Source organism: Mycobacterium sp. ACS4054 (genome assembly GCF_001667275.1).
GTDB lineage: Bacteria > Actinomycetota > Actinomycetes > Mycobacteriales > Mycobacteriaceae > Mycobacterium.
Window position 1 is genome coordinate 1 of record NZ_LZHV01000053.1, and the last position, 55,064, is coordinate 55,064.

56 protein-coding genes are annotated in these 55,064 nt (G+C 67.7%); 21 read left to right on the top strand and 35 right to left on the bottom strand.

Annotated features, from left to right (window positions below; genetic code table 11):
* Positions 1–212: 212 nt before the first annotated feature.
* The 3 genes from A5730_RS14635 to A5730_RS14645 all read right to left on the bottom strand — a co-directional run bounded on the left by A5730_RS14635 (position 213) and on the right by A5730_RS14645 (position 2,495).
* Positions 213–677 carry a lipoprotein LpqH gene (locus A5730_RS14635; RefSeq protein WP_067901529.1) on the bottom strand — a complete coding sequence of 155 codons (465 nt, stop codon included), beginning with the start codon at positions 675–677 and terminating at the stop codon, positions 213–215.
* A 136-nt stretch (positions 678–813) separates the two neighbouring features.
* Entirely contained in the window at positions 814–1,461 is a 648-nt protein-coding gene (locus A5730_RS14640; protein ID WP_067901532.1) for a S1 family peptidase, read from the bottom strand.
* 167 nt (positions 1,462–1,628) lie between these two features.
* Entirely contained in the window at positions 1,629–2,495 is an 867-nt protein-coding gene (locus A5730_RS14645; RefSeq protein ID WP_197506262.1) for an alpha/beta fold hydrolase, read from the bottom strand.
* A 62-nt stretch (positions 2,496–2,557) separates the two neighbouring features.
* Here A5730_RS14645 and A5730_RS14650 point away from each other — a divergent pair, with 62 nt between their 5' ends.
* Positions 2,558–4,042, top strand: a complete 1,485-nt coding sequence (locus A5730_RS14650) for an amidase (RefSeq protein ID WP_067901534.1) — start codon at positions 2,558–2,560, stop codon at positions 4,040–4,042.
* A 1-nt stretch (position 4,043) separates the two neighbouring features.
* Here the strand turns inward: A5730_RS14650 and A5730_RS24980 are convergent, their stop codons facing one another.
* On the bottom strand, positions 4,044–4,214 hold the full coding sequence (locus tag A5730_RS24980) for a hypothetical protein (protein ID WP_197506261.1): 171 nt from the start codon (positions 4,212–4,214) through the stop codon (positions 4,044–4,046).
* Between the two features lie 142 nt (positions 4,215–4,356).
* Positions 4,357–5,505, bottom strand: coding sequence for a TDT family transporter (locus tag A5730_RS14655; RefSeq protein WP_067901537.1), 1,149 nt, complete (start codon positions 5,503–5,505; stop codon positions 4,357–4,359).
* Between the two features lie 63 nt (positions 5,506–5,568).
* Between A5730_RS14655 and A5730_RS14660 the strand changes: the two genes are divergently transcribed.
* Both A5730_RS14660 and A5730_RS14665 read left to right on the top strand, forming a co-directional pair.
* Complete coding sequence (locus A5730_RS14660) at positions 5,569–5,841, top strand: hypothetical protein (RefSeq protein WP_067901539.1); 273 nt, start codon at positions 5,569–5,571, stop codon at positions 5,839–5,841.
* 278 nt (positions 5,842–6,119) lie between these two features.
* Positions 6,120–7,676, top strand: a complete 1,557-nt coding sequence (locus A5730_RS14665; RefSeq protein WP_156745816.1) for an LCP family protein — start codon at positions 6,120–6,122, stop codon at positions 7,674–7,676.
* A 90-nt stretch (positions 7,677–7,766) separates the two neighbouring features.
* Here the strand turns inward: A5730_RS14665 and A5730_RS14670 are convergent, their stop codons facing one another.
* Entirely contained in the window at positions 7,767–8,558 is a 792-nt protein-coding gene (locus tag A5730_RS14670) for an SDR family NAD(P)-dependent oxidoreductase (RefSeq protein WP_067901544.1), read from the bottom strand.
* A 57-nt stretch (positions 8,559–8,615) separates the two neighbouring features.
* Between A5730_RS14670 and A5730_RS14675 the strand changes: the two genes are divergently transcribed.
* Positions 8,616–9,509: an NAD(P)-dependent oxidoreductase gene (locus tag A5730_RS14675; protein WP_067901548.1), complete on the top strand. Its 894-nt coding sequence runs from the start codon at positions 8,616–8,618 to the stop codon at positions 9,507–9,509.
* Here A5730_RS14675 and A5730_RS14680 read toward each other — a convergent pair.
* Together A5730_RS14680 and A5730_RS14685 are read right to left on the bottom strand one after the other, a co-directional pair.
* Positions 9,492–10,322 carry an SDR family oxidoreductase gene (locus tag A5730_RS14680; RefSeq protein WP_067901551.1) on the bottom strand — a complete coding sequence of 277 codons (831 nt, stop codon included), beginning with the start codon at positions 10,320–10,322 and terminating at the stop codon, positions 9,492–9,494. The two genes, A5730_RS14675 and A5730_RS14680, sit on opposite strands and share 18 nt — an antisense overlap.
* 89 nt (positions 10,323–10,411) lie before the next feature.
* Positions 10,412–11,335, bottom strand: a complete 924-nt coding sequence (locus A5730_RS14685) for an enoyl-CoA hydratase (RefSeq protein ID WP_067901554.1) — start codon at positions 11,333–11,335, stop codon at positions 10,412–10,414.
* Between the two features lie 149 nt (positions 11,336–11,484).
* On the opposite strand from A5730_RS14685, the gene A5730_RS24750 reads away from it, so the two are divergent.
* The 3 genes from A5730_RS24750 to A5730_RS14695 all read left to right on the top strand — a co-directional run bounded on the left by A5730_RS24750 (position 11,485) and on the right by A5730_RS14695 (position 13,793).
* Positions 11,485–11,649 (top strand): hypothetical protein, encoded by a 165-nt coding sequence (locus tag A5730_RS24750; RefSeq protein WP_156349547.1) that lies wholly within the window; start codon positions 11,485–11,487, stop codon positions 11,647–11,649.
* Positions 11,650–13,131 carry a trehalose-6-phosphate synthase gene (locus A5730_RS14690; protein ID WP_067901556.1) on the top strand — a complete coding sequence of 494 codons (1,482 nt, stop codon included), beginning with the start codon at positions 11,650–11,652 and terminating at the stop codon, positions 13,129–13,131.
* 83 nt (positions 13,132–13,214) lie between these two features.
* Complete coding sequence (locus A5730_RS14695) at positions 13,215–13,793, top strand: hypothetical protein (RefSeq protein ID WP_067901559.1); 579 nt, start codon at positions 13,215–13,217, stop codon at positions 13,791–13,793.
* A gap of 12 nt (positions 13,794–13,805) precedes the next feature.
* Here A5730_RS14695 and A5730_RS14700 read toward each other — a convergent pair whose 3' ends face one another.
* From A5730_RS14700 to A5730_RS14755, 12 genes are all read right to left on the bottom strand, one after another.
* Positions 13,806–14,297 carry a mammalian cell entry protein gene (locus A5730_RS14700; protein WP_067821955.1) on the bottom strand — a complete coding sequence of 164 codons (492 nt, stop codon included), beginning with the start codon at positions 14,295–14,297 and terminating at the stop codon, positions 13,806–13,808.
* Complete coding sequence (locus A5730_RS14705) at positions 14,297–14,986, bottom strand: mammalian cell entry protein (protein ID WP_369829884.1); 690 nt, start codon at positions 14,984–14,986, stop codon at positions 14,297–14,299. Before A5730_RS14705 ends, A5730_RS14700 begins: the two co-directional genes overlap by 1 nt.
* Complete coding sequence (locus A5730_RS14710) at positions 14,986–16,710, bottom strand: virulence factor Mce family protein (protein ID WP_067901565.1); 1,725 nt, start codon at positions 16,708–16,710, stop codon at positions 14,986–14,988. The genes A5730_RS14705 and A5730_RS14710 overlap by 1 nt, the downstream gene beginning before the upstream one ends.
* Before the next feature lie 13 nt (positions 16,711–16,723).
* On the bottom strand, positions 16,724–17,881 hold the full coding sequence (locus A5730_RS14715) for an MCE family protein (protein ID WP_067901568.1): 1,158 nt from the start codon (positions 17,879–17,881) through the stop codon (positions 16,724–16,726).
* Complete coding sequence (locus A5730_RS14720; RefSeq protein ID WP_067901571.1) at positions 17,882–19,321, bottom strand: virulence factor Mce family protein; 1,440 nt, start codon at positions 19,319–19,321, stop codon at positions 17,882–17,884.
* Entirely contained in the window at positions 19,318–20,382 is a 1,065-nt protein-coding gene (locus tag A5730_RS14725) for a virulence factor Mce family protein (protein WP_067901574.1), read from the bottom strand. Before A5730_RS14725 ends, A5730_RS14720 begins: the two co-directional genes overlap by 4 nt.
* Positions 20,372–21,424 (bottom strand): virulence factor Mce family protein, encoded by a 1,053-nt coding sequence (locus A5730_RS14730; protein ID WP_067901577.1) that lies wholly within the window; start codon positions 21,422–21,424, stop codon positions 20,372–20,374. Before A5730_RS14730 ends, A5730_RS14725 begins: the two co-directional genes overlap by 11 nt.
* Entirely contained in the window at positions 21,424–22,626 is a 1,203-nt protein-coding gene (locus tag A5730_RS14735) for an MCE family protein (protein ID WP_067901580.1), read from the bottom strand. Before A5730_RS14735 ends, A5730_RS14730 begins: the two co-directional genes overlap by 1 nt.
* An 18-nt stretch (positions 22,627–22,644) precedes the next feature.
* Positions 22,645–23,487, bottom strand: coding sequence for an ABC transporter permease (locus A5730_RS14740; protein WP_067901583.1), 843 nt, complete (start codon positions 23,485–23,487; stop codon positions 22,645–22,647).
* A 7-nt stretch (positions 23,488–23,494) separates the two neighbouring features.
* Positions 23,495–24,259: an ABC transporter permease gene (locus A5730_RS14745; RefSeq protein ID WP_055403191.1), complete on the bottom strand. Its 765-nt coding sequence runs from the start codon at positions 24,257–24,259 to the stop codon at positions 23,495–23,497.
* Between the two features lie 236 nt (positions 24,260–24,495).
* Positions 24,496–25,410, bottom strand: a complete 915-nt coding sequence (locus tag A5730_RS14750) for a 3-oxoacyl-ACP reductase (RefSeq protein ID WP_067901586.1) — start codon at positions 25,408–25,410, stop codon at positions 24,496–24,498.
* Positions 25,411–25,453: 43 nt separating this feature from the next.
* Positions 25,454–25,645, bottom strand: coding sequence for a ferredoxin (locus A5730_RS14755; RefSeq protein ID WP_055403193.1), 192 nt, complete (start codon positions 25,643–25,645; stop codon positions 25,454–25,456).
* A 201-nt stretch (positions 25,646–25,846) separates the two neighbouring features.
* Between A5730_RS14755 and A5730_RS14760 the strand changes: the two genes are divergently transcribed.
* From A5730_RS14760 to A5730_RS14775, 4 genes are read left to right on the top strand one after another with little or no spacing between them, the layout of a single operon-like run.
* Complete coding sequence (locus tag A5730_RS14760) at positions 25,847–27,028, top strand: acyl-CoA dehydrogenase (RefSeq protein WP_067901591.1); 1,182 nt, start codon at positions 25,847–25,849, stop codon at positions 27,026–27,028.
* A gap of 28 nt (positions 27,029–27,056) precedes the next feature.
* A complete protein-coding gene (locus A5730_RS14765) occupies positions 27,057–28,154 on the top strand; it encodes an acyl-CoA dehydrogenase family protein (protein ID WP_067901594.1) in 1,098 nt (365 codons plus the stop codon).
* A 4-nt stretch (positions 28,155–28,158) separates the two neighbouring features.
* Complete coding sequence (gene fadD17 / locus A5730_RS14770) at positions 28,159–29,667, top strand: long-chain-fatty-acid--CoA ligase FadD17 (protein ID WP_067901598.1); 1,509 nt, start codon at positions 28,159–28,161, stop codon at positions 29,665–29,667.
* Between the two features lie 4 nt (positions 29,668–29,671).
* A complete protein-coding gene (locus A5730_RS14775; RefSeq protein ID WP_067901602.1) occupies positions 29,672–30,385 on the top strand; it encodes a serine hydrolase in 714 nt (237 codons plus the stop codon).
* Here A5730_RS14775 and A5730_RS14780 read toward each other — a convergent pair.
* The 4 genes from A5730_RS14780 to A5730_RS14795 are packed head-to-tail and all read right to left on the bottom strand — an operon-like array spanning position 30,371 to position 35,182.
* The gene (locus A5730_RS14780) at positions 30,371–31,921 is read right to left on the bottom strand and encodes an acetolactate synthase large subunit (protein WP_067901605.1); all 1,551 of its coding nucleotides are present in this window, start codon (positions 31,919–31,921) and stop codon (positions 30,371–30,373) included. The two genes, A5730_RS14775 and A5730_RS14780, sit on opposite strands and share 15 nt — an antisense overlap.
* Positions 31,918–32,742, bottom strand: a complete 825-nt coding sequence (locus A5730_RS14785; protein WP_067901608.1) for an amidohydrolase family protein — start codon at positions 32,740–32,742, stop codon at positions 31,918–31,920. The genes A5730_RS14780 and A5730_RS14785 overlap by 4 nt, the downstream gene beginning before the upstream one ends.
* Before the next feature lie 23 nt (positions 32,743–32,765).
* Positions 32,766–33,533, bottom strand: coding sequence for a fructosamine kinase family protein (locus A5730_RS14790; RefSeq protein WP_067901611.1), 768 nt, complete (start codon positions 33,531–33,533; stop codon positions 32,766–32,768).
* Positions 33,530–35,182: an acyl-CoA synthetase gene (locus A5730_RS14795; RefSeq protein WP_067901657.1), complete on the bottom strand. Its 1,653-nt coding sequence runs from the start codon at positions 35,180–35,182 to the stop codon at positions 33,530–33,532. Before A5730_RS14795 ends, A5730_RS14790 begins: the two co-directional genes overlap by 4 nt.
* A gap of 64 nt (positions 35,183–35,246) precedes the next feature.
* Here A5730_RS14795 and A5730_RS14800 point away from each other — a divergent pair, with 64 nt between their 5' ends.
* Positions 35,247–36,059 carry a crotonase/enoyl-CoA hydratase family protein gene (locus tag A5730_RS14800; RefSeq protein WP_067901614.1) on the top strand — a complete coding sequence of 271 codons (813 nt, stop codon included), beginning with the start codon at positions 35,247–35,249 and terminating at the stop codon, positions 36,057–36,059.
* A 105-nt stretch (positions 36,060–36,164) separates the two neighbouring features.
* Positions 36,165–37,004: a hypothetical protein gene (locus A5730_RS14805; RefSeq protein ID WP_067901617.1), complete on the top strand. Its 840-nt coding sequence runs from the start codon at positions 36,165–36,167 to the stop codon at positions 37,002–37,004.
* 60 nt (positions 37,005–37,064) lie between these two features.
* On the opposite strand, the gene A5730_RS14810 is transcribed toward A5730_RS14805, so the two are convergent.
* The 3 genes from A5730_RS14810 to A5730_RS14820 all read right to left on the bottom strand — a co-directional run bounded on the left by A5730_RS14810 (position 37,065) and on the right by A5730_RS14820 (position 40,100).
* The gene (locus tag A5730_RS14810; protein WP_197506263.1) at positions 37,065–38,252 is read right to left on the bottom strand and encodes a cytochrome P450; all 1,188 of its coding nucleotides are present in this window, start codon (positions 38,250–38,252) and stop codon (positions 37,065–37,067) included.
* Between the two features lie 2 nt (positions 38,253–38,254).
* On the bottom strand, positions 38,255–38,971 hold the full coding sequence (locus A5730_RS14815) for an acetoacetate decarboxylase family protein (protein ID WP_067901621.1): 717 nt from the start codon (positions 38,969–38,971) through the stop codon (positions 38,255–38,257).
* Positions 38,972–39,068: 97 nt separating this feature from the next.
* A complete protein-coding gene (locus A5730_RS14820) occupies positions 39,069–40,100 on the bottom strand; it encodes an LLM class F420-dependent oxidoreductase (RefSeq protein ID WP_067901624.1) in 1,032 nt (343 codons plus the stop codon).
* 65 nt (positions 40,101–40,165) lie between these two features.
* Between A5730_RS14820 and A5730_RS14825 the strand changes: the two genes are divergently transcribed.
* From A5730_RS14825 to A5730_RS14840, 4 genes are read left to right on the top strand one after another with little or no spacing between them, the layout of a single operon-like run.
* Entirely contained in the window at positions 40,166–41,161 is a 996-nt protein-coding gene (locus tag A5730_RS14825; RefSeq protein ID WP_067901627.1) for a Zn-ribbon domain-containing OB-fold protein, read from the top strand.
* Between the two features lie 15 nt (positions 41,162–41,176).
* Positions 41,177–42,241, top strand: coding sequence for a thiolase domain-containing protein (locus tag A5730_RS14830; protein WP_055403206.1), 1,065 nt, complete (start codon positions 41,177–41,179; stop codon positions 42,239–42,241).
* Positions 42,241–43,446 carry a thiolase domain-containing protein gene (locus A5730_RS14835; RefSeq protein ID WP_067901630.1) on the top strand — a complete coding sequence of 402 codons (1,206 nt, stop codon included), beginning with the start codon at positions 42,241–42,243 and terminating at the stop codon, positions 43,444–43,446. Before A5730_RS14830 ends, A5730_RS14835 begins: the two co-directional genes overlap by 1 nt.
* Positions 43,439–43,846 carry a nuclear transport factor 2 family protein gene (locus A5730_RS14840; RefSeq protein ID WP_067821987.1) on the top strand — a complete coding sequence of 136 codons (408 nt, stop codon included), beginning with the start codon at positions 43,439–43,441 and terminating at the stop codon, positions 43,844–43,846. Before A5730_RS14835 ends, A5730_RS14840 begins: the two co-directional genes overlap by 8 nt.
* Here A5730_RS14840 and A5730_RS14845 read toward each other — a convergent pair.
* On the bottom strand, positions 43,843–44,367 hold the full coding sequence (locus tag A5730_RS14845; protein WP_067901632.1) for a gamma carbonic anhydrase family protein: 525 nt from the start codon (positions 44,365–44,367) through the stop codon (positions 43,843–43,845). The two genes, A5730_RS14840 and A5730_RS14845, sit on opposite strands and share 4 nt — an antisense overlap.
* A 127-nt stretch (positions 44,368–44,494) precedes the next feature.
* Between A5730_RS14845 and A5730_RS14850 the strand changes: the two genes are divergently transcribed.
* Both A5730_RS14850 and A5730_RS14855 read left to right on the top strand, forming a co-directional pair.
* A complete protein-coding gene (locus A5730_RS14850; RefSeq protein WP_055403210.1) occupies positions 44,495–45,652 on the top strand; it encodes a Rieske 2Fe-2S domain-containing protein in 1,158 nt (385 codons plus the stop codon).
* 5 nt (positions 45,653–45,657) lie between these two features.
* On the top strand, positions 45,658–46,110 hold the full coding sequence (locus tag A5730_RS14855) for a hypothetical protein (RefSeq protein WP_067901635.1): 453 nt from the start codon (positions 45,658–45,660) through the stop codon (positions 46,108–46,110).
* Position 46,111: 1 nt separating this feature from the next.
* Here A5730_RS14855 and A5730_RS14860 read toward each other — a convergent pair whose 3' ends face one another.
* The 7 genes from A5730_RS14860 to A5730_RS14890 form a co-directional block, all read right to left on the bottom strand.
* Positions 46,112–47,257, bottom strand: coding sequence for a sulfotransferase (locus tag A5730_RS14860; RefSeq protein ID WP_055403212.1), 1,146 nt, complete (start codon positions 47,255–47,257; stop codon positions 46,112–46,114).
* Positions 47,257–48,039: an SDR family oxidoreductase gene (locus A5730_RS14865; RefSeq protein ID WP_067901636.1), complete on the bottom strand. Its 783-nt coding sequence runs from the start codon at positions 48,037–48,039 to the stop codon at positions 47,257–47,259. The genes A5730_RS14860 and A5730_RS14865 overlap by 1 nt, the downstream gene beginning before the upstream one ends.
* Before the next feature lie 2 nt (positions 48,040–48,041).
* On the bottom strand, positions 48,042–49,169 hold the full coding sequence (locus tag A5730_RS14870; protein ID WP_067901638.1) for a hypothetical protein: 1,128 nt from the start codon (positions 49,167–49,169) through the stop codon (positions 48,042–48,044).
* An 88-nt stretch (positions 49,170–49,257) separates the two neighbouring features.
* On the bottom strand, positions 49,258–49,557 hold the full coding sequence (locus tag A5730_RS14875) for a hypothetical protein (protein WP_067901641.1): 300 nt from the start codon (positions 49,555–49,557) through the stop codon (positions 49,258–49,260).
* Positions 49,558–49,607: 50 nt separating this feature from the next.
* Positions 49,608–50,666 carry a 4-hydroxy-2-oxovalerate aldolase gene (dmpG, locus tag A5730_RS14880; protein WP_067901643.1) on the bottom strand — a complete coding sequence of 353 codons (1,059 nt, stop codon included), beginning with the start codon at positions 50,664–50,666 and terminating at the stop codon, positions 49,608–49,610.
* The gene (locus A5730_RS14885; RefSeq protein WP_067901646.1) at positions 50,663–51,577 is read right to left on the bottom strand and encodes an acetaldehyde dehydrogenase (acetylating); all 915 of its coding nucleotides are present in this window, start codon (positions 51,575–51,577) and stop codon (positions 50,663–50,665) included. Before A5730_RS14885 ends, dmpG begins: the two co-directional genes overlap by 4 nt.
* Before the next feature lie 51 nt (positions 51,578–51,628).
* Complete coding sequence (locus A5730_RS14890; protein WP_067901648.1) at positions 51,629–52,414, bottom strand: 2-keto-4-pentenoate hydratase; 786 nt, start codon at positions 52,412–52,414, stop codon at positions 51,629–51,631.
* Between the two features lie 72 nt (positions 52,415–52,486).
* Here A5730_RS14890 and kstD point away from each other — a divergent pair, with 72 nt between their 5' ends.
* Together kstD and A5730_RS14900 are read left to right on the top strand one after the other, a co-directional pair.
* Positions 52,487–54,169, top strand: a complete 1,683-nt coding sequence (kstD, locus tag A5730_RS14895) for a 3-oxosteroid 1-dehydrogenase (RefSeq protein WP_067901660.1) — start codon at positions 52,487–52,489, stop codon at positions 54,167–54,169.
* Position 54,170: 1 nt separating this feature from the next.
* On the top strand, positions 54,171–55,064 hold an 894-nt coding region (locus tag A5730_RS14900; RefSeq protein WP_231994689.1), incomplete at its 3' end, for a MaoC/PaaZ C-terminal domain-containing protein.

The window sequence follows — 55,064 nt, forward strand, 5'->3', positions numbered from 1 at the left end:
CGCTCGACCCGCCGGGGTTGCCCCCGCCACCGCCTCCGCCGCCGCCACCGTGGCAGCCCGGACAAGGCCCCGGCGGGTCGAGCGGGGCCGCGAAGGCCGAACCCGCGTTCAATGCGACCGCGGAGAAGCTCAGCCCGGCCGCGACCGCCGCCGCACTGACGACACGTTTCATAGACATAGCTGCGTCCCCTCTTGCCTGTCGATCGCCCGCACTACGGGCAGGTCACGTTCAACTCGAATGACTTGGTCACCGCCTGCGGCTGCTGTGGGTTGCTCATGTCGAGCCCGGTCGCGGTGCCCTTGATGGCGTAGGCCTTCCCGTTCACCGCGGCTCCGGCGTTGCCGCCTTGGTTGGGAGCCGCGTCGGAAAAGCCGAGCGTGATCCCGTTGACGCTGCCGAGTCCGACGGAGTGAACGATGGGCGGGGTGGCATTGCTGACCACAGCGCCGACTCCGGCCGTCGGGTCACCGATGCCGATGTTGGTGTTGTCGCCCGCCTGGGCGCAGGTGACCTGGCCGCTGACGTTCTGCGCCTGACCGTCGACGATGACCTGCGGGCCGGATGTCGACGGCGAAGAGCCGGACGAGCCCGTGTTGGACTTGTTGCTCGAGCAGCCGGCGCACGCCGCGGCCACCACGGCCACGCCCGCCACGCCGACGACGATCCCACGCTTCACTAACGCTCTCCTTCGTGTCGCTGGTGTCGCACTGAATAACTCGTTGGGCCCGTTACGTAGCGAGCTCCGACCGCGGCCGTGGATACCCCGTCCCGATCAGTGACAAACGCTATGTATTTGCTGTGCAAGCGGGCCGTCAGGGCAGGACGTGCAATCCCCATCTGCCCAGCAGCGGATCGATGAGCGTGAAGTAGGTCGTGTAGTCGTCCCCGTCGGGTGATGACATCAACAGACCGACCGCACTGACCGTGCCGTCCGAGTTCTTCACGAAACCCGGGCTGCCGCTGTCGCCGTTGAGGCTGTACACGCTGGCTTCGACGACGCCGCCGTCGACATGCTTGACCACACCACAGGTCTCACCGGTGACGGCACCCAATTTGCAGAACGGCATCCCCTGGCGAATCTGGCCCGCGCTCAACACATCCCGGACCTCGTACGTTCCGCCGACATGTCCGAATGGCGCTCCGACGCTCGGGTCGAGCAGGATGATCGCGGCGTCTTTCGTGTCGCCTTCCTTCTCGCTGGCGGTGATTCTCCCTAGCGGAACGTCATTTCCGTACGTCCACAACGAACCATCGTGGGCGTCACAGTGGCCGCTGGTCATCAGGTAATAGCTGCCGTCGTTGCCCTGCGCCGCGAAACCCGCTGTGCACGAGCTGTTTTCGTCGTCCACCTTGATGCCCGGGGTAACGCTTCCGTCCGCTCGCGCCGGATGCGCCAACGTCGTCGCGGCGACGACCACAGCACCGACCAGCCCCAACCCTCGCAACCACCGCATGGCCACGCCGCCTCTCTTGATGTGTCGGGCAGCATGCTAACAGCGCGAGCAGCGTTGGGCCGCCCGGACGGCAAGTCCCGTCCGCCGGCCGAACGCAAGCGAATTGACGTGAGCGACACAACGTTTAGCGAATGCCCCGTCGGACAAGGACTTTCGCGCGGACAACAGACGGATCAGCCGGCGACGTGCCGGGCAAGGAAACTCAGCACCGCGTCGGCGAAAATGTCGTTGCGGTCGCCGGCGACCATGTGCCCCGCCCCGCGCACGTCGGTGAACTCTACCTGCGGAAAGCGGGCCAGGAACTCGTCGGCGCGTTCCTGGCTGACCAGATCACTCATCTGGCCCCGAACCAACAACATCGGCACGCGATCGCGCAGGATCGCCTCCACGGCCGCGTGCATGCGATCGGGGTCGGTGACCTCGAAGGGCGGATACGCGGCGGTCCCGCTGATGAACTGGGGGTCCCAGTGCCAGTACCAACGATCGCCACGGCGGCGCAGATTCGTGGTCAGGCCGTCGAGGTCGGTTGGCCGGGGCCGGTGCGGGTTGTACTCGGCGATCGCGTCGGCGACCTCGTCAAGCGAGGCGAACCCCGTTTCCACCCGATCGGACATGAAGGCATGAATCCGATTGGCCCCGGACTGGTCCATGTTCGGCACGATGTCCACCAACACGACCGCGCTGGCGATGCCAGGCGAAAGCTCCCCCGCCAACAGCATCGAGGTGAACCCACCCAACGAGGCGCCGACCAGCACCGGTTGTGGGGGCAGCGCGCCGAGCACCTGCTGCACGTCGCTGGCGAAACTGACGACGCGGTAGTCGCCCTCGTCGGACCAGTCGGACTCGCCGTGCCCGCGCAGGTCGACGGTGACGGCCTGCCAACCCCGCTGGGCCACGGCGGCGGCGGCCTTGCCCCACGACCGGCGGGTCTGCCCGCCGCCGTGCAGGAACACCACGGCCCGCGCCTGCGGATCGCCCAGCCGGTCGGCGACGATGCGCACGCCGCCGGGCCCCTGGATCGAGAACGGTTCAACTGCCATGGGCATCAGGTGATACTAAGCCGCTTCAATACGATGCAGCGGGGCGTCCAGAGGAGAAACCGATGCATCTTGACGAGTACATGACCTTGGACGCGACCGCGTTGGCCGAGCTCGTCGAGCGCAAGCACGTCGCGCCGGCCGAACTTCTCGCGTTGGCACGGCAGCGAGCGGACGCGGTGAACCCCCGGCTGAACGCGATCGTCAGACGCCTCGGCGAGGTGGCGGACACCCGGGCCGCCGACCCGAACCTGCGCGGCCCGTTCGCGGGTGTGCCCTTCGTGATCAAGGACCTCGCCCAGGAGTACCGCGGCTTTCCCACCTCGAGCGGTTCCCGGTCCCTGGCCAACGACGTGGCCGACCGGCACGCCCTGGTGACGCAGCGGTTCCTGGACGCGGGGTTGGTGATCTTCGCGATGACCAACACTCCCGAGTTCGGCGCCAAGGGCGTCACGGAATCCGATTACTGGGGCCCCGCGCGCAACCCGTGGAACACCGCGCACACACCCGGCGGCTCCTCCGGCGGCTCCGGTGCGGCGGTCGCGGCCGGGATCGTGCCGGCGGCCGGGGCCAACGACGGTGGCGGATCGATCCGCATCCCCGCCGCGTGCAACGGGCTCGTCGGCCTGAAGTTCAGCCGCGGGCTGTCGCCGTACGGGCCGCAGACCGGTGAGCCGATGTTCGGGATGGTGACCCAGGGCGTCGTGTCCCGCACCGTGCGCGACAGCGCCGCGCTCTGCGACGCGATCGTCGGCCGCGATCCGCACGCCGCGTACGAAGTCGCGCTTCCGCCAATGGGTTTCACCGAGCACATCCGGCGCCGCCCCGCCGCGCTGCGAATCGGGTACTCGTGGTCCTCGGCGATCAACCCGCATCCGGACCGGGAGGCCGTCGCCGCGGTGGAACGCGCGGCGGCACTCCTTGCCGACCTGGGGCACCACGTGGAGGAGGTCGCGCCCCCGTACGACGACGACGCGCTGGCGCGCGACTTCCTGACAATCTGGTTCGCTCAGCTGTATCAACACGTCGCCGACGCCAAACAGCGCACCGGCGCCCGGGACCGCGATTTCGAGGCCGACACGCTGGCCGTGAGCGAATTGGCCAGGGCCACCGGCGTTTTGCCGCCCATCTTCGCGCTGGAAAACCGCAACAACCACATCCGGTCGCTGGCGACCTTCCACGAACGCTTTGACTGCTTGCTGACGCCCACCCTGGCCGCCCCGCCCCTGCGGATCGGCGCCACCGCGACGTCACGCCCGCTCCAACGGCTGGCGAGGGCCGCCAGTACGCTGCGGGCGGGAAAGGCGTTGGCGCGCAGTGGAATCCTCGACCAGTTGATCCGCGAGAACCTGGGCTGGGTGCCCTACACGCAGCTCGCCAACATCACCGGGCGCCCCGCGATCAGCGTGCCGCTGCATTGGACGGACGCCGGGCTTCCCCTCGGCGTGCAGTTGGTCGGGCGATTGGGCGCCGACGGCGACCTGCTGCAGCTGGCGGCCCAGCTGGAGGAAGCCAGCCCGTGGGCGCACCGGTATCCGGCGCCCGCGTGACTTATGTCTCGGGCCCGTCCGCCGGGTGATCGCCTCGCCACAGCCGGGCGAACCGCTTGGCGACGTCGCCAAGCCTGGTCCCCGCTCGTTGAGAGGCCTTGATCCTGCCCAGAGTCTGCTTCCCCTCCGCGGCGTAGTCCTTGACGGTTTCGTCGCCTTCCTCAGCGCGCATCCTTAAAAACCTCCGTCTTGCTGCTCGGCGTCTGCCACTCGGCCGTTCCCGCGGCCCGCTGGCGTCCTCATCGGGTCTTCCCGATCGGCTCAGGGTTGCCTACCCGCCGACCCCGGGGAGCGAAACGCCGGCGTCGGCCGCCTCAGGACACCGGCTCCTTGCCGACCTTCACCGGCGCGGCGCTGGGCGGCACCGTGAGCAGGTTGCCGCGCAGGCTGCCCCGCGCGGTGCGGACGGCCACCAACAGCCAGGTGAACAACAGCCCGGCATACGCGATCACCGCGGCCACCCGAAACGCCGGCAGATGAGTGTGGCCGGCGAGCTGCGAGGTTCCGGTGACGAAGGTTCCGACCGGGAAGGTCAGGCTCCACCACGTCAGGGCGAACGGCATACCGCGCCGCAGCGTGCGCACGGTCAGCGCGGTGGCCATCGCGATCCACAACACCGCGAAGCCCCACACCGGAACCCCGTAGAGGATCGCGAAGGCGTTCAGGTCCTCGGCCAAGTCGGGAGCGACCGCGAGCCCCGCGCTGGCGCCCAAAAGCCCCGCGGCGGTGATGGATTGGCCGAGTGGCCCCAACACGATCCACAGCGTGGGCACCCGGGCCGAGCCCGATGTGCCGTACAGGGTCAGGCGCGCCCAGATCATCGCGATGATGTTCAGCGAGGCCAGCAGCGACAGCCCGAACATCGCGTAGCAGCCGAAGAGCATGGTTTCCCGACCGGTGCCGGCCGCCATGTGCGGCAGCAGCAGGGCTCCGGTGGCCGCGGCCACCATGGGCGGTACCACCGGCATCAGCCACCCACCGAAGGCCGCGTCGGGCCCGACGTTGTGCTGGGTGAACATCAAGAACGGGATGCTCACCGCGGTGAACAGCCCGCCCAGCGTTCCGCCGGTCCACAACACCCAGTCCAGGTCGACGACGACGCGCTCACCCAACAGATCCCGGCCGACGAGCACCGCCCCCGCTCCGACCGTCATCAGCGCCATCGGCGCGGCGCCGTAAAAGTGCGCCATCTGCGGATTGCGCGCGTGACTGCGCGCCACGGTGGGGTGCCGCAACCAATGCCCCCCGACCAGGACGATCAGCGCCACGAGCAGCACGGCGGCGATCACCCAGACCGTTTGCGCGAACGCGCGCAATCCCACCACGTGCACCGGCAGCGTGGCGCCGGCGACGGCCACGATCCCGGTGCCCATCACCGACGCGAACCAGTTGGGTCCGATGTTGCCCAGTACCTCGACCCGGGTCTGCGGCGACGCCGCGCCGTCCGGATTTGCAGTGGCCATAGCTGAGAAACCCTACTGCGCCACACCGAATCCGGCCGGTGCGCCGCATACACTCCAACGGTGATGCATCCGGCGCCAACGACGAGGCGGGCATTCAACAGGCTCCCGCTGATGATCGGGATTGCGGTGGTGGTGACGCTCGCCGTTCTCGCCGTACCGATCAAGCAACGATGCGGAGCGCCGGGCCTGTCGTGCGCGACGGCGGTCGACCGCCAGGGCAACGTGCACTACTACTACGAGGTCGAGCCTCTCGGTGTGTACTTCGCCGAGATCCTGACGGGATCGAACATCACCATTTTCTACGATTCCGGCGAGGACATGGTCAAAGCCCGCTAGCCGTCGTATCGGCTCGATAACGAGTTCGAGTCGGTCCCGCCGGCGATGTGACCTAGTCGAAACCGCCGCGCGACGCCGACACGAGAATGCGCTGGTCAAGCGCGAATTTCCGGCGTTAATCCGTGACTGGCCCGCCGCATGCGCCCGGCCCGCGGTGCTTTTTCGATTGGGGGCTTCACAGCAAGCTAACGCATACTTGACACCATGCTGGAAGCGACATCGCCGCAAACCGCCGTTGCGGTGCCCGGCAATGCGCTGGGTCCGGGCAGAGTTTTGTGATGGCCCGCTCGGGCGGTGCCCATCGCCGTCATCGAGCCGTCCGTCAACCCTCACGTTTCCGCAAGGGGCTGACGCGTACCTTGGGCGCGCTGGTCTCGGTGGCGGCGATCGGCCTGACCGGGGCGGGGTACTACGTGGCCCACGGCGCGCTGGGCGGCATCACCGTTTCCGACGCCCTGCGGCCCGACGACCCGCGGTCCAGCGGCGACGACATGAACATCCTGCTGATCGGGCTGGACTCCCGCAAGGATCAGGACGGCAACGACCTGCCCTGGTCGATCCTCAAGCATCTGCACGCCGGCGATTCCGACGACGGCGGGTACAACACCAACACGCTGATCCTGGTCCACGTCAGCGCCGACAACAAAGTGGTGGCCTTCTCCATCCCCCGCGACGACTGGGTGCCCTTCACCGGGGTTCCCGGATACAACCACATCAAGATCAAGGAGGCGTACGGGCTCACCAAGCAGTACGTCGCGAACAAGCTCGCCAATCAGGGCGGCGTCAGCCAGAAGGAACTCGAGACCAAGGGCCGTGAGGCCGGTCGCGCCGCCACCCTGCGCGCGGTGCGCAACCTGACCGGCGTCCCGATCGACTATTTCGCCGAGGTGAACCTGGCCGGGTTCTATGACCTGGCGCAAACCCTCGGCGGGGTGGAAGTGTGCCTCAACCATCCCGTCTACGACTCGTATTCCGGCGCGGACTTCCCGGCCGGGCGGCAGACGCTGGACGCGTCCCAGGCGCTGTCCTTCGTCCGGCAGCGCCATGGCCTGGAGAACGGGGACCTGGACCGCACCCACCGCCAGCAGGCGTTCATCTCGTCGGTCATGCAGGAGCTGCAGGCGGCGGGCACTTTCACCAACCTGGACAAGCTCAAGAGCCTCATGGCGGTGGCGCGCAAGGACGTGGTGCTCTCGGGCGGCTGGGACGAGGAGATGATCCAGCGCCTGGGTTCGCTGGCCTCCAGCGGCAACGTCGAGTTCCGGACGCTGCCGGTGGTGCGCTACGACAACATCGACGGCCAGGACGTCAACATCATCGACCCGGCCGCGATCAAGGCCGAGGTGGCCACCGCGATCGGCGCCTCACCGACGACTACGGCGCCCGCCACCACGGCCGCCAAGCCGAGCCCGTCGACCGTCGTCGACGTGGTCAACGCCGGCAGCATGAGCGGACTCGCGAGCGAGGTGGCCCGCGCGCTGAAGAACCACGGCTACACGACGGGCCAGACCCGCGACCGCAATTCGGGCGAACCGACCGCCAGCACGGTCGCGTACGGCGCCGGGGCGGAGACCGACGCGGGCAACGTGGCCAAACTGCTCGGCCTCGACGCCCCTAGCCATCCCGATCCCAGTGTCCAGCCCGGCCACATCAGGGTGACCGTCGATACCAACTTCTCGGTGTCGATGGTCGACGACGCCACGACGGACGAAAGCGCCAGCACCACAACGTCAAGCAAGGCCAAGACCTACTACTACAACGGCACCACCACGACCTATCCGACGCCCGATCAGGGGAAGCCGATCGACGGCGGCGGCGTGCCGTGCGTTAACTAGCTAGCGGCGATCGCGAGCGCGGCGAAGCCGGGCGCTGGGGGTACCCCCGCGAAGCTGGGGGACGGGTCGCCGCCATAGGGCCAGCGCCGGCTAGGCGTGCGTCCCGCCGTCGATGCGGATCTCGGTGCCGGTGATGAACGCGCCGTCCTCGGACACCAGCATCGCGATCACCCCGGCCACCACGGACGGGTCGGCCATCCCGGTGCCGCTGGATTCCACCGTGGTCGGCAGGATCGGCATCAGCCTCGAAAAAAGCGCCCAGTCAGCGTCTTTCGGGATGTATCCGCCCGTTGCGTCGGTGATCCCGGACTTGATGCTGCCCGGTGCCACGCACACGGCGCGCAGCCCATCGCGGGCGTATTCGAGGGCCAGCGAATGAGTGAACGCCTGGATTCCGCCTTTGCTCGCCGCGTACGCCGCCATGTAAGGGTGGGCGAACGAGGCCGAGGTCGAACTGAAGTTGACGATCGAGCTGCGCCGATTCGCCAGTAGCGTCGGAAGCGCTTCCCGCACAACGAGAAACGTTCCGGTCAGGTTGACGCCGACGATCTGGTTCCACAGTTCCAGGGTGGTCTCGTGGGTGTGGGCGGCGCGCAGGATGCCGGCGGCGTTGACCAATGCGTCCAAGCCGGCGAGCTTTTCGACGGCGAGGCACACGCCGTCGATCACCGAGTCCTCGTTGCCCACGTCCATCGGCATGGTGGTGAGGCGGTCGGCGGTGCCGCCCTCCTCCGCGCGGGCGCGCGTGCCGTCCAAGCCGCCCTCCGCGACGTCGGAGGCCACCACGGTGGCGCCCTCGTCGAGGAGCCGCAGGGCGGTCGCCTGCCCGATCCCCGACGCCGCGCCGGTCACCAGGACCCGCTGGCCCTCGAGTCGCTTCATCTGCCGCTCCCGTCACTAGGCGTGCCCATCATCGTAGGGAGCGGGCACAGTGGAGGAATGGACATCGGATTCATTGGCCTGGGCAATATGGGCGGGGGCATGGCCGCCAACCTGCTGAAGGCGGGTCACCGCGTCACCGTCTACAACCGCTCCCCCGCAAAGGCGGAGGCGCTCGTCCAGGCCGGCGCATCCGCGGCGGGCACCGTCGCCGACGCGTGCAACGCCGAGGTCGTGTTCACCATGCTGGCCGACGACCGGGCCGTCGAGGGCGTGGCCTTTGGCGAGGGCGGCATCGTCGCTTCGCTGGCGCCCGGCGCGACGCACGTCTCGTCGAGCACCATCAGCGTCGCCCTCTCGGAGCGCCTGGCGGCCACGCACGCCGATGCCGGCCAGCGGTTCGTCGCGGCGCCGGTGTTCGGCAGGCCCGAGGCGGCCGCGGCCGCAAAGCTTTTCGTGGTCGCGGCGGGTGAGCCGCAGGTGCTGCAGCCGTTGACCCCGCTGTTCGACGCGATCGGGCAGCGCACGTTTGTGGTGTCCGAGCAGCCGCACACCGCCAACCTGGTCAAGTTGAGCGGCAACTTCCTGATCGCTTCGGTGATCGAAAGCCTCAGCGAAGCCGTCGCGCTGGTGGCCAAGGCCGGGGTCGACAGGCAGCAGTACGTGGACATCCTCACCTCGACGTTGTTCTCCGCGCCCGCCTACCAGACCTACGGTGGGTTGATCGCGCGACGGCAATTCGAGCCGGCCGGCTTCGCCGCGCGGCTGGGCCTCAAGGACGTTCGCCTGGCCCTCGCGGCCGCGGAACAGTTGGAAGTGCCGCTGCCGGTAGCCAGCCTGCTCCGCGACCGCTTCCTCACGCTGGTGGCGACGGGCGGCGGGCAGCTGGACTGGTCGGCGCTGGCCACGCTCGCCGAGCGCGACGCCGGCCTGACGTCAGACGACCCCGCGTAGCCCGTCGGCGCCGAACGCCGGTTCCAGCATCGCGGAGAAGTCCGGACCGCGACGCAGGATGTGGCCGCCGTCGACGTTGATGCACTGGCCGGTGATCCAGGCGGCGGCGTCGCTGAGCAGGAACATGGCCAGGTTGGCGACGTCCTCGACCTCACCGACGCGCGGCAGCGGCGTGCAGGCGCTGTAGTCGGCGCTCAGCTCCGGTGAATCCGTAATGGCCGTCACCAGATCCGTGCGGATCAGGCCTGGGCGGACGCTATTGACCCGCACCCAGGACGGGCCCAGCTCGTCGGCCGCCAGCATCATCAGGTGGTCGACCGCCGACTTGGTGACCCCGTACGCGCCGAACCAGCGATGGGTGTTGCTCGCCGCGATCGACGAGATGCCCACGAAGGAGCCGCCCCCGCCGCTCACCAACTCGCGGGCCGTGTGCTTGAGCACGTACATGGTGCCGTTGACGTTGAGGTCGACCGTCCGGCGCCAGGCCTCGGAGTCGACTTGTGTGATCGGGCCGATCGTTTCGGACCCGCCCGCACAGTGCACCGCGCCGTGCAGGCGACCATGCCATGCCGTCGCGGCGTCGACCGCGCGGGCGGCCTCCTCCTCGTTGGTGATGTCGGCCGGCTCGTAGCGGATGGAGCCGGCACCCGACAGCGCTTCGATCTCGCTGACGGCACCAGCCAGCCGGTCGGGGTTGCGGCCCACGATCATGACCGAGGCGCCGGCCGCGACCAGTCCGGCCGCCACTCCCTTGCCGATTCCGCTACCGCCGCCGGTGACCAGATATGTCCGGTTTTCGAAAGAAAGCTGCACGCGACGCCCTCTCAACTGAAACGGGTTCTAGATATCGAACCACGCGGAGGACTGCCCGCGGCAACGGGTACCGCACACCGCCTGCGAGGCTACGGCGTATCGCGGCGGGCCACCTGCGTCGGCTTCGCGTTGCGCCAATCCTCGACGTCGGGCGGCAGGCCGACCGCGTACCGGTTCTCGTTGTGGGCGGCCCAATGTGCGTGTCCCAGCTCGTGGATGTGGAAGGCGTGGCGCAGCGCCTCGGTGAATCCCATTGCGTCGGAGGCGGCGTTGACCGAGTCCTTCACCAGCAGCGCCGCCATCGTGGGCCGGTCGGCGATGCGTCGCGCGAATTCCAGCGTCTTTTCGGCCAGCTCGTCGACCGGGAACACCTTGGACACCATGCCGAGCCGGTAGGCCTCATCGGCATCGAGCGCGTCGCCGGTCAGCAGCAGCTCTTTGGCTTTGCGCGGGCCGAATTCCCAAGGGTGAGCATAGTATTCGACGCCGGGCATACCCAAGCGCACCGCGACCACGTCGCTGAACTTGGCATTGTCGGCGGCCACGATCAGATCGCACGCCCAGATCAGCATCAGGCCCGCGGAGATCGCATTGCCCTGGACCTGGGCGATGGTGATCTTGCGTAAATCCCGCCACCGGCAGGTGTTCTGGAAGAAGTAGTGCCACTCCTGCAGGTAGATCTTCTCCGCGATGGGATCGCGGGTCCCGCCGTTGATGCGGAAGCTGGGCAGCTGGCTGCGCTCGGCGATCGCCAGCTCGGAACCCAAGTCGTGGCCGGCCGAGAAGTTGCGGCCGCGCGCGGCCAGAATCACCACGCGCACGGTGTCGTCGGCCGCGGCGCGCAGGAACGCCTCGTCCAGCTGGATCAGCAGGCCGCGGCTTTGCGCGTTATGGGCGTCGGGCCGGTTGAGCCAAATCCGCGCGATGCGGCCCTCGTCGAGGGTTTCGTAGCTCACCAACTCTTCGGCATCGGCGCTGCCCGCCTGGGCACCGGCTTGCTCTGAGAGTGTCATTCGGCCCACCTCACTCGTTGTCAGGTCCGACGTCTTTACACATTACGGCCAGTGTGTAAGCGGGTCACCGGTGGGTGGCCGAGCCGGGAGGAACTCGAAGATCAAGTCCTCAGCCACCCGCGCATCCCCGCATCACCTACAGTTAAGTCATGGCTACGAAATCTGACCCTGCCGAGATCGGCGACGTCGAACCGGTTGCCGACAGCACGGCCAGCCAGGCCAGGCGAGTCGTCGCGGCATACGCGACCGATGCCGACGAGTGCCGCGTTTTCCTGTCCATGCTCGGCATTGGGCCCGCAAAACTCGACGCGTAAATGGCTCCCGGGAACGGGCACGGCTCGAAGACGCCGCCCTTCGGGAATTCCGACTTCGTGGTGGTCGCCAACCGGCTGCCGGTAGACCAGGAACGGCTTCCCGACGGCACCAAGGCGTGGAAGCGCAGCCCGGGCGGGCTGGTGACCGCGCTGGAGCCGCTGCTGCGCCGCAGGCGTGGCGCGTGGGTGGGCTGGGCGGGCATCGCCGAGGAGGAGCCAGATTTCGATGACGAGCCCATCGTCCAGGAGGACCTCGAGCTTCGCCCGGTGCGGCTGAGCACCGACGACATCGCGCAGTACTACGAGGGATTCTCGAACGCCACGCTGTGGCCGCTCTACCACGACGTCATCGTCAAGCCGATCTACCACCGCGAGTGGTGGGAACGCTACGTCGAGGTGAACCGGCGCTTCGCCGAAGCCACCTCCCGCGCCGCCGCCCGCGGCGCGACCGTGTGGGTGCAGGATTACCAGCTGCAGTTGGTCCCCAAGATGCTGCGGGAGCTGCGGCCCGACCTCACCATCGGCTTCTTCCTGCACATCCCCTTCCCGCCGGTGGAACTGTTCATGCAGCTGCCGTGGCGCACCGAGATCGTCGAGGGGCTGCTCGGCGCCGACCTGGTCGGTTTCCACCTGGCCGGGGGCGCCCAGAACTTCCTGATCCTGTCCCGCCGGTTGATCGGCGCCAACACCTCCCGCGGATCGGTCGGGGTGCGCTCGCGGTACGGCGAGGTCGACCTCGGTTCCCGCATCGTCCGCGTGGGTGCCTTCCCCATTTCCATCGATTCGGGCTCGCTCGACCAGGCCGCCCGCGACCGCGACGTCAGGCGCCGCGCCCGGGAGATCCGGGCGGAGCTGGGCAACCCCCGCAAGGTGCTGCTCGGCGTCGACCGGCTCGACTACACCAAGGGCATCGACGTCCGGCTCAAGGCCTTCTCGGAGCTGCTCGCGGAGGGCCGAGCCAAGCGCGACGACACCGTGCTGGTTCAGCTCGCGACGCCCAGCCGCGAACGTGTCGAGAGCTACCAGATTCTGCGCAACGACATCGAACGCCAGGTGGGCCACATCAACGGCGAGTACGCGGAGGTGGGCCATCCGGTGGTGCATTACCTACACCGCCCTGTCCCCCGCAACGAATTGATCGCCTTCTTCGTGGCCGCCGACGTCATGCTGGTCACCCCGCTGCGCGACGGCATGAACCTGGTGGCCAAGGAATACGTCGCCTGCCGAAGCGATCTTGGCGGCGCGCTGGTGCTGTCCGAATTCACCGGCGCCGCATCGGAACTCCGGCAGGCCTATCTGGTCAACCCGCACGACCTGGACGGGGTCAAGGACGCGATCGAAGCCGCGCTCAACCAGCCCGCCGAGGAGGGCAGGCGCCGGATGCGGGCGATGCGGCGCCAGGTGCTCGTCCATGACGTCGACCGTTGGGCGCGGTCATTCCTGGACGCGCTGGCGGAGCCGCGGTCGCCGGACGCCACCTAAGCCCGCAAACCCATGGTGTTGGCGCGCAAACGCTGTGATACTCGATGCATCGGTGAAGGGGAAGGTCCGGAAGGGAGGGCACCGTGAAGCTCCGTCGCGGGCTGGCCGCTGGCGCCGGCATATTCTCGGCTGTCGCCATCGGAATTGCTTTGGACTCCGGTGACCCGGCCCACGCGGTCGGTCCGCCGCCGGACGGCACCTACACCTTGAACGAGGCTGGTGTGTCTGGCGTGAATTGGACGATCTCGGCGCTGTGCGACCAGCCCAACGGAACCCGGAACATGAACGACTACTCAGACCCGATCGTGTGGGCGATGAACTGCGCCCTGAACATCGTGAGCTCTACGGACGAACAGATCGGTGCCGCGGACAAGTTGCAGAACTTCAGCGGCCGGGCCCGGATGTCCAGCATGCTGTGGACTTTCAAGGTGGACAAGGCGAACGGCGTGTCATGTCCCGGCGGCGGCACCGCGCCGACCACCGAGACCTACGCATTCAGCGACGAAACACTCACCGGCACCCACACGATCCTGCACGGCGCCGTCTGCGGGCTCCAGCCCGACATGAAGAAGCAGCCGTTCTCGCTGACGCTCAACGGACCCCCACCCAGTCCGGTGCAGCGTTACCCGTTGCGATGCAACGAGATCGCGATCTGCTTCTGATACCCGCTTCGGCTAGATCGGTGTGATGTAGTTGATCAGCCACTGCTTGCCGATCTTTTTGAAGTCCACTCGCAACCGGCTGCCGTCGTAGAGCGGCTGGCGCGTTTTGTCCGTCACCGTGCGGTTCATGTAGACCATCAGTGATGCCGAATCACGTTTGGCGGTCATCACACCCACGCCAACAACGCTGGCCTGGACCACCACCTCACGCTTCTTGGCCTCCGGAATGATCTGCGCGTTGGCGCTTTTCCGGAATTCCTGGCGATAGTCGGGGGTCAACAACGGATACGCGTCGCTGAGGCTGCGTTCCACCGTCTGGTAGTCGTAGGCGAAGACCTCGGGAATCTCCTTGGTGGCCAAGCCCGGTAGCACCGCCCGCGCCGCCTGCTCGCCGCGTGTCTGCACCCGGCCCCAGTAGAACCAGCCGGCCGCCGCGGACAACCCGACGAACACCGCAATCAGGAGGTAGCCCGCGACGACGAGCAGCCAGCGCCGCCAGCGCATCAATTACCCCCGTTGGGATACTTCAGGTCGTAACCCGTCATCCGGCCCTGCTCGTCCTCGTGCACGATCACCCGCAGGCGATACGGCATGGACGGCTTGTTAACCCCGTCGATGTCGGCGACCGTGACGCGAACCGAAACGAGGACGGACGCGTTGTCGGTGACGGTGTCGATGCCCTCCAGGGCGGCGCCGTTGATGACGGCCTCCGACGTGGCGTTGGTGGAGCGGAAGATGCCCTTGAGGTTCTCGATGTTGTTGTTGGCGCCCAGCATTCCGCGCAGCGGCCCGCTGGTGCCGTTGTAGAAACGGTTCACGCTCTCGTCGATGTTGTCCTGCTTGTAGCTGAACATGTTGACCACCGTTTGCGTGGCGGTGTCGACGAAGCGCTGTTCGCGCGCTTGCTGCGCGTTGGCGTGCCGTTGCTGGACGACGAGCACGGCCACACAAGCGGCCAGCGCGCCGATCGCCAACAGCGCGGCCGCAAACGAGGTCCAGGCCACCAGGGCGCGGTGGGGCCGCCGCCGCGGTGGCGGCTTGACGGACTTGAGGGCGCTGACGGACTTGGCCGGGCGGGCGGGCGCGGCTTCGACCTGCACCGTGGCCGCCTGATCCGCTTCGGCTTTCGCGGGGCCGGCCGCGCGGGAGGCCCGACGACGAACGCGCGGTGTGTTCGTTGGCTCGTCTGCCACTACATCGGCCTCGGATCCAGCATCAGGTCCACCCAATTCTCGGCGCTGGACGCGCCGCTAGCACCGGCCGCGAAAATACCAGTGCCGCCGGCCGGGTCTTTGAACGCGCCGGTCTGCTCGTCATAGGTGGCGTAAGCCGGTCCGCTGGCCTGCGGCTGCGACGCCCCCGGCGGCGGTCCCCACGGCTTCTCCGGTCCCGGGCCCGCCGGCGGGGGGTTGATCCCCTCCGGCGGTGCCGGCGGCGGCAGCCACTTCGGGTACGGAAGCTGGGGCGGCACCGGAGGCACGCCCGGCGGCATCCACGACGGGTTGCCCGGCGGCGGCGGCCTGTCGTTCGGCGGCGGCGGGTCGTACGCCGGCTGGTGCGGCGCCGGTCCCGGCCCGGGGATGACACCTGGGGGCGGCGGCCCGACGATCGGAACACCCGGATCGGGATCGGCGCCCGGGGGGATGTACGGGAACTTGTTGGGCGGCAGGGTGTTCAGCCCGTTGGTGACCGGGGTGTCGTAGGGCACCGGCGGGCCTCGCCACGGGTTACGGCCAACGGGCACATAGCCTTTCGGGTCGCGGCAGAGCTGAACCGTCGGCGCCCGTTTGCCCGGGAACTCCTGGCACGGATAGTTGCGCGCGCCGCGCACGGTGCTCGGATCGTTCTGGGCCACCTTGCAGTACATGTCCCTCGGCAGCTCGCGCACGGTCTCGTCGGCCGGGGTGCGCATCAGCGGCGGAGGGAGGAAGCCGACGGCGCACGGCGGCGGGTCGTTGAGGTCGAGCTTGAAGTCGAGCTTGGCGCCCTCGTCCTGGGGCGTGCCGCCGGCGGCCGTGGTGATCGCGGCGAACAGCGCCGGCAGCACCACCAGCAGCTGCTCGATCGATTTGTGGTAGATCACGCCGACCCGGCCCAGGTTGGCCAGGCTGGCCGCGAGCGCCGGGAAGGACGGCCGGATGCCGGAGAACGCGGTGCTGGCCTCGTCGGTCGCCCCCGGGGCGGTGGCCAGCGTCGAGCGCAGCTGCGGGTCGGCCTGGCGCACCTCGGAGGTGAAGCGCGCCAGCCCGTCCGACAGCGTCTTGATGTCCGCGCCGGCGCGGATCTGCGCTTCCAGGAACGGCCCGGCCTGGTCGATCAACTGCGAGGCCTGCGGATAATTCGCGTTGGCCTCGTCCACCAGCAGCCGGGCGGACTCGAACAACCGCGCCAGCTCGGGGCCCGACCCGTTGGTCGCCATGAACGTCTCGTGCAACAGCTCGCGCAGCCGGGTGTCGCCCAGGCTGTTGGTCAGCGCCTCCGCCCGCTTCAACAGGTCGGCGACGTCCTGGCCGATCCTGGTGTTCTGCCGGTCGATGCGGGACCCGTTGCGCAGCTTGGTCGTTGCCGGTGTGCTCGGCGGCACCAGGTCGATGTATTGCTCGCCGACGGCCGACACGCTCTTGACCGTGGCGGTGACGTTCGACGGGATGGGTGTCCCGCTGTTCAGCCGCATCGCGGCGGTGACGCCGGTGGGGTTGAGGTCCACCGACTCCACGCGACCGACGGCAACGCCGCGATAGGTGACGTTGGCGTTCTTGTAGAGTCCGCCGCCCGCGACGAAGTCCGCGCTGACGCCGTAGGTGCCGATGCCGAACGTGGCGGGCAGCCGCAGATAGAAGATCGCCATGATCGTCAGCGTGATCGCAGTGATCACCGCGAAGATCCAGAGCTGGATCCTGGTCAGTTTGTCGTGCATCTGCGCCCGCCCCCTACTGTCCCGAAGCCGTGCCGGGCGGAATCTTGAACGGGTCGGCCGCCTGTCCGGACAGGTTGGCCAGCTCGCCGACCAAAAAGTCCGGCGGGTTGAGGACCTCGCTCATGTGCATCATGTTCGGATCGAGGGCGTACGACGTGGTGAAGAACGTTTCACCGAGGCGACGCAGCGTGAGGTCGAAGGTGGTGAACACGTTGAGGTAGTCACCACGCACCGCGTTCTTGATGCCGAAGTTGGGGAACGGGAACGTTAGCAACAGCTGCAGCGAGGTGACGAAGTTCTTGCGGTTGTCGTTGAGCGCCTTGGCCGCCGCGTACAGATCCTTCAGGTCGGCGGCGAAGTCGACCTTGGTCTTGGCCAGGATGTTCGAGGTGACATTCGCCAGCTTGTGCAGCGCGCTGAACGCCTCGACGATGTGGTCGCGGTTCTTGTTGAGCACCCGAATCGCGTCGGGCAGCGTGTCCAGCGCCCGGCCGAGGTTGTCCTTGTCGCGCGCCAGGCTCGCCGAGAACCGATTGAGCCCGTCGACCGCGTCGATGATGTCGTTGACCTGCCGGTTGAGTCCCGCGGTCAGCTCCGCCAGCCGCGGGACCAGGTCGACGAACTGGTCTTGATGGCCCGCGAAAGCCTGATAGGTCTCGTCGGTGATCTCTTCCAGCGCACCCACATTGCCCTTGTTCACCACGACGCCGAGCGCCGACAGCACCTCCTCGGTGGTGGGATAGCGGCCGGTGTGGGATTCGGAGATCTTCGACCCGTCGGTCAGTCGGCCGACCGCCGGCTTGTCCTTCGGGCGGACCAGGTCGATGTGCATCGAACCCAACAGCGACGTCTGCGCGACCGTCGCCGTCGAATTGGCCGGCAGCACGACGTTCTTGTCCAACGCCAATTTCACTGCGGCATAGAAGGACCCGTCGGCGCGCTGCATCGCCTGAATGCCGGCGACGCTGCCGACGGTGACGTCGTCGACCATGACCGGCGAGTTCTGCGGCAGCGTCGCCACGTCGGGCAGGTCGACGGTGATGGAGAAGGCGCCGGCGCCATGACCGGCGGTCCCCGGCATCGACAGCGAATTCAACCCGCTGAACTGGCAGCCGGCCAGCAACGCGCTGCCCGCCGCTAAAGCGCCGCCCCGCAACCACATCCGGTTCATTTAACCGCCCCCCTGGTCCGCGGCCGGCGGCGTCGCCTGGCCCGGCGGCGGGCCCGGTAGGGGTCCGAAGGCGCTCCCCGGCGTCGGCCCGGGCGCGGGACCGGCATTGCCCAGGGCCGGCCCGGGGCCCGGGGCGGCGCCCGTCTGCGGGGCCGTCGGAACCAGCAAGGCCTGCAGGTCCGCCGGGTTCTGGGCGGCGGGCGGCGCCTTGCCGCCGTTGGCGGGGATCCAGGTCAGCTCGGGGACCGGGGTCGCCGACTTCGCCTGGGTTTCCGGGGTGTCGTAGATGATCTGACCCTTGTAGGCCGTGATCGTGTTGAGCGGGTGGAACATGATCGGCGGGTAGTTCACGGTGAGCCGGCGCAGCACCGGACCCAGCCGCTCACGGCACAATTCGGCCCGCCGGAAGTAGTCGGGCGCGCGCGGCCCGGCCGCCGTTTCGAAGGACCCACCGCAGATGAACTGCACCGGGTTGGAGAATTCCGGGATGGACAACAGGCCGTTGAGCGTGCCCTGCGCGGGGTCATAGATGTTGTAGAAGTTCGCGATGCCGGGGCCCGCCACGTGCAGCACCTGCTCGATGTTGTCGCTCTGGTCGCTCAGCGTCTTCGCAAAGTCGTTGAGGTTGTTGACCGTTTCGATGATGGTCGAGTTGTTCTCGTGCAAGAACCCGCGGATGTCGGACAGCGCCTGGTTGAGGGTGCCCAGTGTCGTGTCGAGGTGGCGGGAGCTGTCGGCGAGCACCTGGGAGACGGAGGCGACGTTTCCGGCAAACTGGACGATTTGTTCGTTGCTGGCGGACAGTGCGTTCACCAAAACCTGAAGGTTCTTGACCGTGCCGAAGATGTCGCTGCGCGAATCCCCCAGCCGCCCAGCGGCTTGCGAGAGTTCACGCAATGCGTTGTGGAAAGATTCACCGTTGCCGTTGAGGGTGTCCGCGGCCTGGTTGATCGCGCGGCCCAGGGGCCCCTGCATAGATCCCGTGGTGGGGCCGAGCTGCACGGCCAGTTTGGTCAGCGACTCCTTGACCTCGTCCCACTCCACCGGGACCCCGGTGCGGCCCAGGCCGATGCTGCCGCCGTCGGGAAGCACCGCCCCGCCGGTGTAGGCCGGTGTCAGCTGAATGAACCGGGCGGCCACCAGGTTCGGCGACATGATGATCGCCTTGGCGTCCTTCGGGATCTTGACGTCCTTGCTCACCGCCATGGTGATCTTGACGTCGGAGGGACGCGGCTCGATCGTGCTGATGGTGCCGACCGGCACTCCGAGCACGCGGACCTGGTCACCGGGATAGAGGCCGACGGCCGACGTGAAGTAACCCACGATGGGGCGCGAATTGCCGGTCGAGGACAGCACATACACGCCACCCACCAACACCGCGATGAGCGCGATGGCGGTGGTGTAGCGCAGCCCCCGGCTGCCGGCGATCCGCTTCATCATGGCGACTTCGGCCTGATGATCCAGCGCTCTTGGATGAGGCCGCGCAGGTAATCGGCGAGGCTGGCCGGCATCTTGCCCGGCTGGTAGAAGAAGTCGAACATCGTCGCGATCAGCGGCGCCGGCAGCACACCGTAGACGTTGACGTTGAATCCCGGTCCGGACCCGACGACCTCGCCCAGCTCGGTGGCGTAGGTGGGCAGCCGTTTGAGGGCCTCGGTGATGTAGTCGCGGCGTTCGTTGAGATTGCTCAGGACGTCGTTGAGCTTGTTCAGTGCCGGACCGAACTCCTTGCGGTTGTCGTTGACGAACCCGGAAATCTGCGCCGAGAGGCCTTGAATCCCCCCGATGAGTCGCCCGAGGGCCGCACGCCGCTCGTCGAGCGCGGCGAACAACGCGTTGCCGTCGTCGACCAGCTTGTTGACCTGGTCGGCGCGTTGCGCCAGCACACCGGTCACCGACTTCGCATGCGCCAGCAGGCTTTGCAGCGCCTCATCACGGCGGTTGAGGGTGCGCGACAGCGTCGTCACGCCGTCGAGCGCACCGCGCAGTTCGGGGGTGGCGTCGTGCAGCGTGTCGGTCAACACGTTGAGGGCCTGCTCGAACTGCGGCTTGTTCAGGTTGTCGGCGTTCTGGCCCAGATCCTCGAGCGCGCCGGCGAGCGTGTACGGCGTGGTGGTGCGGCTGAGCGGGATGGTGGTCGACCTGCCGCTGCCCGCCGGGGTCACCGAGATCGAGCGCTCACCGAGGATGGTGTCGGTGCGGATCGCGGCAAGCGACTGATCACCCACGGCGACATGGCGATCCACGCTGAAGCTGATCTTGGCGCTGTCCCCGGCCAGCCCGACCGACGTCACCTTCCCGACCTTGAGCCCCGAGACGTACACCGCGTTTCCGGGATTGATGCCACCGGCATCCGAGAAGTAGGCGTCGTAAGCCTTGCCCTGCGGCCAGAACGGCAGCCCCGCGTAACCGAATGCGATGAGCACGACGCACACCACCAGCACCACCCCGAAGATGCCGGTGCGCAGCGGATCGCGCTCGCGCTTTGCGTCACTTGGCAAAAGCGCACCTCCCCTTGCTGGGATCGACCTGGCCGCCGAGCGGCAGCAGGATGTCGCTGCCGGCCGGGCCGTTGATCTTGATCGTCACGGAGCAGAAGTAAATGTTGAAGAACGACCCGTACGCACCGAGTGCGGCAAGCCGAAGGTAGTCCTCGCCGAGCTGCTCGACGTCGTTGTTGACCTCGGCCTTGCGGTTGTCCAGCTCGGTGGCCAGCGGCCGGGTGTTCTCCAGAATGCCCTGCAGCGGTCGCCGTGAATTCTGCAGCAGCTCGGTCAAATCCGTCGTCGTCGAGGCCAGCGGCGGGATGGCGCCCGCGATGTCGTCCTTGTTCTTGGCCAGCCCGCTGATCAGTTGCTGCAGCTGGTCCACGCTGGTCGAAAACTGGGCGCTGCGCTGATCGACGGTCTTGAGCACCGTGTTGAGATTGTTGATCACGTCACCGATGAGTTGGTCGCGCTGGCCCAGCGCCGACGAGAAAGCGCTGGTGTCGGCCAACACGTTGGACAACGCGCCGCCCTGGCCCTGCAGCAGCTCGATGACGGCGCTGCTGATCGTGTTCACCTTGTCCGCGTCCAGGCCCTTGAGCACCGGCCGCAGGCCGCCCAGCAGCGCGTCGAGATCCAGTGCGGGCTGGGTGTGTTGGGAGTTGATGGTCGCGCCCGGCGGCAGCTTGCGCAGCTCTCCCGGGCCCGAGGTGATCTCCAGATACCGGTCGCCGACCAGGTTTTCGTAACGGATCACCGCCCGCGTCGAGGAATAGAGCGTGTAGCGCCTGTCGATCCCGAACGCGACGTCGATGGTGTTGTCGGGGTTGAGCTTGACGCCGGACACCGCACCGACCGGTACGCCGGCGATGCGGACCTTCTGGCCCGATTTCAGCCGCGACACGTCGGTAAACGTTGCGTGGTACGTGCTTTCGGGACCGAACCGGAAGTCGCCGAAGACCACCACCAGTGCCGCGGACACCAGCAGCATGGCCGCCGCGAAGATGCTGACCTTGATCATCATCGAGCGGTGCGAGGGCATGGTGCCGGCCGCCATCAGAAATCGTCCCGTTCCGCGAAGGCGCCGTGGAACAGGAACTGCAGCGTCGAAGGCGCGTCAAACTGCAATTCCGTGAACGGCTCGTACGGAATGTTGGCGTTGTCGGTGACCAGGAACGGAGCGCGGTAGAACGACCCACCGGTCTGCTTGGTCGGAATGTCGGGCAGCCCACGGCAGTTCGGACCCCCCGAGGCGTTGACGAGCGGCAGCGACTCCGGGTACGTGTACGCCGGCGCGCCGAGCACGAAGCTCGACGACGTGAACAGGCCCGCCTTGCGCACACCGAGCAGCGGGGCGAATTCCTTGATGCCGCGCTCGATGCCGGCGAACAGGCAGCCCAATTCCGGCGAATAGTCGGCGGCCACCTTCAGCGGCGCCCGCAACCGGTTGATGGCGTCGATGAAGTTTTGTTCGGCCGGGGCCAACGTCTCGTAGGCGTTGTTGGACAGGCCGATCGTCGCCAGCAAGGTGTCGTTGAGGTTGTTCTGCTGGTCGACGACGGTCTTGTTGATGGTCGGCAGGTTGTCGAAGACCGTGTTCAGGTCCGGGGCGGCGTCGGCATAGTTGTTGGCGACGATCGCCGTCCGGCGGAAGTCCTCCTGCAGCGCGGGCAGCTTCGGATTCGTCTGGCGCGTCAGGGTGTCCAGGCCCGTCAGGATGCCGCCGAAGTCGTCACCGTGACCGCGCAGGCCTTCGGACAGCGCGCTCAGTGTCCCGTTGAGTTCGACCGGGTCGATCTTGTGCAACAGGTCGATCAGCGACTGGAAGAGCGTGTTCACCTCCAGCTGCACCGAGGAGGCGGCGACGTGCGCGTCCGGGCGCAGCGACGTCGGCGAAGGGTTTTGCGGCGGAATGAATTCCACCGCCTTGGCGCCGAAGATGGTGTTCCCGGCGATGTGCACCGTGGCGTTCGAGGGGATGAAACGCATGTCGTTGCTGTTGATGCCCAGCGTCAGCCGGGCCTGGTCATCGGCGTAGTCGATGGTCTCGACCTTGCCGATTTGGATGCCCCGGTACTTGACCTTGGCGCCCTTCTCCATCACCAGCCCGGCGCGCGGAGCCGAGACGGTGACCTTGTCGATCGATGCGAAAGCCGCTGTGTAGGAAAGGTAAGTGATGACGGCGAACGCCAGTATCAGGCCGGCCAGCACCGCGGCTGCCAGCCGGACGTGGGTGCGTCGCGTGTCGGTTTCTGCCATGTCCTTTAAGCGGTCCTGTTATCCGGAGAGGTTGAAGTTACCGGACGCGCCGTACACGGCGAGTGAGATGAACAATGTGATGACGACGACGACGATCAGCGAGGTGCGCACGGCCTGGCCGACCGCGATGCCGACGCCGACCGGGCCGCCACTTGCGTTGTAGCCGTAGTAGGTATGGACGAGCATCACCGCGATGGACATCACGATCGCCTGCAGGAACGACCACAGCAGGTCCGACGGGATGAGGAAGGTATTGAAGTAGTGGTCGTAGAGACCTTTTGACTGCCCGTTGATGTACACGGTGGTGAAGCGGGCGGCGAAGAACGCGGCGAGCACCGACAGCGAGTACAGCGGAATGATCGCGATCAGTCCGGCGATCAGGCGGGTGGACACCAGATAGGACACCGATTCCACCGCCATGCACTCGACGGCGTCGATCTCTTCGGACACCCGCATGGCGCCCAGCTGGGCGGTGGCACCGGCACCGATGGTGGCGGCCAACGCGATTCCGGCGATCACCGGCGCGACGACGCGGACGTTGAGGAATGCCGACAGGAACCCGGTTAGCGCCTCGATGCCGATGTTGCCCAGCGAGGAGTAGCCCTGCACCGCGATGACCCCGCCGGAGGCGAGGGTCAGGAAGGCGGCGACGCCCACCGTGCCGCCGATCATGACCAGCGCCCCAGCGCCCATGGTCATTTCGGCGATCAGCCGGACCGTCTCTTTGCGGTACTTGGTGATCGCGTGGGGGACGTGCCGCACGGTTTGGCCATAGAACAAGGCCTGCTCACCGAAGTCATCGACGGGCTCCTGCAACCGGGAGGCGAGGTTGCGCAGCCGGTAGGTGACGTCGTAGCTCATCGTGTACTCACTTCGCCGAGATCCGCACGCCGATGGCCGTCATCACCACGTTGATGACGAATAGACAGATGAACGCGTAGACGACGGTTTCGTTGACCGCGTTGCCGACGCCCTTGGGGCCGCCCTTGACGGTCAGGCCACGGTAACAGCCGACCAGCCCGGCCATCACGCCGAACAGCAGCGCCTTGACTTCGGCAAGTACCAGTTCGCGCAGACCCGTGAGGACGGTCAGCCCGTTGATGAACGCACCCGGGTTGACGCCCTGCAGGAAGACGGAGAACACGTAGCCACCGGACAAGCCGATGGCGCACACCAAGCCGTTGAGCAAGAGCGCGACGACCGTGGAGGCCAACACTCGCGGGACCACCAGCCGCTGAATCGGGTCGATGCCGAGCACCCGCATCGCGTCGATCTCTTCGCGGATGGTTCGCGCGCCGAGGTCGGCGCAGATCGCGGTGGCACCGGCGCCCGCCACGACGAGCACGGTCACCACCGGACCCAACTGGGTGATGGTGCCGAATGCCGTTCCCGCCCCGGACAAGTCGGCGGCGCCGATCTCGCGCAGCAGGATGTTGAGGGTGAACGCCACCAGCACGGTGAAGGGGATGGACACCAGCAGGGTCGGAACCAGCGACACGCGCGCGATCATCCAGGTCTGTTCCAGGAACTCGCCCAGTTGGAACGGCCGGCGGAAAGTTTCGCGACCCGTGGCGATCATCATTTCGAAGAACCCGCCGACGGCGCGGGCGGGAACCGCAAGTTGTTCCTTCAACTCGGCTACCCCCCTCAGCTGCTCGCGGCGAAGTCTGTGCGTCGCCTTAGCGGTGTCTTCCGTCGCATGCGGCTCGGTGTGAGCCGGATCATATTAACCCAGAACAAGTTAATGGTGTCAACGAAAAGTATTTCTTTGTCCAAAACGTTAATTTGCCAGGTCAGACGCCATTGCGATGTCTCAAACTGACACAGGTTCTACCTGCCGATTCCCCCCCGTAAAGTAACCTCACACGGTTATTGCTCCATTAGCCCGACCGCGGAAAAGTTCCGTTCCGGATCGCGCCCAGCAAAGTATTGCTGCAGCGTCTCGCTCAGTTGCGCGGGCTCCCACGCGGGCCCCTCGGCGCTGAACCGGCGCTCCGCTGTCGGCGCCGCAACCAGGGTCACTTGCGGGCCGTACACAATGAACACCTGGCCGTTGACCTCCGCGGCCGCCGGGGATGACAAGAACTTCACCAGGCTGACCACGTGCTCGGGCGACAGCGGGTCGATTCCGCCCGCCTCCACTTCCGGTTCGGCGCCGAAGACGTCGGCCGTCATGGCGGTGCGGGCGCGCGGACAGATCGCGTTGGCGCACACCCCGTAGCGGCCCAGCGCCCGCGCGGCCGTCAGGGTGAGCGAGATGATGCCGGCCTTGGCCGCACCGTAGTTGGCCTGCCCCACCGGGCCGACCAGTCCAGCCTCGGACGCGGTGTTGACCAGGCGGCCGAAGACGGTTCCGCCCGCCTCCTTGGCCTTTGAGCGCCAGTAGGTCGCCGCGTTGCGGGTCAGCAGGAAGTGGCCACGCAGGTGCACCGCGATGACGAGGTCCCACTCCTCGTCGGACATGTTGAACAGCATCCGGTCGCGGGTGATGCCGGCGTTGTTGACGACGATGTCCAGCCCGCCCAGACCGTCGGCGGTGGCGACCAATTCGTCGGCGGTCGCGCGCTCGCTGATGTCGCCGGCCACCGCGACGGCCTTGGAACCCGCCGAGTTGATCTCGTCGATGACGTCGGAGGCGTCCAGCGCGGCGGCGATGTCGTTGACGACGACGGTGGCGCCGGCTCGAGCCAGGCCAAGCGCTTCGGCCCGCCCCAGCCCCGCGGCGGCACCGGTCACCACCGCGACCTTTCCGGAGAGATCGGTCGCGTTCGTGCTGCTAGTCAATTTATGAATACCTCTAGTTTCTCAAGACGCTCTGGCGCTCGGGTCAGTCTTCGCGCAACAGCGCGGCTCGCGGGCATTCGGCGATCGCCTGCTCGGCCAGCTGCTCCTGGTCGGCGGGGATCGGATCGAGCTTGACGACGGCGTAATCCTCGTCGTCCAGGTCGAAGATATCCGGCGCGATTCCCAAGCAAACAGCATTGCCTTCGCACCGGTCGTGGTCGACGATCACCCGCACAGCACCCTCCTTGCAGCTGGCCTTCACTTCAGCACGAGCCCCATCAGTATGTAGGACCACCATAGGGCCCGGATACCGCTGGGGAAACGGTCGCTGGAATCTCAGACTAGAACGTGTTACAACCGGGAAGACGAATGGGTAGTCGTCGGCCGAGTAACGTCGGCTAATCGAGGCGAGTCAGGTTAACAAAGGACGGCTGGAATGCGCATCAGTTACACCCCTGAACAGGAGGAGCTGCGTCGCGAGCTGCGGTCGTACTTCACCCAACTCATGACGCCCGAGCGTCGCGAGGCACTGACCTCCTCGGGCGACGGCGAGGTCGGCACCGGCACCGCGTATCGCGACACCGTCGCCCAGATGGGCAAGGACGGCTGGCTCACCCTGAACTGGCCCAAGGAGTACGGCGGCCAGGACCGCTCCCCGATGGACTCGCTGATCTTCACCGACGAGGCGGCGATCGCCGGCGTCCCGGTGCCGTTCCTGACGATCAACAGCGTGGCGCCGACCATTATGGCGTTCGGCACCGAGGAGCAGAAGAAGTTCTTCCTCCCCAAGATCGCCGCCGGCGAGCTGCACTTTTCCATCGGCTACTCCGAGCCCGGCGCCGGCACCGACCTGGCGAACCTGCGCACCACCGCCGTCCGGGACGGCGACGAGTACGTCATCAACGGCCAGAAGATGTGGACCAGCCTGATCGCCTACGCCGACTGGGTCTGGCTGGCCGTGCGCACCAACCCCGACGCCAAGAAGCACCGCGGCATTTCGATGCTGACCGTGCCCACGACCGCCGAGGGTTTCTCGTGGACGCCCGTGCACACCATGGCCGGCGTGGACACCAGCGCCACCTATTACTCCGACGTGCGGGTCCCGGTGACCAACCTGATCGGCGAGGAGAACGGTGGCTGGAAGCTGGTCACGAACCAGCTCAACCACGAACGCGTCGCCCTGGTATCGCCGCAACCGATCTTCTTGGCCCTGCGCGAGGTTCGCGAGTGGGCGCAGAACACCAAGGACGACGGCGGCGCGCGGCTGATCGACTCGGAGTGGGTGCAGCTCAACCTCGCCCGCGTGCACGCCAAGGCCGAGGTGCTCAAGCTGATCAACTGGGAGCTGGCGTCGTCGAACAGCGAGTCGCTGTCGCCGGCCGACGCGTCGGCGGCCAAGGTGTACGGCACCGAGCTGGCGACCGAGGCGTACCGGCTGCTGATGGAGGTGCTCGGCACGGCGGCGACGCTGCGCCAGGATTCGCCGGGCGCCCTGCTGCGCGGCCGGGTCGAGCGGATGCACCGGGCGTGCCTGATCCTGACCTTCGGCGGCGGCACCAACGAGGTGCAGCGCGACATCATCGGCATGGTCGCCCTCGGCCTGCCCCGCAACCGCTGAGCCTCCTCGTCGGAAAGGACGAACATCGATGGACTTCTCGACAACCGAAGCGGCGAACGATCTCGGCGGCCTGGTGGACACGATCGTCAGCTCCGTGTGCACACCGGAGCACCAGCGCGAGCTCGACAAGCTCGACCAACGGTTCGACCGCGAGCTGTGGGGCAAGCTGGTCGACGCCGGCATCCTGACCAGCGCCTCGGCCACCGCGGTGGGCGGCGATGGTTTCGGTGTGCTCGAGCAGGTCGCCATCTTGGTGGCGTTGGGCCACCAGCTGGCGGCCGTGCCGTACCTCGAGTCGGTGATGCTGGGCGCCGGCGCGCTGGCCCGCTTCGGCACCGAGGAGCTGCAACAGCAGTGGGCCGCCCCGGCGGTCAGCGGCGAGAAGATCCTCGCCGTGGCGCTGCTGGGCGAGATGGGCGAGGGACCGGTGCAGGCCGCCCGCGCCGGTGAGGGCTACCGTCTCACCGGCACCCGCACCCAGGTCGGCTTCGGGCCGGCCGCCGACGCCTTCCTGGTTCCGGCCCAGACCGACTCCGGCACCGCCGTTTTCGTGGTCGCCGCCGACGACCCCGGCGTCTCGGTGACCCCGCTGGACACCACCGGCCTGGGCAGCGTCGGACACCTGACCCTGGACGGGACCCAGGTCGATGGCACCCGCATGGTTGGCGGCGCCGAGGTGGTCGTCTGGCTCGACACGCTGTCGGCCTTGGGCCGCAGCGCGTTCCAGCTAGGGGTGCTCGAACGCGGCCTGCAGCTCACCGCCGAATACGCCCGCGAGAGAGAGCAATTCGATCGTCCGATCGGCAGCTTCCAGGCGGTGTCCCAGCGCCTCGCCGACGGCTATATCGACGTCAAGGGCTTGCGGCTCACGCTCACCCAGGCGGCCTGGCGCGTCTCCGAGGACGTGCCCGCCGACATCGACGTGGCCAGCGCGGCGTTCTGGGCCGCCGACGCCGGGCACCGGGTGGCGCACACCATCGTGCACGTGCACGGCGGTGTCGGCGTCGACACCGATCACCCGGTGCACCGCTACTTCCTGGCCGCCAAAGAGACCGAATTCGCGCTGGGCGGAGCCACCGGTCAGCTGCGCCGGATCGGCCGTGAGTTGGCGGAAACCCCTGCCTGACTTCATGATTCCGCCCGACCCGACGGTCACCAAACTGCTGGTGCCGCTGGCCGAGATCGACGACCGGGGCGTCTACTTCGAAGACTCGTACACCAACTGGCGGGATCACCTGCGCGACGCCGCCGCGATCGCGTCGGCGTTGCGTGACCGCCTGGACCCGGCGAAGCCGCCCCACGTCGGTGTGCTGTTGGAGAACACGCCGTTCTTCTCGGCGATGCTGGCTGCGGCCGGCATGTCCGGCATCGTGCCGGTGGGACTGAACCCGGTGCGCCGCGGCGACGCGCTGGCCCGCGACATCGCCCACGCCGACTGCCAAGTGGTGCTGGCCGATTCGGGTTCGGCCGCCGCGTTGGGCGACATCGACCACGTGAACGTCGACTCGACAGAGTGGGCCGACGAAGTGGCCGCGCACGGCGGCGCCGAGCCGAGTTTCCAATCCGCAACGGCGGGCGACCTTTTCATGCTGATCTTCACCTCGGGCACCAGCGGCGAGCCGAAGGCGGTGAAGTGCAGCCACGGCAAGGTCGCGATCGCGGGCGTGACCATGACCCAGCGATTCGACCTCGGCCGCGACGACGTCTGTTACGTGTCGATGCCGCTGTTCCACTCCAACGCGGTGTTGGTCGGCTGGGCGGTGGCGGCGGCGTGCCAGGGCTCACTGGCGTTGCGGCGCAAGTTCTCCGCCTCCAATTTCCTGGTCGACGTCCGCCGCTTCGGCGCCACCTACGCCAACTATGTCGGCAAGCCCCTGTCCTATGTGCTGGCCACCCCGGAGCGGCCCGACGACGCGGACAACCCGCTGCGGGCGGTGTACGGCAACGAGGGCGTGCCCGGCGACATCGAGCGCTTCGGTCGCCGGTTCGGCTGCGTGGTCCAGGACGGGTTCGGTTCCACCGAGGGCGGCGTGGCGATCGCGCGCACCCCCGACACCCCGGACGGCGCACTGGGCCCGCTCCCGCAGGGCGTCGACATCGTCGACCCCGACACCGGTGAATCCTGCCCGCCGGGCGTGGTCGGCGAGCTGGTGAACACCGCGGGTCCCGGCCGCTTCGAGGGTTACTACAACGACGAGGCAGCCGAGGCCGAGCGGATGGCGGGCGGGGTCTACCACACCGGCGACCTGGCCTACCGCGACGACGCCGGCTACGCGTACTTCGCGGGGCGCCTGGGTGATTGGATGCGCGTCGACGGGGAAAACCTGGGCGCCGCGCCGATCGAGCGAGTGCTGCTACGCTACCCCGACGTGACGGAGGTGGCCGTGTACCCGGTGCCGGATCCGGTGGTGGGCGACCAAGTGATGGCGGCGGTCGTGATGGCCCCGGGGACCGAGTTCGATGCCGAGAAGTTTCGCGCGTTCCTGGCCGAGCAGCCCGACCTGGGGCCCAAGCAGTGGCCGTCGTACGTGCGGGTCAGCGCCGAGCTCCCGCGCACGGTGACGTTCAAGGTGCTCAAGCGCCAGCTGGCGGCCCAGGGCGTCGACTGCGGGGATCCGGTGTGGCAGGTTCGCCGGTAGCGACATGACTTCCCGGCCCTTGGAGACCGCGCTCGAAGCGAGCTTTGACCAGCTGTGCGCCGCGGTGCCGGCGGACGTCGGGATCGCGATCGCCCGTCCGGACCGCACCTATTCGCTGGGCCGGTGGTGGTCGGGCGTCGCATGGTCGACGATCAAGGTGCCGTTGGTGATTGCGGCGCTGCGCAGCGATTGGTTGCTGGCCAAGGACCTGGCCGTAGCGGCCATCACCGAATCCGACAACCGCGCATCGGAGCAACTGTGGTCGCACTTGGGCGATCCGCAGGAGGCCGCACGGCGGGTGCAGGGTGTGATCGCCGAGGGCGGTGACACCGCCACCGTGGTCGAATCCCGCCGGCTCCGGCGCGGGTACACGGCGTTCGGCCAGACGCAGTGGACCCTGCAGCGGCAGGCCCGGTTCGCGGCCGAACTGCCCTCCATCCCCGATTCGGCCGACGTGATCGACTTGATGCAGCGCCTCACCAGCGGCCACCGCTGGGGCCTGGCCGCGAAAGGCTTTGCGGCCAAGGGCGGTTGGGGGCCCGGCACGCAGGGCGACTACCTGGTGCGCCAGTTCGGGATCGTGCCCACGCCCTCGGGGCAATGGGGCGTGGCCCTGGCGGCCAGGGTCCACGACGGGGTGATGGAGACGGGCGTCGACGTCCTCAACTCCATGTCGGAGTGGGTCCTCGGCCGGCTTCCGGGGCTAGCCCGTTATTGACGGCACCACCGCGTCGATCAGGTGCGGCCCGGGTTCGTTCAACGCCTGCCGCAGCGCGTCGGCGAGTTCCTCGCCGGTGGTGACGCGGCGGGCCGGGACTCCCATCCCCTCGCTGATCTTGACGAAATCCATTGTGGGGCGCGACAAGTCGAGCAGGTCGAGGGCCTTGGGTCCGGGCGCGGATCCGGCACCGACCCTTGCCAGCTCGATGCGCAGGATGTCGTAGGCGCTGTTGTCGTAGATGACGGTGGTCACGTTCAGTTGTTCGCGCGCCTGAGTCCACAACCCCGAAATCGTGTACATCGCCGACCCGTCGGATTCCAGGCACAGCACCGGCCGATCGGGGGCGGCGACCGCGGCGCCGACCGCGGCCGGGATGCCGTAACCGATCGCCCCGCCGGTCAGCGTCAGCCAGTCATGGGCCGGCGCCCCCGCCGTGGCCTGGGCCAGCAGCACACCGGAGGTGTTCGACTCGTCGACGACGATCGCCCCCTCCGGCAGCAGCGCCCCGATGACGTCGGCCGCCGACGCCGACGTCAGGGGACCACTCGACAGCTGTGGGCGCGCCGGAACCGCCACGGGCGCAACGGTTCCGGGCGCCACCTCGTCGGCCACCGCGGCCAGCGCCTCGGCGGCGCCGCTGTGCCCGGCGAGCAGATGCACCTCGCAGCCGGCCGGGACGAGGTCGCTGGGCATGCCGGGGTAGGCGAAGAATGACACCGGCGACTTGGCGCCCGCCAGCACCAGATGCTTGGCGCCGTCCAGCTGGGCCGTCGCGGCCTCGGCGAAATAGGCGAGCCGCTCGACGGCGGGGACGCCGGCGCCGCGCTCGAGCCGCGTCGGGAACGTCTCACACAACACGCGGGCCCCCGTCGCCTCCGCGATGCGGGTGGCCGCGGCGAGCCCGGGACCGCGGGTGGCGTCGCCGCCGACCATGATCACCGTGGGTTCCCCGGAGCGCAGCACCTCGATCACCTCGAACGCCAGGCGCGGCTCGGCCCCCGCCGCCTCCGCGGGCGCCGTCCCGGCGGGTTGCGCCCCGTCCGACCACGACACATCGGCGGGCAGGATCAGCGTCGAGATCTGCGAGCCCGCGCGGCTGGCGGCGATCGCCTCGGCGGTGTCGGACGCGACGTCCGCCGTCTGCTCGGTGCGGCGCACCCACCCCGAGACCGTGCCGGCGAGTGCGTCGATGTCGGATTCCAGTGGGGCGTCGTACTTTTTGTGGTACGTGGCGTGATCGCCGACGACCACCACCATCGGCACCTGGGCCCGCCGAGCGTTGTGCAGGTTCGCCAGGCCGTTGCCCAGGCCGGGGCCCAGGTGTAGCAGCACCGCCGCGGGCCGGCCGGCGATGCGGGCGTAGCCGTCGGCCGCGCCGGTGGCCACGCCCTCGAACAGCGCCAGCACCCCACGCATTCGCGGGACGGTGTCCAGGGCGGCGACGAAGTGCATCTCCGAGGTGCCCGGGTTCGCGAAGCACACGTCGACGCCGCCGTCGACCAGCGTGTTGATCAAAGCCTGGGCACCGTTCACGTGTTTGCCTCCAGTTTGAAAACGCGCTCGGCGTTGCGGTGCAAGAAGTCTCGGCGGCCCTCGTCGGACAGGCCGAGTTCGTCGATTCCCGCCAGGGCGTGCGTGTGGCTCATCATCGGGTAGTTGGTCCCGAACAGCACTTTGCGTTGTCCCGTACCGGTTTTCATGAACCGGACCAGCTCCGGCGGCAGCCGGCGCAGCGTGTAGGCGGACGTGTCGATGTAGACGTTTTCGTGCTTGCGCGCGACGGCGACCATCTCCTCGGTCCACGGATAGCCGACGTGGCCGCCGACGATCACCAGCTCGGGAAAGTCGAGGGCGACCTGATCGATGTAGGGAATCGGGCGGCCGGTCTCCGACGGCCGCAGCGGCCCGGTGTGGCCCACCTGGGTGCAAAACGGCACGCCTTGCTCCACGCATTCGGCGAACAGCGGATAGTAGCGGCGGTCGGTGGGCGGGGCGTTCCACAGCCACGGCACCACCCGAAGGCCGAGGAATCCTTCTGCCACGCGGCGCCGCAGTTCGCGAACCGCTTCCATCGGCCGATCGAGGTCGACGGTGGCCAGCCCGCCAAACCGGTTCGGGTGCAGGCGGATCCACTCGGCGACCTCGTCATTGGAGATCAGGTCCTGTCCGCCCGGGCCGCGCCACGCGCTGAGCAGGCCGTAGCGGACGCCCGCCGCGTCCATCGCCTCGATGCTCGCCCCGATCGGGACGTCGGCGTCCGGTATGGCATCCCCGGTCCAGCGCCGCAGGGATGCCAGCATGTCGCTGCGCAGGAACCGCGCAGTGGGGTGCTGCATCCACACGTCGACCGTCATCGAGGTCCAACAGTAGACGGACGTTATGCGGCCAGTGCCGCGCGGGCGGCCGCGTGCGTCTGACGCGCGTACCCGCCGCCGAACAGCACGACGTGCGCCAGCAGCGGAAAGAGTTGATGCAGCCCGGTCCGGTCGCGCCAACCCGGTTTCAGCGGCCGCACCCGCTGGTAGCCGTCGAGGACCGCGTCGTGGTGCGGGCAGCCGAACAGGGCGAGCATCGCCAGGTCGGTCTCGCGGTGGCCGGCGTGCGCGGCCGGGTCGATCAGCACCACCCCGTCGGGTGTCCACATCACGTTGCCGCCCCACAAGTCACCGTGCAGCCGGGCGGGCGAATCGTCGTCGTCGAAGTCACCCGCGCGGCAACGCGCCACGACGGAGTCGATCGAGTCGCGGGTCGGCGCGTCCAGCCGCGGCGCCGCCAGCTCCGCCATCGGGATCAGCCGTTCCTCGGCGTAGAAGTCGCCCCAGCGCGGGTGGCACCGCAACGACATCGGCAGCGGCTGGGACAGCGGGCCGAAGAACCCGGGCCCGTCCCAGCCGTGGGGCCCGGCCCCGAAGGCCGGCGCGCCGGCGTCGTGCGTCACCGCGAGCCGGCCGCCGAACGCACGTGCCGCCTCCGCGGTCGGTGGCACGGAGTCGAGCCGGCCCAGGATCAGGCTCGTCGCGTCGACGGAGAGCACCCGCGCGCACGGCACTCCGCCGTCGACGCCGGAGAGCCAGCTCAGGCCCGCGGCCTCCCACGCGAAGTACCCGGCCGGGGCGTTCGGGTGGTGCTTGACGAAGTCGGTCAAGCGCTCACGTGAGCGGCGTGCACGTCGTCGGCGGGGCGCGCCTCGGTCTGCTCCTTGGCCCAGCGGTAGTCCGGTTTGCCGGCCGGAGAGCGCTTCACCTCATCGACCAGCCAAAGGCTGCGCGGCACTTTGTATCCGGCGATCTCGGAGCGCACGAAGCGGTCCAGTTCGGCCAGCGAGGGCTTGGACCCCGGCCGCGCCTGCACGACGGCGGCGACGTGCTGCCCGTATCGGGGATCGGGCACGCCGACCACCAGCGCGTCGAAGACGTCGGGGTGGCCCTTGAGCGCCGCCTCGACCTCCTCGGGGTAGATCTTCTCGCCGCCGCTGTTGATCGACACCGAGCCGCGGCCCAGCATCGTGACCGAGCCGTCCTCCTCGACCAGCGCCCAGTCGCCGGGGATCGCGTAGCGAACGCCGTTGATGGTCCTGAACGTCTCGGCGGTCTTCTTCTCGTCCTTGTAGTAGCCGACCGGGATGTTGCCCTTCTTGGCGATGAAGCCGCGCACCCCGGACCCGGGCTTGACCTCGTTGCCCTCCTCGTCGAGCACCACGGTGCGGTGGTCGATGGTCACCCGGGGGCCGCCGGCGTGCGGCGCGTCCTTGGCGACGATGCTGGTGCCGCCGAAGCCGGTCTCCGAGGAGCCGATGGAATCGGTGATCACGCGGTTCGGCAGCAGTTCGAGCAGCTTCTCCTTGATGCTCGGCGAGAACAGCGCGGCGGTGCTGGCCAGCAGGAACAGCGAGGACAGGTCGTACTCGTTCCCCTCGTCCTGATGGGCCAGCAGCGCATCGAGCAGCGGCCGCGCCATCGCGTCACCGGTGAAGAACAGCAGGTTCACCTTGTGCTCGTGGATGGTGCGCCACACCTCGTCGGCGTGGAATTCCGGTGCGAGCACGGTGGTTTGGCCCGAGAAGATCGACATCCAGGTGGCCGACTGGGTGGCGCCGTGGATCATCGGCGGGATGGGGTAGCGGACCATCGGCGGGTTGGCGGCGGCGGCCTTGGCCAGGTCGTACTCGTCGGAAACGAATTCGCCTGTGGCGAAGTCGGTTCCGCCGAAGAGCACCCGGTAGATGTCCTCGTGGCGCCACATCACGCCCTTGGGAAAGCCCGTCGTGCCACCCGTGTACAGCAGGTAGATGTCGTCGGCGCTGCGCTCGCCGAAGTCGCGCTCGGGTGAGCCCTGCGCGATCGCGGAGTAGAACTCGACGCCGCCGTAGCGCTGGAAGTCGGCGTCGCTGCCGTCCTCGATGACCAGGATCGTCTTGACGTTCGGGGTGTCCGGCAGCACGTTGGCCACCCGATCGGAGTACTGGCGCTCGTGGACCAGGGCGACCATGTCGGAGTTGTCGAACAGGTAGCGCAACTCGCCCTCGACGTAGCGGTAGTTGACGTTCACCAGGATGGCACCCGCCTTGACGATGCCGAGCATCGCGATGACGATCTCGATGCGGTTGCGGCAGTACAGCCCCACCTTGTCGTCCTTTTTCACCCCCTGATCGATCAGGTAGTGGGCGAGGCGGTTGGCCTTCTCCTCCAGCTGGGCGTAGGTGAGCTTCTCGTCGCCGCAGATCAGGGCGACACGGTCCGGCACAGCGTCGATGGCGTGCTCTGCGAGATCGGCAATATTCAGGGCCACGGCCACCAAATTAGAACGTGTTACATTTCCTGACAAGTTCGTGCTCAATGTCGAGGGAGAGGCGGTAGCCGTGGCTGAGGCTCCAGCAAACGAGGAATCGGGTCAAGACGCCCTGGTGGAACAGCGTGGTCACACCCTGATCGTCACGTTGAACCGGCCGCACGCCCGCAACGCCCTGAGCACCGAAATGATGGAAATCATGGTTCAGGCCTGGGACCGCGTCGACAACGACCCGGACATCCGCTGCTGCATCCTGACCGGGGCCGGTGGCTACTTCTGCGCGGGCATGGACCTCAAGGCGGCAACGAAGAAGCCGCCGGGTGAATCTTTTAAGGACGGCAGCTACGACCCGTCGCGAATCGATGCGTTGCTCAAGGGCCGCCGGCTCACAAAACCCCTCATCGCGGCCGTCGAGGGACCCGCGATCGCCGGCGGCACCGAAATCCTTCAGGGCACCGACATCCGCATCGCCGGCGAGAGCGCCAAGTTCGGCATCTCCGAGGCCAAGTGGAGCCTGTACCCGATGGGCGGGTCGGCCGTGCGGCTGGTGCGGCAAATCCCCTACACGGTCGCCTGCGATCTGCTGCTGACCGGACGGCACATCACCGCCGCCGAGGCCAAGGAGATGGGCCTGATCGGACACGTGGTGCCGGACGGTCAGGCGCTGTCCAAGGCGCTCGAGATCGCCGAGATCATCGAGAACAACGGACCGCTGGCCGTGCAGGCGATCCTGCGGGCGATCCGCGAGACCGAGGGCATGCACGAGAACGAGGCCTTCAAGATCGACACCCAGATCGGCATCAAGGTCTTCCTGTCCGACGATGCCAAGGAAGGCCCCAGGGCGTTCGCCGAGAAGCGCAAGCCCAACTTCCAGAACCGCTGAGGCTTCCGTAGCGCCGAGCGTGAACTCAGGGCGGCTTTCCGGCCCAATTTCCGCCCTGACTTCACGTTCGACGCGGTTGTCGGTAGCCGCAGACACACTGCCCGCGTGGCAGAACCATTCATCGGCAGCGAAGCGCTTGCGTCCGGCGCGCTGACCCGACACCGCCTGCGAACCCGATTCGCCGCAATCTATCCCGATGTGTACTTCCCGCGCGACGTGGAACTGAGCGCGAAGACGCGTGCCCATGCCGCCTGGCTCTGGTCGCGCCGCCGGGGCATCGTCGCCGGACATTCCGCGTCGGCGCTGCACGGCGCCAAGTGGGTCGACGCCCGGAGGCCTGCTCAATTGCTGTACGAGCACCGTCGGCCACCGATCGCGATTCGCACCTGGTCGGATCAGGTCTCCTTCGATGAGACCCAGCCGGTCGGCGGCATCGTCACCACCACGCCGGAACGCACCGCTTTCGACCTGGCCTGCCGATACCCCACCGGCACCGCGGTCGCCGCCATCGATGCGCTCGCCCGGGCCACCAACCTCAAGATTGCGGACGTCGAATTGCTCGCCGAACGCTACAGAGGCCACCGCAACATCCGGCGCGCGAGGCGGGCGCTGACACTCGTCGACGCGGGCTCCGAGTCACCGCGCGAGACGTGGCTGCGGCTGCTGCTCATCGAGGCCGGCTTTCCACGGCCTCAGACCCAGATCCCGGTCTTCGGGGCGTACGGGGAGCTGATCGCCGTCCTCGATTTGGGTTGGGAGGACGCCAAAATCGCGCTCGAGTACGAGGGCGATCACCACCGGACGGACCGCAGGCAATTCCGAAGGGACATCGCCCGTTTCGAAGCGCTGCCGGAACTGGGATGGACCGCCATCCGGGTCACGGCCGAAGACACCCCGGGCGGCATCATCGCTCGGGTGGCCGCCGCTTGGGCGCGCCGAACGTGAACTCAGGGCGGGTTTCCGGCCGGATTTCCGCCAAGGGTTCACGCTCGGCGCACGAGAGGGCTAGGCCGAAGGCGCGCCCGGCGTGAACGCCACCGGCATCTGCTCCAGGCCGGACACGAAGTTGGCCGGCCGCAAGGGCAGGTCGGCGTCCGACGCCAGCCGCATGTCCGGCAGGCGCTGCAGCAGCCGGCTCTGCATGATGGACAGCTCGAGCCGGGCGAGCTGGTTGCCGAGGCAGAAGTGCGTCCCGAAACCGAAGGCCAGGTGGTTGTTCGGGTAGCGCTCGATGTTGAAGCTCTCCGGGTCGTCGAAGACCTTCTCGTCGAAGTTCGCCGACTCGAACAGCAGGATCATCTTCTCGCCCTGGTGCAGCTGGGTGCCATGGAACTCGGTGTCCGCCGTGATGGTCCGCGCCATGTTCTTCACCGGCGCGGTCCAGCGCAGCATCTCCTCGATCGCGTTGGGCAGCAGGCTCAGATCGGCCGCCAGGCGCCGGTGCTGATCCGGATGCAGCAGCAGCTGCCGCGTCCCGCCGGACAGCGTGTGGCGCGTGGTCTCGTCGCCGCCGATCAGCAACAGCAGCACCTCGGTGACGATCTGGTGATCCTCGAGGCGCGAGCCCTCGACCTCCGCGTGTACGAGGACGCTGACCAGGTCGTCGGTCGGCTCCTTCTTGCGGGCCTCGATCATCCCCATCATGTATTGGCTGTAGGCCGCGAAGGCGTCCATGGTGACCTGGAAATCGGATTCCGCCGCGGTGCTGCTCAAGAAGCTCACCAGGTCGTCGGACCACTTGAGGAACATCTTGCGCTCTTCGGGCCGCACGCCGAGCATGTCGCCGATGACGGCCATCGGCAGCGGCGCCGCGAGGTCCCAGACGAAGTCGCACTCACCGCGTTCGCAGACCGCGTCGATCAGCGTGTCGCACAGCGAAACGATCTTGGCTTCCAGGTCTTTCACGCGCTTGCGGGTGAAACCGGAGTTGACGAGCTTGCGGCGCAACAGGTGTTGCGGGTCGTCCATCTCGATCATCATCTCGACGCCGTCCTGGTCGGGCCGAATGCCGCCGGCGTTGGAGAACAACTCGGGGTTGCGCTCGGCCTCGATCACGGCCTGATAGGTGGAGGCGGCCGCTAATCCGTTGCGGTCCCGGAAGACCGGCTCGTTCTCGCGCATCCAGCGGTAGACGGACCGGGAATCACCCGCGTAGAAGGCGCCGTCGGTGAGGTCGACGTCGGGCCTCGTCATGGTCATGAGATCTCCTGGGCATCACCGAAGGTCATTTGGACGTTTTGGGCCGAACTGGACACTAAAGCGCGTTTTGGAAGACCCAGCGCCGCAAGCTCTTTCGAGTACGGATGATCGCCCAACCGGACCCGCACTCCGCCGAAGCGGGTGCGCACGCCGTCCAGCGTGTGCTCGAAGCCGGTCTCGCGGGTGACGCCGTCGCGGTGTGAGTAGCTGCGCTGCTCTTGCCGGCGGGGGGTCAGCCGGAACGGCAGGCCGCGGCGAAAATCCATCCCGATCACCGGTTGGCCGTCGATGCTGAGGTCAAAGCTGAAGTGCTGATCCTCGGTGACGGTGAACTCGCCCATCACCTTCGGGTAGCCCCAGATCTTGGTGCCCGCCTCCAAGGTGAAGGCCTGGTCGACGGGTAGGTGGTGGATGAAGGCGCCGGCCGACTGCAACGCGCGCGGCCCGGAGGCCTTCGAACCGGGCGGGTTGACCATGACGCTCGTGCCGAACTCGTGGTACTGGCCCAGATCGCCGTCGATGTAGTGCATCAACATCAGGACGACGATCGCGCGGCCGGGCAGGTAGCGGCAGACCTGCAGGCCGCTGTAGTCGATCATCTGTTGCGCGGCGTCGGCGTCGACCGAGAACATCGCCATGTGCTGATTTGCCCTGCGGATCTTCACCGGCATGGTGAGTACCGTGCCCGCGATGGTGTGTTGCGAGGCTGTCATCCCGGTCTCCTGTCCTAGTGGCGACCCGCCGCGCCCGGCTTCGCCGCGCTCGCGATCGCCACACTAGAACGTGTTTCATTCGTTGGGCAATACCGGGTCAGATCAGCGTGGCGAGCTCCCTGATCTGCGCCTCGTTGCGTCCGTTGACCACCATCATGGTGACGCCGGCGGCCTCCCAGACCTTGACCTGCTCACGGACGTAGTTGATATCGCCGACGATCGCGGCGTCGTCGACCACCTCGTCGGGGATGATCTCCGCGGCCTTGTCCTTCTGGTTGCTGCGGAACAGCTTCGTCACGTCGTCGACCACTTCCGCGTAACCCATCCGCCGGTACACGTCGGCGTGGAAGTTGGTGTCCTCGGCGCCCATCCCACCCATGTAGAGGGCCAGATAGGGCTTCATGGCCGCGAAGGCGGCCGCGCGGTCGTCGGTGATGACGATGTTCGCGGTCGCGCAGATCTCGAAGTCCTCGCGGCTGCGGCGCGCCCCGGGCCGGGCGAACCCCTCGTCGAGCCATTCGTTGTAGGTGTCGGCCATCCGCGGCGTGTAGAAGATGGGCAGCCAGCCGTCGCAGATCTCGGCGGCCAGCGCCACGTTCTTCGGCCCCTCGGCGCCCAGCATGATCGGGATGTCGGCGCGCAGCGGGTGGGTGATCGGCTTGAGCGGCTTGCCCAGGCCGGTCGTCTGCTCCCCGGTCAGCGGCAGCGGATAGTGCGGGCCATCGCTGGTCACCGGCTTCTCCCGCGCCCACACCTGCCGCATGATGTCGATGTACTCGCGGGTGCGGGCCAGCGGCTTGGGGAACGGCCGGCCGTACCAGCCCTCGACCACCTGCGGGCCGGACACGCCGAGCCCGAGGATGTGCCGGCCGCCGGAGAGGTGGTCGAGCGTCAGCGCGGCCATCGCGGTCGCGGTCGGGGTGCGGGCGGACAGCTGGATCACCGAGGTGCCCAGCCGCAGCCGGTGCGTCGACGAGCCCAACCAGGCCAGCGGCGTATAGGCGTCCGATCCCCACGCCTCCGCCGTGAACACGGCGTCGAACGCGGTCTCCTCGGCCGCGGCGACGAGTTCCGCGTGGTTCTCCGGCGGCTGAGCGCCCCAATACCCGAGCTGCAACCCAAGCTTCATAGTCACTGACCTTCCGAAGGGACCCGATGTTGAAACCGTTCTTAGAACCTGTTCTACTCGATGGCGTGACAGCCAGCTCGAGCAGCCCGACCTTGACGGATCCCACTGAACCGCCACTCTCCGCGCCACTGACGTTGTCTTTCGACTACACCCGTTCGGTCGGCCCCACACTAAGCAAGTTCTTCACCGCGCTGCGTGACCGCCACGTCCTGGGCGTGCGCGGATCGGATGGCCGGGTGCACGTACCGCCCGCGGAGTACGACCCGGTCACCTATGAGCCGCTGGGCGAGATGGTGCCGGTGTCCAGCGTCGGCACCGTCGTGTCCTGGACCTGGCAACCCGACCCGATAGAGGGCCAGCCGCTGGACCGTCCGTTCGCCTGGGCGTTGATCAAGCTCGACGGCGCGGACACCCCGCTGATGCATGCCGTCGACGCCGGCAGCCCCGACGCGATTCGGACCGGCGCCCGGGTGCATGTGCACTGGGCCGAAGAGCCGGTGGGCGCCATCACCGACATCGCCTACTTCGCGCTCGGTGAGGAAGCCGAGCCCGTGTCGGAATCGGCTGCGGGCGAACAGGATCCGGTGACCATGATCGTCACGCCCATCTCGCTGACGATTCAGCACACCGCCTCGCACGAGGAGAGCGCCTACCTGCGCGCGATCGCCCAGGGCAAGCTCTTGGGCGCCCGCACCGGAAAAGAGGGAAAGGTCTACTTCCCGCCGCACGGCGCGGATCCGGCCACCGGCCAGCCCACGACGGAGTTCGTCGAGCTGCCCGACAAGGGCACCGTCACGACGTTCGCGATCATCAACATCCCGTTCCAGGGCCAGCGCATCAAACCGCCCTACGTGGCGGCCTACGTGCTGCTCGACGGGGCGGACATCCCGTTCCTGCATCTGGTCGCCGACGTCGACGCGCACGAGGTGCGGATGGGCATGCGCGTCGAGGCGGTGTGGAAACCCCGTGAGGAGTGGGGTTTTGGCATCGACAACATCGAGTACTTCCGGCCGACGGGTGAGCCCGACGCCGAATACGACACCTACAAGCACCACCTGTAAAGGGCACACCTACCAATGAGCGCTCGCAACGTTGCGGTCGTCGGCTTCGCCCACGCCCCACACGTCCGCCGCACCGACGGCACCACCAACGGCGTCGAGATGCTGATGCCGTGCTTCGCCCAGCTCTACGAGGACCTGGGAATCACCAAGGGCGACATCGGTTTTTGGTGCTCGGGGTCCTCGGATTACCTCGCCGGGCGGGCATTCTCGTTCATCTCGGCGATCGACTCGATCGGCGCGGTACCGCCGATCAACGAATCGCACGTGGAGATGGACGCGGCCTGGGCCCTGTACGAGGCCTACATCAAGATCCTGACCGGCGAGGTCGACACCGCGCTGGTGTACGGATTCGGCAAGTCGTCGGCGGGCATTCTGCGGCAGATCCTTTCGCGGCAGACCGACCCTTACACCGTCGCTCCGCTGTGGCCGGATTCGATCTCCATGGCCGGCCTGCAGGCCCGCATCGGGCTCGACACCGGCAAGTGGACCGAAGAGCAGATGGCGCGTGTCGCGTTCGATTCCTTTGCGAACGCACGCCGGGTGGACAACCTCGAGCCGACGATCAACGTCGCCGACCTGCTCGAGCGGCCGTTCTTCGCCGAGCCGCTGCGACGCCATGACATCGCCCCGATCACTGACGGCGCCGCCGCGATCGTTCTCGCGGCCGATGACCGGGCACGCGAGCTGCGGGAGAACCCCGCCTGGATCACCGGGATCGAGCACCGCATCGAAACCCCGGCACTGGGTGCGCGCGACCTCACCGAGTCCCCGTCGACCAGGGCGGCGGCCAAAGTGGCCACGGGTGGCAAGACCGACAACCTCGACGTGGCCGAGATTTGCGCGCCCTTCACCCACCAGCACCTGATCATCGAGGAGGCCATCCGGATACCGGGGCCGACCAAGGTGAATCCGTCCGGCGGCGCGCTGGCCGCCAACCCCATGTTCGTCGCCGGCCTGGAGCGGATCGGGTTTGCGGCGCAACACATCTGGAACGGGTCGGCGCAGCGCGTGCTGGCGCACGCCACCAGCGGGCCCGCGTTGCAACAGAACCTGGTTGCGGTCATGGAAGGAAAGAACTGATGGCCGGTGCAGGTGCGCACCTCGCCGCGGTACTCGGTACCGGGCAGACGAAGTATGTGGCCAAGCGCCAAGACGTTTCGATGAACGGCCTGGTGCGCGAGGCCATCGACCGGGCGCTGGCCGACTCCGGTTCCACCTTCGACGACATCGACGCCGTCGTGGTCGGCAAGGCGCCCGACTTCTTCGAGGGCGTCATGATGCCGGAGCTCTTCATGGCCGACGCCGTGGGCGCGACGGGCAAGCCGCTGATCCGGGTGCACACCGCGGGCTCGGTCGGCGGATCAACCGGTGTGGTGGCCGCCAGCCTGGTGCAGTCCGGGAAATACCGGCGCGTGCTGGCGATGGCGTGGGAGAAGCAGTCGGAGTCAAACGCGATGTGGGCGTTGTCGATTCCGATCCCCTTCATCAAGCCGGTGGGCGCCGGCGCGGGTGGTTACTTCGCGCCGCACGTGCGCTCCTACATCCGCAGGTCCGGCGCGCCGCTGAACATCGGCGCCATCGTCGCGGTCAAGGACCGGCTCAACGGTGCCCGCAATCCGCTGGCACACCTGCACCAACCCGACATCACCGTCGAGAAGGTGATGGAGTCGCCCATGCTGTGGGACCCGATCCGTTACGACGAGACCTGCCCGTCGTCCGACGGCGCCGCCGCCGTCGTGATCGGCGACGAGGAGGCCGCCGAAGCCCGCCTGGCGCAAGGAAATCCGGTGGCGTGGATCCACGCCACCGCGTTGCGCACCGAGCCGCTGCAGTTCTCCGGGCGCGACCAGGTCAGCCCGCAGGCGGGGCGCGACGCGGCCGCCGCGTTGTGGAAGGCGGCCGGCATCACCAGCCCGATCGACGAGATCGACGCCGCCGAGATCTACGTGCCGTTCTCCTGGTTCGAGCCGATGTGGTTGGAAAACCTCGGCTTTGCGCCCGAGGGTGAGGGCTGGAAGCTCACCGAGGCCGGCGAGACGGCGATCGGTGGACGGTTGCCCGTCAACCCGTCGGGCGGAGTGTTGTCGTCGAACCCGATCGGCGCCTCGGGTCTGATCCGGTTCGCCGAGGCCGCGATTCAGGTGATGGGCAAGGGTGGCGATCACCAGGTTCCGAACGCGCGCAAGGCGTTGGGACACGCCTACGGTGGCGGTTCGCAGTACTACTCCATGTGGGTGGTCGGTGCGGACAAGCCCACGCCGGAAAAGGTCGGCGCCGATGGCTGAGCACCCCGCGCACGACGCCGGCCGGCGCTCGCGCGAGGCCGTCATCGCCAGGGACAAGGAGGCGTGGCTGGCGGTTTTCGCCGACGACGCCATCGTGGAGGACCCGATCGGCCCGTCGGCCTTCGATCCGGAAGGCAAGGGCCACCGGGGCCGCGACGCGATCGCGGCCTTCTGGGACAAGGCCATCGCCCCGACCAAGCGGATCGAATTCGTCTTTCGCGACACGTACCAGTGCGGCAACGAGGAAGCCAACGTCGGCCACATCCTGATCACCCACGGCGACTATCAGGTCACCGCGGAGGGCGTCTTCACGTACAAGGCCAACGGCGAGGGCAAGCTGACCGCCCTCCGCGCGTACTGGGAGATGGACCGCGCGGCCGCGTCGGCCCGCAAGGTCTAGAGCGGCTCGAGCCCGGCCAGGTGCCGCTGCGCCAGCTCGCGATAGGCCTGCGGATTCACCTTGATCCACATCTCGGCGCCCGTTCCCGCGACCGGGCCCTTGATCTGTGCCGGCGAGCCGACCGCCAGCATGCCGGCGGGAATCTGGGTGCCGGCCGTCACCAACGAGTGGGCGGCGATCAGGCTGCGCGCGCCGATCACCGCGCCGTCGAGGACGGTGGCGTGGTTGGCGATCATCGCCTCGGAACCGACGTGCACCCCGTGGATGCAGCACATGTGCGCCACGGTGGCGCCCGGCCCGATGTCGACCGGTATGCCCGGCGGCGCGTGCAGCACCGACCCGTCCTGGACGTTCGCGCCCTTGCGCACCACGATGGGCCCGTAATCGCCGCGCAGCACGGTGTTGAACCACACCGACGCACCGGCCTCGACGACGACGTCGCCGATCAGGGTGGCGGTCGGGGCCACGAACGCGGTGGGGTCGACCCGCGGCGCCCGGCCTTCGAAAGCAAACAGCGGCATCGTCTAGATATACCCCGAGCGCGCGAGGCAGCGCGGGAAAGCCCAGCCAGACTCGCCGTCGTTGCGCGGCGACACCGCAAAACTGTAACGTGTTCTAGTTAGAGGGGCAGTGAGTTGGAGGTGACAGGTGAGTACCGACACCAAGGCGGTCGGCATCCGGGAGATCGATCCCGGCGCATTGCCGACCAGGTACGCCCGGGGCTGGCATTGCCTCGGTGTGGCGAAGGACTTCCAGGACGGTAAGCCGCACTCCGTGGAGGCGTTCGGCACCAAGCTGGTGGTTTTCGCCGACTCACAGGGGGACCTCAAGGTTCTGGACGGCTACTGCCGCCACATGGGCGGGGACCTGTCGGAAGGCACCATCAAGGGCGACGAGGTGGCCTGCCCGTTCCACGACTGGCGGTGGGGCGGCGACGGCCGCTGCAAGCTGGTGCCCTACGCCAAGCGCACGCCCAAGACCGCGCGCACCCGCTCGTGGACGACCGATGTGCGGGGTGGCCTGCTGTTCGTCTGGCACGACCACGAACAGAATCCGCCGGACCCCGCGGTCCGCATCCCCGACATCCCGGAAGCGGCCAGCGACGAGTGGACCGAATGGCGGTGGAACCGCATCCTGATCGAGGGGTCGAACTGCCGCGACATCATCGACAACGTCACCGACATGGCGCACTTCTTTTACATCCATTTCGGGTTGCCGACCTACTTCAAGAACGTCTTCGAGGGCCACATCGCCTCGCAGTACCTGCACAACGTGGGCCGGCAGGACGTCAACGACCTGGGCACCTCCTACGGCGAGGCGCACCTCGATTCGGAGGCTTCGTACTTCGGGCCGTCGTTCATGATCAACTGGCTGCACAACAGCTACGGCGGGTACAAGGCCGAGTCGATCCTGATCAACTGCCACTACCCCGTGACCCAGAACTCGTTCGTGCTGCAGTGGGGCGTCATCGTCGAAAAGCCCAAGGGCATGGACGAAGCCATGACCGACAAGCTCTCGCGGGTATTCACCGAAGGCGTCAGCAAGGGCTTCCTGCAGGACGTCGAGATCTGGAAGCACAAGACCCGCATCGACAACCCGCTGCTGGTCGAGGAGGACGGCGCCGTCTATCAGCTGCGCCGCTGGTATCAGCAGTTCTATGTGGACGTGGCCGACATCCAGCCGGAAATGGTGGAGCGCTTCGAGATCGAGGTGGACACCACCCGCGCCAACGAGTACTGGAACGCCGAGGTCGAGGAGAACCTGAAGGCCAGGGATTCCGAAGACGTTCCGGCGGAGCAACACTGACCGACATGTCCGACGATCAGCCGGCGGTTCCCGACGTCGATCGGCTCGCTCGGTCGATGCTGCTGCTGCACGGCGATCATCACGACCACGACGACGCGCCCGCCCGCGACGGCGGCTCCGGATCCTGGTCGAAGTCAAGGGATTTCGCCAACGACCCGCAACGCGCGGCCGCCGTCGCCGAGGCCAGTCGCGCCGACCGCGAGCGCTACCTCAGCTCGGGGCTGCTGCCGGTGGACTGCCGGTTCTGCCACGTGACGGTCACAGTCCGCAGGCTGGGCCCGGGCCACACCGCGGTGCAATGGAACACCGAGGCGTGGCAACGCTGCGCGCATTTCACCGAGGTGCGCAACTCCGGCGGCGACACCGCCCGCACCCGGTCCTGTCCCAAGTTGAGCGACAGCATCGAACACGCGGTCGCGGAGGGCTACCTCGGCGAGCCGACGCCCGAGGACGACTGAATCACAGCCCGGCGAAGCGCTCCTTGACGGTTTCGACGGTCAGCCCGTAGTCGGCCAGCGAGTACCGGTGCTTCGGCGCGCGCTCGCCGGATTGGCTGTCGGCGTGCGTCTTCTCCATGGCCGCGCGCGCCTCGTCGGTCAGCGTCAACCCGAAATGCCGGTAAATGTCGGCCACGGTGCCGATCGGATCGGCGATGAGCTCCTTGTAGTCGACGTCGTAGAACTGGGCGGGCGAATACTTGGCACGGGCGACGTTGAAGCGCTCCAGCCCGCGCGACCAGGTGTCCATCGCGTCGGCACCGATTTGCGCCCCGTCGAACGACGTCGACCAGCCCTCGGCGGTGTGCTGGGCCAGTGAGCACATCGAAGCCATGATCGTCTCGACCGGCCGATGCGTCTGAATAACCAGCGCGTCGGGGTAGGTCGCCATCAGCGCGTCCAGTGCAAACAGGTGGCTGGGATTCTTGAGCACCCAACGCTTTTCGGTGTCGTTGAGGCCGATCAGCTGGAGGTTCTTGCGATGCCGTTGGTAGGACGGCGTCCAATCCTGCCCCGCCAGCCACTGCGCATAGGTGGGGACGTGCGCGAGCGTCTCGTAGGACACCGAATGCAGCGACTGCCGGAGCAACTGCCAGCACTCCTCCAGCTCGTACGCCGCCATGAAGTGCAGGCCGGTGTAGCCGGGGTTCTCCTGGTGGTGCCTGGTGAATTGCGCGTCGAGCTGTTGGTAGAGGGGGTGCGACTCCCAGGTTTCGCGTGGCGGGCGGGGCTGGGGGAATTCGGCCAGCCACATGTGCAAGCCCTGGTGCGCGGGGTCGGCGCCCAAAAGCCGGTGCAGCGCGGTGGTGCCGGTGCGCACCAGGCCGGTGACGAAAATCGGGCGTTCGATGACGACGTCGGCGTGCTGCGGGTACTGCTTCCACGAAGCCTCCGACAGCAGCCTGGCGACCAGCGCGCCGCGCAGGAAGAACCGATTCATCTTGCTGCCCAACACCGTTAGGCCGGCCTCGCGCCGGTAGGAGTCGAGCAGCACCTCCAGCGCCTCGAGATAGTTGTCGTCGTTGGCGCCGAAGTCGTCCAGTCCGGTGAGCTTGGTGGCCGACGCGTGCAGTTCGTCGACGGTACCGATATCGGTGCGATCGCTCATCAGGTGTGGTACTCCCCGCAGTTCACATCGAGCGTCTGCCCGGTGATGCCGCTGGACAGGTCGCTGGCCAGGAACAGGATTGCCGAGGCGACCTCGTCTTCGGTGGGCAGGCGCTTCAGGTCGGAGTTCGCGGCGGTGGCCGCGTAGATCTGGTCCACCGTGGTGCCGTACTTGCCCGCCTGATGTTCGAAGTAGGCCTGCAGGGTGTCCCCCCAGATGTAGCCCGGGGCAACGGAATTGACGCGGATTCCCTTCTCGCCGAGTTCGGTGGCCAGCGATTGCGACATGGACAGCAGCGCCGACTTCGCCATCTTGTAGGCGCCGTATTTGGCCTGGGAGTGCCGCAGCACCATGGAGTTGACGTTGACGATCGACCCGTGCGACTTTTCCAGTGCGGGTGTGAAGGCCTGGATGAGCCGCAACGCGCCGAGCGCGCTGAGCTCGATGGCGTCGCGGATGTGCTGAAAACTGGTGCCGGCCAACGGCTTCATGGACGGCACGCGGAAGGCGTTGTTGATCAGCACGTCGACCTTGCCGTAGGTGGCCATGGTCGTCTCGACGAGGTAGCTGACCTCGTCGTCGTCGGTGATGTCGCAGCGCACGGCCAACGCCCTGTGCCCGGCGTCGTCGACCTCCTTGGCGACGCTTTCCAGCCGTTCCACCGTGCGCGCCGCCAGCACCAGGTCGGCACCGTCCTGGGAGAACCGGTGCGCCAGGGTGGTGCCGAGTCCCGGCCCTACGCCGCTGATGACGACGACCTTCTCGTTGAGCAATCCTGACATCGTCACCCCAGCATCCTGGCCGCAATTTGTTGTTGGCGCAGCGTTATTCGCGCACGCCATTCGTCGTCGGAGATCTTATTGTGCTCGAAGTACGGCAACGCGGCCGGGACGGCGTCGAAGTCGACCAACTCCACGGTGGGTCCGTCCGCCTCGGTGAGCTGTCGGGACACCCGCTGCCAGCGGAACTGCAGGAAGCCGCGCCGATGGCCGAGCGTCTCCACCCAGTTGGTCACTCCCGGATTCTGGTCGGCGACGACGATGCGCACCTTGCCGTCCGGATCCGCCTGTGCCTGAGTGTTGTTCAACGATGTCTGGTGATTGATGTAGTCCAGCGAGATGTACCACAGGCTGCCCAGCTGGAAGCCGAGATAGGGTGCGTCGGAGACCGGGATGGTGATCACCAGCGCCTGATCGGGGCGCAGGTCGTAGTGGCCGACCGACGAGTACTGGGTCGCCAGGCCGCCCGGCGTCAACCGGGGCGCGACCATGGTGTTGACCGGGAGATCGAGGTAGAACCACTGCGGGAACTGCAGCCATGTCTTCACCCGGTTGACGAGCTGCTTTCCGGCTGTGGCGTAACGCTTTTCGATGGTCTCCCGGGTCAGCGGCGGAGGGGCGGTGCCGGCGGTGTCCAGCCGGGAGATCGCCAGCGTGCCACGCTGTGCCGACCAGTCGCCATATACCTCGCGGATGACCAGCTGGCCATTGCTGGTGGGCCGCACCCGCCACTCGAAGCTGCCGTCGGCCGCGATCTCGAGTTCACGGTCGTCGAACGCGGCCTGGCTGGCCGGCACGTTGTCGTCGGTGTATTCACCGCCCAGCAGCTGGAAGCTCAGGTCGGTTGTGGTGCCACGCCGGCCGGTCACCACGTAGTCGTGGTTGGCGTGCACCCGGGTACCGAAGTAGAGGGTGTCGGGGTTGTCCAGGCCCATCTTGGTGAACGGCCCGGTGCCCGACTGCAGGAAGGGGTGATCGCGGTCGTAGTCGAAGGCCAGATGGATGCAGGCCGAGACGCAGCCCGCCAAATACTGCAGCCCTTCGAGCAGGTCGGCTTCGGTCTCGATGAAGGGCGCGTCGGCGACTAATTTCTCGGCTTCGGCGATCGCGGCGGTGAGGGGATCAGAGAACACGCATAGACGCTAGAACGTGTTCTACTTTTTCGTCAATGGCGAACGTTCGCGCGCGTCCGCCACGTCGTTCACCGACGAGGCCGGCTCACTAGGGGACGCACTGCTGGGACAGGTCGATCAGGTGCTGCCGCACGTCGGGATGCCGGTTCAGGTAGTCGATGACGTTGGGGCCGCCGCCTTCCGCCTCCGACTGGGCCTGCAGCTGCGCATGGAGGTCGGGATGCCGCTTGAGGTATTGGTCGATCGAGTTGCCGACGGTCTGATCGCACTGGGGGGCAGCGCCGGCCACGGGCAGCGCGATCATCGTCGCGGCGGTAACAGCCAGCAAACTCCCGGCGAGCGCGCCGGACAGTCCGCGGCCACGGGTTTTCCTGGATGTCACGGTCATGCGCGCCAGGTTACTCCGGATAGCTTTGCGTCGCCTATGCGCGAACGCCCCTATTTGGCGGCCGCGGCGCCGCTCTCTTGCTCCCGCTTGATTTCGAGCGCGATGTCGATGAGCTGGTCTTCCTGGCCACCGATGAGCTTGCGCTGACCGGCCCGGTGCAGCAGCTGGTGGGCGGGGACGCCGTAGCGCTCGGACTGGCGGATGGCGTGCTTAAGGAAGCTCGAGTACACCCCGGAGTAGCCCATGATCAGGGCGTTGCGGTCCAGCAGGCACTCGGCGGGCATGGCCGGGGCGACCACCTCTTCGGCGGCGTCGGCGATGTCGAAGAAGTCTATGCCGGTCTTGACGCCGATCTTGTCGAACACCCCGATGAGCGCCTCCACGGGCGCGTTGCCCGCGCCGGCGCCGAACCGGCGACACGACCCGTCGATCTGCTTGGCGCCCGCCCGGACGGCCTCCACCGAGTTGGCCACGCCCAGCCCCAGGTTCTCGTGCCCGTGGAAGCCCACCTGGGCGTCGTCGCCCAGCTCGGCGACCAGCGCCGCCACCCGATCGCGCACGCCTTCGAGGACCAACGCGCCGGCCGAGTCGACCACGTACACGCACTGGCAGCCCGCGTCGGCCATGATGCGGGCCTGGGCGGCCAGCTTCTCCGGCGGAATCGTGTGCGACATCATCAGGAACCCGACGGTTTCCAGCCCCAGCTCGCGCGCCAGGCCGAAGTGCTGGATGGACACGTCGGCCTCGGTGCAGTGGGTGGCGATCCGGCAGATCGACCCGCCGTTGTTCTGGGCCTCCTTGATGTCCTCCTTGGTGCCCACCCCGGGCAGCATCAGGAAGGCGATCTTGGCCTCCTTGGCCGTCTCGGCGGCCAGCTTGATCAGCTCCTGCTCGGGTGTCTTGGAGAACCCGTAGTTGAAGCTGGAGCCGCCCAGCCCGTCGCCGTGGGTGACCTCGATGACCGGCACGCCCGCGGTGTCCAGGGCGGCCACGATGGCGCCCACCTCTTCTTTGGTGAATTGGTGGCGTTTGTGGTGCGAGCCGTCCCGCAGCGACGTGTCAGTCAGCCGGACGTCCCAGATCGGGTTGAAAAATATGTCGGTACTCATCGCGTGCCTCCTGCCACCGACAGCGTCTCCTTGGCGATCTCCTCGCCGACCTTGGTGGCCGCGGCGGTCATGATGTCCAGGTTGCCCGCATACGGGGGCAGGTAATCGCCGGCGCCCTCCACCTCGACGAACGTGGTGACCACCGCCTGGCCGCCTGAGTTGAGCGACGGCTCGTCGAACTGCGGCTCGTTGAGCAGCCGGTATCCCGGCACATAGGTCTGCACCTCGGCCACCACGTCGTGGATGGATTTCGCGATCGCGTCGCGGTCGGCGTCCTCGGGGATCGCGCAGAAGATGGTGTCGCGCATGATCATCGGCGGGTCGGCGGGGTTGAGGATGATGATGGCCTTGCCGCGCTTGGCGCCGCCGATGGTCTCCACGCCCTTGCTGGTGGTCTTGGTGAACTCGTCGATGTTGGCCCTCGTGCCCGGCCCCGCCGAGACCGACGCCACCGACGCCACGATCTCCGCGTAGGGAACGTCCACGACCCGGCTGACGGCGTAGACGATCGGGATGGTCGCCTGTCCCCCACACGTGATCATGTTGACGTTCGGCGCATCGAGGTGCTGGCGCAGGTTGGCCGGCGGAATCACCGCCGGGCCCACCGCGGCCGGCGTCAGGTCGATGGCACGGATGCCGGCGGCCTCGTATTTGGGGGCGGCGTCGCGGTGCACGTAGGCGCTGGTCGCCTCGAAGACCAGATCGGGCTTCTCGGACTGGGCCAGCAACCAGTCGACCCCCTCGTGCGTGGTCTCCAGACCGAGCTTGCGGGCCCGGGCCAGGCCCTCGCTTTCCGGGTCGATACCCACCATCCAGCGCGGCTCCAGCCAATCGGACCGCAGCAACTTGTAGAGCAGGTCAGTGCTGATGTTTCCCGACCCGACAATGGCCACACTCGCCTTAGCCGGCATGACGCTCCTTTGCGAAGCTGTTGATATTTAAGTCCGACGATTTAATTCGAGCTATTCGAACGACAGATGGACAGAGCCCAGGCCTGTGAAGTCGGCCACAAACTCGTCGCCGGCATGCGCGTCTATGGCGCGCGTGCACGACCCGGGGAGAACCAGGTCGCCCTTGCGCAACCGGACGCCGAAGCCCTCCACCTTGCGGGCCAGCCACGCCACCGCGGTGACCGGGTTGCCCAGCACCGCGTCGGTCCGGCCCTCCGCTACGACCTCGCCGTTGCAGCGCAGCACGGCGTCGATTCCCTTGATGTCGACGTCGCGCGGGGACACCCGCGCAGGGCCCAGCACGAAACCCGCCGACGAGGCGTTGTCGGCGATGGTGTCGCACAACTCGATCTTCCAATCGGTGATCCTGGTGTCGATCAGCTCGATCGACGGGACCAGCGCCTCGGTGGCCGCCAGCACGTCCTCCTCGGTGCAGTCGGCGCCCGGCAGGTCACTGTTGAGGATGAAACCGACCTCCACCTCGACCCTCGGCCACAGGTAGCGGCTGGTCTTGACGGGGGTGTCTTCGAACAATTGCATCTCGTCGAGCAAATGCCCGTAGTCCGGCTCGTCGACCCCCATCATCTGCTGGATCGCCTTCGACGACAGGCCCACCTTGTGGCCCAGCACGCGGGCCCCCTCGGCGACCCGCTGGCGGATGTTGATCAGCTGGATCTCGTACGCGTCGACGACGTCGATGTCCGGGTGGACGGCCGTCAGCGGAGCAATCGGCGAGCGGCTCCGCTCGGCCTGCGCCAGGTCGGCAGCTAGCTCGTCTCGCGTCGCAACACTGAGCATCTGCAGAAGTCCCCTCGTTCGTGTGACCGGCCCAGTAGCGCCCGGCCCGGGCAATTCTATAACGTGTTCTACATGACAGCACAGGAGCTCGACGTCGTCGTGGTCGGCAGCGGCGGAGCCGGCATGGTGGCTGCCCTTACCGCCGCTCACCGGGGCCTTTCCACAGTAGTCATCGAGAAAGCTGCGCATTTCGGCGGCTCGACCGCCCGCTCGGGTGGGGGCGTCTGGATTCCCAACAACGAGGTGCTCAAGCGTGACGGCGTCCGGGACAACCCCGAGGCCGCCCGCACCTACCTGCACGGCATCATCGGCGACATCGTCGAGCCGGAGCGCATCGACGCCTACCTCGAACACGGACCCGAGATGCTGTCGTTCGTGCTCAAGCACACCCCGCTGAAGATGTGCTGGGTTCCGCGCTACTCCGACTACTATCCGGAGGCGCCGGGCGGCCGCGCCGAGGGCCGCTCGATCGAACCGAAGCCCTTCGACGCCCGCAAGCTCGGTCCGGACATGGCCGGGCTGGAGCCCGCATACGGCAAGGTGCCGTTGAACGTCGTTGTCATGCAACAGGACTACGTGCGGCTGAACCAGCTGAAGCGGCACCCGCGGGGCGTGCTGCGCAGCCTGAAGGTCGGCGCCCGCACGATGTGGGCGAAGGCGGCCGGAAAGAACCTGGTCGGCATGGGCCGGGCGTTGATCGGCCCGCTGCGAATCGGCTTGCAGCAAGCCGGTGTTCCGGTGATGCTCAACACCGCGCTGACCGACCTGTACGTCGAGGACGGCGTGGTGCGCGGCGTCTACGTCCGCGACACGGGGGCTTCGGAGTCGTCCGAGCCGCGGCTGATCCGGGCGCGGCGCGGCGTGATCCTCGCCTCCGGTGGTTTCGAGCACAACGAGCAGATGCGGGTGAAGTACCAGCGTGCGCCCATCACCACCGAGTGGACCGTCGGCGCCAAGGCCAATACCGGAGACGGCATCGTCGCCGCCGAAAAGCTGGGCGCCGCACTGGAATTGATGGAAGACGCCTGGTGGGGTCCGACGGTGCCGCTGGTCGGCGCGCCGTGGTTCGCGTTGTCGGAACGCAATTCGCCGGGGTCGATCATCGTCAACATGTCGGGCAAGCGGTTCATGAACGAGTCGATGCCGTACGTCGAGGCCTGCCATCACATGTACGGCGGGGAATTCGGCCAGGGGCCCGGTCCGGGCGAGAACATCCCGGCGTGGCTGGTGTTCGACCAGCAGTACCGCGACCGCTACATCTTTGCCGGATTGCAGCCGGGCCAACGGATTCCGCGCAAGTGGCTGGATTCCGGGGTCATCATCCAGGCCGACACGCTGGAGGAGCTGGCCGTCAAGGCCGGCCTGCCGGCCGCCGAACTGCTGGCCACCGTGCAGCGGTTCAACGGCTTCGCCCGCTCCGGCGTCGACGAGGACTTTCACCGCGGCGAGAGCGCGTACGACCGCTATTACGGCGACCCGACCAACAAACCCAACCCCAACCTCGGCGAGCTCAGGCACGCGCCGTACTACGCGGCCAAGATGGTGCCCGGGGACCTGGGCACCAAGGGCGGCGTGCGCACCGACGTCCACGGCCGTGCGCTGCGCGACGACGGCACGATCATCGAAGGCCTGTACGCCGCGGGCAATGTCAGCGCCCCGGTGATGGGCCACACCTACCCGGGCCCGGGCGGCACCATCGGCCCGGCGATGACGTTCGGTTATCTGGCCGCGCTGCACATTGCGGGGGAACGCTGAGATGCCCATCGACGTAGATGTGGCGCTGGCCGCCGAGCTGGACCCGATCGAATTCTCTTGGACCAGTAGCGATGTCCAGCTTTATCATCTGGCGCTGGGGGCCGGCAAGGATCCGATGGATCCGCGGGAACTCCGGTATCTCGTCGACGACACTCCGCAGGTCCTGCCGACGTTCGGCAACGTGGCGGCCTCCTTCCACATGACCAAGCCGCCGACCGTGCAGTTCCCCGGCATCGACATCGAATTGGGCAAGGTATTGCACGCCAGCGAGCGGGTGGAGGTGCCCGGGCCGCTCCCGCCGTCGGGTTCGGCCCGCGCCGTCACCCGGTTCACCGACATCTGGGACAAGGGCAAGGCCGCGGTGATCTGGAGTGAGACGACGGTCAGCGCGCCCGACGGCACGGTGCTGTGGACGCAGCGGCGGTCGATCTTCGCCCGCGGTGAGGGCGGGTTCGGCGGTGAACGCGGCCCGTCCACGTCCGACGCGGCGCCGGATCGATCGCCGGACCTGGAGATCGAGGTGCCGATCCTGCCGCAGCAGGCGCTGCTGTACCGGCTGTGCGGAGACCGCAACCCGCTGCACTCCGATCCGGATTTCGCTGCGGCCGCTGGCTTTTCGCAGCCCATCCTGCACGGACTGTGCACCTACGGCATGACGTGCAAGGCGATCGTCGACACGCTGCTGGACGGCGACGCCGGCGCGGTGGCCGCCTACGGCGCACGCTTCGCCGGAGTGGCGTTCCCCGGCGAGAGCTTGATCGTCAACGTGTGGAAAGAAGATGGCCGTTTGGTGGCCGGGGGGGGGGGGGGGGGGGGGGGGGGCGCCCGCCGGGGGGGGGGGGGGGGGGGGGGGGGGGGGGGGCGCGGGGCGGGGGGGGGGGGGGCGTGGGGGGGG

What these genes read in the sequence shown, in the direction of transcription:
- A5730_RS14645 (WP_197506262.1), bottom strand. Translation starts at nt 2,495, where the DNA reads ATGGCAGTTGAACCGTTCTCGATCCAGGGGCCCGGCGGCGTGCGCATC.
- A5730_RS14650 (WP_067901534.1), top strand. Translation starts at nt 2,558, where the DNA reads ATGCATCTTGACGAGTACATGACCTTGGACGCGACCGCGTTGGCCGAG.
- A5730_RS24980 (WP_197506261.1), bottom strand. Translation starts at nt 4,214, where the DNA reads ATGCGCGCTGAGGAAGGCGACGAAACCGTCAAGGACTACGCCGCGGAG.
- A5730_RS14655 (WP_067901537.1), bottom strand. Translation starts at nt 5,505, where the DNA reads ATGGCCACTGCAAATCCGGACGGCGCGGCGTCGCCGCAGACCCGGGTC.
- A5730_RS14660 (WP_067901539.1), top strand. Translation starts at nt 5,569, where the DNA reads ATGCATCCGGCGCCAACGACGAGGCGGGCATTCAACAGGCTCCCGCTG.
- A5730_RS14665 (WP_156745816.1), top strand. Translation starts at nt 6,120, where the DNA reads ATGGCCCGCTCGGGCGGTGCCCATCGCCGTCATCGAGCCGTCCGTCAA.
- A5730_RS14670 (WP_067901544.1), bottom strand. Translation starts at nt 8,558, where the DNA reads ATGAAGCGACTCGAGGGCCAGCGGGTCCTGGTGACCGGCGCGGCGTCG.
- A5730_RS14675 (WP_067901548.1), top strand. Translation starts at nt 8,616, where the DNA reads ATGGACATCGGATTCATTGGCCTGGGCAATATGGGCGGGGGCATGGCC.
- A5730_RS14685 (WP_067901554.1), bottom strand. Translation starts at nt 11,335, where the DNA reads ATGACACTCTCAGAGCAAGCCGGTGCCCAGGCGGGCAGCGCCGATGCC.
- A5730_RS24750 (WP_156349547.1), top strand. Translation starts at nt 11,485, where the DNA reads ATGGCTACGAAATCTGACCCTGCCGAGATCGGCGACGTCGAACCGGTT.
- A5730_RS14690 (WP_067901556.1), top strand. Translation starts at nt 11,650, where the DNA reads ATGGCTCCCGGGAACGGGCACGGCTCGAAGACGCCGCCCTTCGGGAAT.
- A5730_RS14700 (WP_067821955.1), bottom strand. Translation starts at nt 14,297, where the DNA reads ATGCGCTGGCGGCGCTGGCTGCTCGTCGTCGCGGGCTACCTCCTGATT.
- A5730_RS14710 (WP_067901565.1), bottom strand. Translation starts at nt 16,710, where the DNA reads ATGCACGACAAACTGACCAGGATCCAGCTCTGGATCTTCGCGGTGATC.
- A5730_RS14715 (WP_067901568.1), bottom strand. Translation starts at nt 17,881, where the DNA reads ATGAACCGGATGTGGTTGCGGGGCGGCGCTTTAGCGGCGGGCAGCGCG.
- A5730_RS14720 (WP_067901571.1), bottom strand. Translation starts at nt 19,321, where the DNA reads ATGATGAAGCGGATCGCCGGCAGCCGGGGGCTGCGCTACACCACCGCC.
- A5730_RS14730 (WP_067901577.1), bottom strand. Translation starts at nt 21,424, where the DNA reads ATGGCGGCCGGCACCATGCCCTCGCACCGCTCGATGATGATCAAGGTC.
- A5730_RS14735 (WP_067901580.1), bottom strand. Translation starts at nt 22,626, where the DNA reads ATGGCAGAAACCGACACGCGACGCACCCACGTCCGGCTGGCAGCCGCG.
- A5730_RS14740 (WP_067901583.1), bottom strand. Translation starts at nt 23,487, where the DNA reads ATGAGCTACGACGTCACCTACCGGCTGCGCAACCTCGCCTCCCGGTTG.
- A5730_RS14760 (WP_067901591.1), top strand. Translation starts at nt 25,847, where the DNA reads ATGCGCATCAGTTACACCCCTGAACAGGAGGAGCTGCGTCGCGAGCTG.
- A5730_RS14765 (WP_067901594.1), top strand. Translation starts at nt 27,057, where the DNA reads ATGGACTTCTCGACAACCGAAGCGGCGAACGATCTCGGCGGCCTGGTG.
- fadD17 (WP_067901598.1), top strand. Translation starts at nt 28,159, where the DNA reads ATGATTCCGCCCGACCCGACGGTCACCAAACTGCTGGTGCCGCTGGCC.
- A5730_RS14775 (WP_067901602.1), top strand. Translation starts at nt 29,672, where the DNA reads ATGACTTCCCGGCCCTTGGAGACCGCGCTCGAAGCGAGCTTTGACCAG.
- A5730_RS14785 (WP_067901608.1), bottom strand. Translation starts at nt 32,742, where the DNA reads ATGACGGTCGACGTGTGGATGCAGCACCCCACTGCGCGGTTCCTGCGC.
- A5730_RS14810 (WP_197506263.1), bottom strand. Translation starts at nt 38,252, where the DNA reads ATGACGAGGCCCGACGTCGACCTCACCGACGGCGCCTTCTACGCGGGT.
- A5730_RS14815 (WP_067901621.1), bottom strand. Translation starts at nt 38,971, where the DNA reads ATGACAGCCTCGCAACACACCATCGCGGGCACGGTACTCACCATGCCG.
- A5730_RS14820 (WP_067901624.1), bottom strand. Translation starts at nt 40,100, where the DNA reads ATGAAGCTTGGGTTGCAGCTCGGGTATTGGGGCGCTCAGCCGCCGGAG.
- A5730_RS14830 (WP_055403206.1), top strand. Translation starts at nt 41,177, where the DNA reads ATGAGCGCTCGCAACGTTGCGGTCGTCGGCTTCGCCCACGCCCCACAC.
- A5730_RS14835 (WP_067901630.1), top strand. Translation starts at nt 42,241, where the DNA reads ATGGCCGGTGCAGGTGCGCACCTCGCCGCGGTACTCGGTACCGGGCAG.
- A5730_RS14840 (WP_067821987.1), top strand. Translation starts at nt 43,439, where the DNA reads ATGGCTGAGCACCCCGCGCACGACGCCGGCCGGCGCTCGCGCGAGGCC.
- A5730_RS14845 (WP_067901632.1), bottom strand. Translation starts at nt 44,367, where the DNA reads ATGCCGCTGTTTGCTTTCGAAGGCCGGGCGCCGCGGGTCGACCCCACC.
- A5730_RS14855 (WP_067901635.1), top strand. Translation starts at nt 45,658, where the DNA reads ATGTCCGACGATCAGCCGGCGGTTCCCGACGTCGATCGGCTCGCTCGG.
- A5730_RS14860 (WP_055403212.1), bottom strand. Translation starts at nt 47,257, where the DNA reads ATGAGCGATCGCACCGATATCGGTACCGTCGACGAACTGCACGCGTCG.
- A5730_RS14865 (WP_067901636.1), bottom strand. Translation starts at nt 48,039, where the DNA reads ATGTCAGGATTGCTCAACGAGAAGGTCGTCGTCATCAGCGGCGTAGGG.
- A5730_RS14875 (WP_067901641.1), bottom strand. Translation starts at nt 49,557, where the DNA reads ATGACCGTGACATCCAGGAAAACCCGTGGCCGCGGACTGTCCGGCGCG.
- dmpG (WP_067901643.1), bottom strand. Translation starts at nt 50,666, where the DNA reads ATGAGTACCGACATATTTTTCAACCCGATCTGGGACGTCCGGCTGACT.
- A5730_RS14885 (WP_067901646.1), bottom strand. Translation starts at nt 51,577, where the DNA reads ATGCCGGCTAAGGCGAGTGTGGCCATTGTCGGGTCGGGAAACATCAGC.
- A5730_RS14890 (WP_067901648.1), bottom strand. Translation starts at nt 52,414, where the DNA reads ATGCTCAGTGTTGCGACGCGAGACGAGCTAGCTGCCGACCTGGCGCAG.
- kstD (WP_067901660.1), top strand. Translation starts at nt 52,487, where the DNA reads ATGACAGCACAGGAGCTCGACGTCGTCGTGGTCGGCAGCGGCGGAGCC.